Annotated in this window: 42 protein-coding genes and 2 pseudogenes (1 of these 44 running past the window's edge); 22 read left to right on the top strand and 22 right to left on the bottom strand. The window is 56.1% G+C overall.

The window, feature by feature from the left end; genetic code table 11:
- Positions 1-330, bottom strand: partial view of a sugar ABC transporter ATP-binding protein gene (locus PY650_RS19370; protein ID WP_285881144.1) — the start only. 1209 nt of this gene lie to the left of the window's left edge; the window shows 330 of its 1539 coding nt (coding positions 1-330); it begins with the start codon at positions 328-330; its stop codon lies off the left edge, out of view.
- Positions 331-829: 499 nt separating this feature from the next.
- Here PY650_RS19370 and PY650_RS37435 point away from each other — a divergent pair, with 499 nt between their 5' ends.
- Together PY650_RS37435 and PY650_RS19365 are read left to right on the top strand one after the other, a co-directional pair.
- The gene (locus PY650_RS37435) at positions 830-1426 is read left to right on the top strand and encodes a response regulator transcription factor (RefSeq protein WP_432761551.1); all 597 of its coding nucleotides are present in this window, start codon (positions 830-832) and stop codon (positions 1424-1426) included.
- 293 nt (positions 1427-1719) lie between these two features.
- Positions 1720-2832, top strand: coding sequence for an alkene reductase (locus PY650_RS19365; RefSeq protein ID WP_285881142.1), 1113 nt, complete (start codon positions 1720-1722; stop codon positions 2830-2832).
- A gap of 173 nt (positions 2833-3005) precedes the next feature.
- On the opposite strand, the gene PY650_RS19360 is transcribed toward PY650_RS19365, so the two are convergent.
- Positions 3006-4385, bottom strand: a complete 1380-nt coding sequence (locus PY650_RS19360) for an NAD-dependent succinate-semialdehyde dehydrogenase (RefSeq protein WP_285881140.1) — start codon at positions 4383-4385, stop codon at positions 3006-3008.
- 1454 nt (positions 4386-5839) lie between these two features.
- Here PY650_RS19360 and fumC point away from each other — a divergent pair.
- Entirely contained in the window at positions 5840-7303 is a 1464-nt protein-coding gene (fumC, locus tag PY650_RS19355; RefSeq protein ID WP_285881138.1) for a class II fumarate hydratase, read from the top strand.
- Positions 7300-8673 (top strand): threonine/serine exporter family protein, encoded by a 1374-nt coding sequence (locus PY650_RS19350; protein WP_285881137.1) that lies wholly within the window; start codon positions 7300-7302, stop codon positions 8671-8673. The genes fumC and PY650_RS19350 overlap by 4 nt, the downstream gene beginning before the upstream one ends.
- A 410-nt stretch (positions 8674-9083) precedes the next feature.
- Here PY650_RS19350 and PY650_RS19345 read toward each other — a convergent pair whose 3' ends face one another.
- From PY650_RS19345 to PY650_RS19320, 6 genes are all read right to left on the bottom strand, one after another.
- Positions 9084-9941, bottom strand: coding sequence for an ABC transporter ATP-binding protein (locus PY650_RS19345; RefSeq protein ID WP_285881136.1), 858 nt, complete (start codon positions 9939-9941; stop codon positions 9084-9086).
- Positions 9934-10938 carry an ABC transporter ATP-binding protein gene (locus PY650_RS19340; protein WP_285881135.1) on the bottom strand — a complete coding sequence of 335 codons (1005 nt, stop codon included), beginning with the start codon at positions 10936-10938 and terminating at the stop codon, positions 9934-9936. The genes PY650_RS19345 and PY650_RS19340 overlap by 8 nt, the downstream gene beginning before the upstream one ends.
- The gene (locus PY650_RS19335) at positions 10935-11720 is read right to left on the bottom strand and encodes an ABC transporter permease (RefSeq protein ID WP_285881134.1); all 786 of its coding nucleotides are present in this window, start codon (positions 11718-11720) and stop codon (positions 10935-10937) included. The genes PY650_RS19340 and PY650_RS19335 overlap by 4 nt, the downstream gene beginning before the upstream one ends.
- A 46-nt stretch (positions 11721-11766) precedes the next feature.
- Positions 11767-12771, bottom strand: a complete 1005-nt coding sequence (locus tag PY650_RS19330) for an ABC transporter permease (RefSeq protein WP_285881133.1) — start codon at positions 12769-12771, stop codon at positions 11767-11769.
- 28 nt (positions 12772-12799) lie between these two features.
- Complete coding sequence (locus PY650_RS19325) at positions 12800-14365, bottom strand: ABC transporter substrate-binding protein (RefSeq protein WP_285881131.1); 1566 nt, start codon at positions 14363-14365, stop codon at positions 12800-12802.
- 358 nt (positions 14366-14723) lie between these two features.
- Positions 14724-17597, bottom strand: a complete 2874-nt coding sequence (locus tag PY650_RS19320) for an ATP-binding protein (RefSeq protein WP_285881130.1) — start codon at positions 17595-17597, stop codon at positions 14724-14726.
- Positions 17598-17750: 153 nt separating this feature from the next.
- Here PY650_RS19320 and PY650_RS19315 point away from each other — a divergent pair, with 153 nt between their 5' ends.
- Entirely contained in the window at positions 17751-17921 is a 171-nt protein-coding gene (locus tag PY650_RS19315) for a hypothetical protein (protein ID WP_285881127.1), read from the top strand.
- Here PY650_RS19315 and PY650_RS37430 read toward each other — a convergent pair.
- From PY650_RS37430 to PY650_RS19295, 5 genes are all read right to left on the bottom strand, one after another.
- Positions 17848-18210 carry a winged helix-turn-helix domain-containing protein gene (locus PY650_RS37430; RefSeq protein ID WP_432761550.1) on the bottom strand — a complete coding sequence of 121 codons (363 nt, stop codon included), beginning with the start codon at positions 18208-18210 and terminating at the stop codon, positions 17848-17850. The two genes, PY650_RS19315 and PY650_RS37430, sit on opposite strands and share 74 nt — an antisense overlap.
- A 66-nt stretch (positions 18211-18276) precedes the next feature.
- Positions 18277-18714 (bottom strand): DoxX family protein, encoded by a 438-nt coding sequence (locus PY650_RS19310; RefSeq protein ID WP_285881125.1) that lies wholly within the window; start codon positions 18712-18714, stop codon positions 18277-18279.
- A gap of 435 nt (positions 18715-19149) precedes the next feature.
- A complete protein-coding gene (locus PY650_RS19305; RefSeq protein WP_285881124.1) occupies positions 19150-20268 on the bottom strand; it encodes an IS110 family RNA-guided transposase in 1119 nt (372 codons plus the stop codon).
- Between the two features lie 278 nt (positions 20269-20546).
- Positions 20547-21179 carry a response regulator gene (locus PY650_RS19300; protein ID WP_285881123.1) on the bottom strand — a complete coding sequence of 211 codons (633 nt, stop codon included), beginning with the start codon at positions 21177-21179 and terminating at the stop codon, positions 20547-20549.
- Between the two features lie 30 nt (positions 21180-21209).
- Positions 21210-24440, bottom strand: a complete 3231-nt coding sequence (locus PY650_RS19295; protein ID WP_285881122.1) for a sensor histidine kinase — start codon at positions 24438-24440, stop codon at positions 21210-21212.
- Between the two features lie 555 nt (positions 24441-24995).
- On the opposite strand from PY650_RS19295, the gene PY650_RS19290 reads away from it, so the two are divergent.
- Both PY650_RS19290 and PY650_RS19285 read left to right on the top strand, forming a co-directional pair.
- Positions 24996-25139 carry a hypothetical protein gene (locus PY650_RS19290; RefSeq protein ID WP_285881120.1) on the top strand — a complete coding sequence of 48 codons (144 nt, stop codon included), beginning with the start codon at positions 24996-24998 and terminating at the stop codon, positions 25137-25139.
- Between the two features lie 382 nt (positions 25140-25521).
- A complete protein-coding gene (locus PY650_RS19285; RefSeq protein WP_285881119.1) occupies positions 25522-28356 on the top strand; it encodes an ATP-binding protein in 2835 nt (944 codons plus the stop codon).
- A 289-nt stretch (positions 28357-28645) separates the two neighbouring features.
- Here PY650_RS19285 and PY650_RS37155 read toward each other — a convergent pair whose 3' ends face one another.
- The 4 genes from PY650_RS37155 to PY650_RS19270 form a co-directional block, all read right to left on the bottom strand.
- Positions 28646-28918 (bottom strand): hypothetical protein, encoded by a 273-nt coding sequence (locus PY650_RS37155; RefSeq protein WP_349644501.1) that lies wholly within the window; start codon positions 28916-28918, stop codon positions 28646-28648.
- Positions 28919-28935: 17 nt separating this feature from the next.
- On the bottom strand, positions 28936-29457 hold the full coding sequence (locus PY650_RS37150) for an XdhC family protein (RefSeq protein WP_349644502.1): 522 nt from the start codon (positions 29455-29457) through the stop codon (positions 28936-28938).
- 123 nt (positions 29458-29580) lie between these two features.
- Positions 29581-31812, bottom strand: a complete 2232-nt coding sequence (locus tag PY650_RS19275; RefSeq protein WP_285881185.1) for a CDC48 family AAA ATPase — start codon at positions 31810-31812, stop codon at positions 29581-29583.
- 80 nt (positions 31813-31892) lie between these two features.
- Positions 31893-32408: a Dps family protein gene (locus PY650_RS19270; RefSeq protein ID WP_285881118.1), complete on the bottom strand. Its 516-nt coding sequence runs from the start codon at positions 32406-32408 to the stop codon at positions 31893-31895.
- A gap of 280 nt (positions 32409-32688) precedes the next feature.
- On the opposite strand from PY650_RS19270, the gene PY650_RS19265 reads away from it, so the two are divergent.
- On the top strand, positions 32689-32892 hold the full coding sequence (locus tag PY650_RS19265) for a hypothetical protein (protein ID WP_285881116.1): 204 nt from the start codon (positions 32689-32691) through the stop codon (positions 32890-32892).
- 136 nt (positions 32893-33028) lie between these two features.
- Complete coding sequence (locus tag PY650_RS19260) at positions 33029-33271, top strand: hypothetical protein (RefSeq protein WP_285881115.1); 243 nt, start codon at positions 33029-33031, stop codon at positions 33269-33271.
- A 567-nt stretch (positions 33272-33838) separates the two neighbouring features.
- Here the strand turns inward: PY650_RS19260 and PY650_RS19255 are convergent.
- Positions 33839-34945, bottom strand: coding sequence for an NADH:flavin oxidoreductase/NADH oxidase (locus PY650_RS19255; RefSeq protein ID WP_285881114.1), 1107 nt, complete (start codon positions 34943-34945; stop codon positions 33839-33841).
- 516 nt (positions 34946-35461) lie between these two features.
- On the opposite strand from PY650_RS19255, the pseudogene PY650_RS37425 reads away from it, so the two are divergent.
- Positions 35462-35773 (top strand): annotated as a pseudogene (locus PY650_RS37425) (winged helix-turn-helix domain-containing protein); the annotation flags it as partial.
- A 147-nt stretch (positions 35774-35920) separates the two neighbouring features.
- On the top strand, positions 35921-38422 hold the full coding sequence (locus PY650_RS19250; protein ID WP_285881113.1) for an ATP-binding protein: 2502 nt from the start codon (positions 35921-35923) through the stop codon (positions 38420-38422).
- A gap of 470 nt (positions 38423-38892) precedes the next feature.
- On the opposite strand, the gene PY650_RS19245 is transcribed toward PY650_RS19250, so the two are convergent.
- Positions 38893-40686, bottom strand: a complete 1794-nt coding sequence (locus PY650_RS19245; protein ID WP_285881112.1) for an FAD-dependent oxidoreductase — start codon at positions 40684-40686, stop codon at positions 38893-38895.
- 659 nt (positions 40687-41345) lie between these two features.
- Between PY650_RS19245 and PY650_RS19240 the strand changes: the two genes are divergently transcribed.
- A complete protein-coding gene (locus tag PY650_RS19240) occupies positions 41346-43364 on the top strand; it encodes an FUSC family protein (RefSeq protein WP_285881110.1) in 2019 nt (672 codons plus the stop codon).
- 81 nt (positions 43365-43445) lie between these two features.
- Here PY650_RS19240 and PY650_RS19235 read toward each other — a convergent pair whose 3' ends face one another.
- Positions 43446-44852, bottom strand: a complete 1407-nt coding sequence (locus PY650_RS19235; RefSeq protein WP_285881108.1) for a mechanosensitive ion channel family protein — start codon at positions 44850-44852, stop codon at positions 43446-43448.
- A 383-nt stretch (positions 44853-45235) separates the two neighbouring features.
- Between PY650_RS19235 and PY650_RS19230 the strand changes: the two genes are divergently transcribed.
- Together PY650_RS19230 and PY650_RS19225 are read left to right on the top strand one after the other, a co-directional pair.
- Positions 45236-45652, top strand: coding sequence for a GlcG/HbpS family heme-binding protein (locus PY650_RS19230; RefSeq protein WP_285881107.1), 417 nt, complete (start codon positions 45236-45238; stop codon positions 45650-45652).
- Between the two features lie 50 nt (positions 45653-45702).
- Positions 45703-46443 (top strand): SDR family oxidoreductase, encoded by a 741-nt coding sequence (locus PY650_RS19225; protein WP_285881105.1) that lies wholly within the window; start codon positions 45703-45705, stop codon positions 46441-46443.
- Between the two features lie 103 nt (positions 46444-46546).
- Here PY650_RS19225 and PY650_RS19220 read toward each other — a convergent pair whose 3' ends face one another.
- Complete coding sequence (locus PY650_RS19220; protein ID WP_285881104.1) at positions 46547-47308, bottom strand: alpha/beta fold hydrolase; 762 nt, start codon at positions 47306-47308, stop codon at positions 46547-46549.
- Positions 47309-48077: 769 nt separating this feature from the next.
- On the opposite strand from PY650_RS19220, the gene PY650_RS19215 reads away from it, so the two are divergent.
- The 8 genes from PY650_RS19215 (at position 48078) to PY650_RS19180 (ending at position 57333) form a co-directional block, all read left to right on the top strand.
- Positions 48078-48878 carry a response regulator transcription factor gene (locus PY650_RS19215; protein ID WP_349644500.1) on the top strand — a complete coding sequence of 267 codons (801 nt, stop codon included), beginning with the start codon at positions 48078-48080 and terminating at the stop codon, positions 48876-48878.
- A 150-nt stretch (positions 48879-49028) separates the two neighbouring features.
- The gene (locus tag PY650_RS19210) at positions 49029-49472 is read left to right on the top strand and encodes a (2Fe-2S)-binding protein (RefSeq protein WP_285881103.1); all 444 of its coding nucleotides are present in this window, start codon (positions 49029-49031) and stop codon (positions 49470-49472) included.
- Positions 49473-51755, top strand: a complete 2283-nt coding sequence (locus tag PY650_RS19205; protein ID WP_285881102.1) for a xanthine dehydrogenase family protein molybdopterin-binding subunit — start codon at positions 49473-49475, stop codon at positions 51753-51755. It begins immediately after the preceding gene.
- A complete protein-coding gene (locus PY650_RS19200; protein ID WP_285881101.1) occupies positions 51752-53089 on the top strand; it encodes a c-type cytochrome in 1338 nt (445 codons plus the stop codon). Before PY650_RS19205 ends, PY650_RS19200 begins: the two co-directional genes overlap by 4 nt.
- Positions 53090-53213: 124 nt before the next feature.
- Positions 53214-54650, top strand: coding sequence for a cytochrome ubiquinol oxidase subunit I (locus tag PY650_RS19195; protein WP_285881100.1), 1437 nt, complete (start codon positions 53214-53216; stop codon positions 54648-54650).
- Between the two features lie 2 nt (positions 54651-54652).
- Positions 54653-55663, top strand: a complete 1011-nt coding sequence (gene cydB / locus PY650_RS19190; RefSeq protein ID WP_285881099.1) for a cytochrome d ubiquinol oxidase subunit II — start codon at positions 54653-54655, stop codon at positions 55661-55663.
- Positions 55660-55806: a DUF2474 domain-containing protein gene (locus PY650_RS19185; RefSeq protein ID WP_285881098.1), complete on the top strand. Its 147-nt coding sequence runs from the start codon at positions 55660-55662 to the stop codon at positions 55804-55806. Before cydB ends, PY650_RS19185 begins: the two co-directional genes overlap by 4 nt.
- A gap of 471 nt (positions 55807-56277) precedes the next feature.
- Positions 56278-57333, top strand: a complete 1056-nt coding sequence (locus PY650_RS19180; RefSeq protein ID WP_285881097.1) for an NAD(P)-dependent alcohol dehydrogenase — start codon at positions 56278-56280, stop codon at positions 57331-57333.
- Between the two features lie 252 nt (positions 57334-57585).
- Here the strand turns inward: PY650_RS19180 and PY650_RS19175 are convergent.
- Positions 57586-57671: pseudogene (locus PY650_RS19175) on the bottom strand (hypothetical protein); the annotation flags it as partial.

The raw sequence follows: 57671 nt of genomic DNA, 5'->3' as shown, positions 1-57671 counted from the left end.
CTCATCGAAGAGCACGGTTTCCTGATGAATGGCGGTGACGCCGGCGTCGATCGCGGCCTGGGCGCTGTGGAACGTGGTCGGCTTGCCGTCGATAAGGATCTCGCCCTCGTTTGGGCGGTAGATCCCCGTTAAGATCTTGACGAGCGTCGATTTGCCAGCGCCGTTCTCGCCGATCAGCGCGGTGACCTTGCCGGGATAAAGCGAGATGCTGACACCATCGAGCGCCTTTACACCCGGAAAGATCTGCGAAATGCCGCGCATTTCAAGGATGGGCGCTGGCTGCTGAGAAACGGGAGTTAGTTGGCCATGCGTTATCGATGCGACGGTCATACGTGCGTCCTCCTCGTCGGGGACGACCGAACGGCGAGGGAGTTAAGTACAGTCCGACGCTCCGCGATCATGGACGCCGTTAAGCGTCCCAGGGTCGACGGCAGGTCGAAAACCATATGACGGTTTTCTGGCAAATGCATGAGATCCTCCTCACGCTCTTATTTATTGAAGGAACTCGAATGTCAATCAAAAACGATCAAAATGCATACCATTGCATCGCACACTGTGACCGGAGATGATTGAAGATGATCGTTTTACCTCCATTCGCGCTCACATGGGAGGCGTCCAAACACCGCAGCCGCGGCTTGAATCCGAATGGCGGAAGATCTGCTTTGAGTGTCTTGGGAACATAACCGGTTCCGGACTTGCTGCCGTGGGCACACGATTGACGGTAAGCGTATTCAACCTCTTGTGACGAGTAGCCCTAACATCTTGGTATAATAGCATCCGCCTGGGCAGCGGGCGTACCATGGGGCTATGAACAACCGAGGCGAGGGACATGAACGCCCCAGTTTCGCATGCTGAAACATTCGGAGAGGCTCCTATCTGCGGGACGGTTCTGTGGGCCGATCCGACCGCATGCGGTGATGGCGAGATCGCAAGGGAACTCCGGCGACTAGGCCATAATGTCCATGTTGTGGGCGACATAGCCTCTGCCTGGCGATGCGTTCAAAGCGAGCAAATTCGCTTTGTACTGCTTGAGCTCCGTTTCGCCAAATTAGCGAGCTTTAAACTGATTCAGCTGATCTCAAGACTTCGGCCCAGATGCAGGATTGTCGTCTACAGCAGCTTTTGCAATATCGCGTCCACGGTGAGTGCCGTGAGGGCAGGAGCAGACGATGTGCTTCCCAAACCCCTTAGCGCTTGCTTCGTTGTAGGAATTCTCCTCGGTAGGGGTATCGACTCCTTGTCTGGCGAGGGCTCGCTTACAGAGCCTAAAGTTGTCCTTCGCGACCACATCATTTCGATCTACAGCGATTGTAATTTCAACCTGTCCCGCACTGCCAAAAGGCTGGCAATGCACAGGCGTTCGCTGGAACGATACCTAAAGCGAAATCAGCTGATCCATCAAAAGCTGCGTACCACGGCGCACTGAACAGAGCGCGTCGCCACCTGCTGCCAAACAGCTGCTGTTCGTAGAAGTGTGGCCCTATGACACCGATGGCCCGAATGGATCGACGATGATGGTAGCCTTAACTTCGGCTGCATTACTTACGGCATTCTTCATAAATGTCAGGTCCCACTGGATGATTTGGCCCGACGATGGCGACAGTCGGCGCAGGATACTTCCATTTCGCAAGCAAAACTTCACCCCGGTTTATCTCTTTTAACGCGCCGCTTGCGCCCTTTCGCAATACGTTGGTTTAGCTATCGAAAGGGGCTGAAACCATGTCGACAAACATCAAATCTATGCTCTTCACGCCGACAACAATCGGCGCAATTGAAGTTCGAAACCGCATTGCGATGGCGCCGTTAACCCGATCTAGGGCCGATATGGACGGAGTGCATACTCCACTGGCTATCGAATATTATCGGCAGAGAGCAACTGCCGGACTGATCATCACGGAAGCGACGAATATCTCGCGGGAAGGCCGCGGGTACGCGTTTACTCCCGGGATCTACACCGAACGACAGGTCGAAGCGTGGAAGCCTGTCATTGACGCCGTCCACGCAGCAGGCGGCAAGATCGTATGCCAGCTTTGGCATGTCGGCCGAATGTCGCACGTCGATCTCCAGGAGAATGGCAAGGCCCCGGTCGCGCCTTCTGCCATCCAGGCCGGAGAACTGGTTTTCCTTGAGACAAGGACCCAGGCTCGTCCGTCGATGCCGAGAGCGCTTCGGACAGAGGAAATGCCGCGTCTGGTTGAAGACTATAAGAACGCGGCAGTCCACGCCAAAAGAGCCGGATTCGACGGTGTGGAAGTGCACTCGGCAAATTGCTATCTCCTCGAGCAGTTCCTGCGAGACAGCACCAACAAGCGTACGGATCGCTATGGTGGATCAATCGAAAACCGAGCACGATTTCCGATTGAAGCCGTTACCGCTGTTGCGGAAGTTTGGGATTCGGACCGGGTGGGGGTCAGACTTTCGCCGGTCACCCGCGCGGTTGGTGACACGCCGCTCGACAGCGATCCTCAGGTAACCTACGGCTATTTCGTTGAACAGCTCGGCAAGCTCGGTCTTGCTTACCTCCATTGTATCGAAGGCCAAACCCGTGGGCCAAACGGTGCCGATCGCTTCGACTTCAAAACGTTGCATGCGGCATTCGGCGGCAAATATATCGCCAATAACGGCTATGATCGCGAATTGGCGATCAAGGTCACCGATTCTGGTTACGCCGACATGGTTTCGTTCGGTCAACCCTATATCAGCAACCCCGATTTGGTTGAGCGCCTGTGGCAGAACGAGCCTTTCGCACCGTCAGACAAGGCAACCTACTACGGTGGAGGTGCGGAGGGCTATACCGACTACAAATCCCTGTCCGGGGCGGTTTCCGACTAGCGCGAGGCAATCACAACCTATCGCGGTCCGGCAGCCGATCGGCTGCCGGACTTTTTCATGTGCCAAACAACGAAGGGAAGGCGCGGCGCCAACGCACTCAGGGCTCGAGTTCCTCGGGCCGTGGCTCTTTCTTACGATATCGAGGCTACAGAGTCACCTCTCGGAGACTTTTTTCAATGCGGCTCGATCCAGACAGTCTGAACATTCACAAATGCATGTGCGCCAAAGTGGGAGAGTTCGCGGCCGTATCCGCTGTTCTTCACGCCGCCTACCGGAACGCGCGGATTGGTGCGGGTGTAGCCGTTAATAAAGACACCGCCGGTATACCAATCACGGGCAACCTTTCGCGCCAGTGCGATATCTTTGGTCCAAATGTTTCCGCTGAGGCCGAAGTCGCTTGCATTCGCCAACTTCACAGCTTCCTCGATGTCCCGGACGCGGGCGATCGCTGCGACCGGCCCGAACGTCTCCTCCTTAAAGGCGGGCATTGCATCGGTTACCCCGGTGAGAACCGTGGGAGTGTAGTAGGCTCCCTTGCCCTCGGGCCTTGTTCCACCACAAAGCACGCGTGCGCCCATTGCGACCGTTCCTTCAACCTGTTTGTGCAGCTCGTCGCGGAGGTCCGCGCGCGCCATCGGACCCATCTTAGTTGACGGGTTGGTTGGGTCGCCGATCTGGATCGATTTGGCCGCTTCGACAAAACGATGCTCAAACTCGTCGGCGATTTCGTCCATAAGAATGAAGCGCTTCGCGGCGAGGCAGACCTGGCCTGCGTTGCCGAAGCGGCTGGAGATGCCAGCGGCGACAGCCTTGGGAATATCAGCGTCCTTGCAGACGACGAACGCATCGGAGCCGCCGAGCTCCATGATCGTTGATTTGATGACCTTTCCTGCTTCAGACGCGACCGCCGAGCCAGCGCGGACGCTTCCGGTCACAGACGCTCCGTGAACGCGATCGTCGTTGATGACATTCACGACATCTTCGGTCTTCAGGATCAGATTCTGGAAGGCCCCTTCGGGGAAGCCGGCCTCTAGCATAACCCGTTCAAACTCGAGCGAACTCCTCTGCGTGTTGCGCGAGTGCTTCACCAACACGACGTTGCCAGCTAACAGCGTCGGGATGGCCATGCGTGTCAGCTGCCACAGGGGGAAATTCCACGGCATGATCGCGAGTATCGGGCCAAGGGGCAGATAGGACACATATGCTTCTACTCTGCCTGTTGTGGCTGGCGTGTCAGCGAACATTTGTGGACCATGCTCTGCATACCAGTCAGCTTCGTCAGCGCATTTTTCGACTTCCGCCTCGGCTTCGGCAGAAACCTTTCCCATTTCGGCAGTAATCACCTTCGCGAGGCGATCTTTGTTCTTGCGAAGTGCTTTCGCAAGGTTCGAAAAGAGGTCGGCGCGTTGATAGGCGGAGAGTTTGCGGAACGACTGGAATGTCTTCTCGGCTAGTTTGAGTTTCCGCTCGGTTTCACTTGCGGTCTCGAACGCAAACGTCTCGATCTCCTCGCCCGTGGCAGGATTGACCGTGGAAAATGTCGGAAAAGTCATTGGGCGATCTCCTTGGATGGCCAGGGTTTGCTTCACAACTGCGCACCCGTTTTCCCAACTGCCCGGCGGGACAGGTTGTTGTGTCGAAAGGATTTACGGCCACCGCTCGCTCCGAAACTCGAATAGGTCCAGCTCGGTGTTGTAGGGGCTGGCTTAGCCGCCGGAGGCGAAACTGTCGCAGATAGCAGGCAGTCACGATTTCAAAGAAATCATCGGGTTATGTGCGCGGCTAACGATACCATCGGAGCCTTGAGTGGCGTTATAAAATGGCGTCAAACGATGTGAATTCCTTGCGATGGGTTTTCTGGTCGTGGCGATAGAGGCGGATATGAACCCTGGCGAGACCTTAGAGCCGCTGGGAAGCTTCTGCGGGTCGATGGACGTGTTTCGCGATTTCCCGGGAGATTACTCGAACTGGTAATGGCCAGCTTCCGCTTTCGTCATGGAATGCGTCAATCGGAAGATTATCGGAATTTCCGATCGAGGCGCGTCTCGTGCAGGGCAATGGCGGATCCGAAGCGACGTCAGCAGGTGAACGCGCTGTCCAAGGCAGGACAAGGTATCCCGCTTAACGATGACACGGTTGAGAACTGATGACGCTCGTCGAATCCATTTCGAAAGAATTTGAGTTGGGTAGGGTGGCATCGTCGTCTGGTGGCCTCAGTATCGCATTGGCAATTATGTGGAAGCAATGCGTCCACTCAACGACCTCGAAGCGATCAGTTCGTGCTTTCTATATCACGGGGTGCGCTAGTCTTCCCTGCGGACATCAGTTCGTCGCTACTCCAAGTCCTCAGGTCGGTGACGCTGTGCCGGCCGAAAAAGTGTGGTCCAGCCTCCTCGGATGTCCCACCGGCCTCCCTGGGGCACGGTGATCTCGCGGAGATTCCACCGACCCGCCTCCCGATCCCTTCTTGACGCTAATGTAACCCATTTCTGCTCTCCGGTGAGCGCTAGTTTGACGTTGAAGTCTATCCGCCAACCTGACTAAATTTTGGTAGAGCATCAATGCTGCGTCCCGACGGCAAAATCTCGTCCACGGCTGGCGTAACGAAGGCGTTTTTGGAGATGTCTGGTCAAATGAGGTGAATTGGTGTGAAACGTTGACGCCGACGGCGAGCGTGGATTTAGCATGTCGTTTGCTGCCTTGTTTGTAATCGCCTTTGTCGACCAGCTTCATTCGCGGAGTTGGTCGCCGGCCCCGGCATCCCATCCCCCGTGACCATTGCGGCGAGCCATAGCGCAGCCCGTTAATATGCGGTTCCTAAATTCACGTCGGTGGATCTATTTCGCACGCTTTGACTACCTTTAACGCGTCCGATCCAATCTCGAATGTTAGTCTGACTAAAACGTACAGATTGTCGGCCAAAGATCCTTGATCTGGGTGTTCGCGTCATCACCGCACGTCAGGATAGCGCTCGTGATATGACCTCCTATCGCTCCGAGAGAAACAGATGACCTCAGCAAACGATGCTTCGCACCCCGAGTTGTTGGACCTGCCGATTGGAATATCCGCATCGGGAAGCCGGGAAGAATTCGACTCCATGGGGAGCGTTGAAGTTCCTGCCGACCGATACTGGGGCGCGCAGACACAACGTTCGTTGCTTCACTTCGATATCGGGGGCGATCGAATGCCCAAGGAGGTCTATCACGCCTATGGATATGTTAAGAAAGCATGCGCACTCGTCAACGCAAAGGCGGACCGCTTGCCCGGGTGGAAGCGGGACGCCATCGTGCGGGCTTGCGACGAGACGATCAAGGGGCAGTTGGACGACCATTATCCTTTGTTCGTATGGCAGACCGGATCCGGTACGCAGTCGAACATGAATATCAACGAGGTAGTTTCAAACCGAGCAATTCAGCTCCTTGGCGGTGCTCTCGGCTCGCAGAAACCTATCGGACCGAACGACGACGTTAATATGGGCCAGTCGTCGAACGATACATTTCCGACCGCGATGCACATAGCGTCTGTCATTTCAATCGACAGCGTTCTGCTTCCCGCTGTCGAACGTCTGGTCGAGATGATCGAGAAAAAGGCCAATGGTTGGCTCGATGTGGTGAAGATCGGCCGAACGCATTTGGAAGACGCAGTGCCTCTGACCGTCGGCCAAGAGTGGTATGGTTGGGCAGGGCAGCTTCGGGCTGCGATCGAAGACATCAAATTGGCGCGTGCCGGCCTATACGACCTTGCCGTAGGTGGAACCGCTATAGGGACGGGCTTGAACGCTCCGAAAGGGTTCTCCGGTGAAGTCGCTGCAAAGCTTGCCGAGCTTACGGGAAAGCCGTTCGTAACCGCGCCGAATAAGTTCGCCGCACAGGGATCGCTTGACGCGATGGTTAGAGCGCACGCCTCGTTGAGAGGCTTGGCCGTCGCCCTCATAAAAATCGCAAACGACATGCGATGGCTTGCCTCGGGACCGCGCTGTGGTCTTGCCGAGCTCGTTTTGCCGTCGAACGAGCCGGGATCGTCCATTATGCCGGGAAAGGTCAATCCGACCCAGTGCGAGGCGATCGTGATGATCGCGATCCGGGTGATGGGCAACGATACCGCCGTCGCCTTCGCCGGGAGTCAAGGCAACTTCGAGCTGAACGCCATGCGCCCGGTGATCATCGACAGCTTTCTGCATTCCGCACGGATACTGGCCGACGGGTGCCATAAATTCCGAAGATTTTCCGTCGAGGAAACGCAGCTCAATACTGAAAAGATCAAGGCTTACGTTGAAGGGAGCGTAATGCTAGTTACCGCACTATCACCGGTCATCGGATACCAAAACGCCGCACACATCGCGGAAAAGGCGATCGCCGACGGCACGACGCTCCGTGAAGCCGCAATTGCCTCCGGAAGGGTTAGTCAGGAACTTTTTGATCAAACCATCAGGCCATCGGACATGGTGGGCGAGGGCCTGGCAGGCGCTTGATCGCCAAGAAGGGGGCACATGAGGACCTGCGGTCGGAGTTGGGCTGGTCGGCAAAGATGGCGAACAAGTCGCGGCATTCATTGCTATGGAAGCCGGTCAAAGGCCGTATTATGAAGGACGGTGCTTTCCAAATCGATTCCATCGGCCATCTCGTCTTGAAGATGGGTCGTCTGTTGTTGTTGAGCGGGGCGGACACCGAATATGCGCGGCAGCGGACGGACGCTTTGGTGTCGCACTTCGGCTTGACGGCCGAACTGTTTATAAGCGGCGAACGCCTCATTCTGGCAATCGGTTCCGGCGCGAGCCTTCATGCGAGGATCGGGCACCAGATCAACAGCATGGGAGTTAACAGCGGGCGCTTCGATGCCGTCGATGCTATCATCTCCCAGGTCTGCAGTGACCAACTCGATCTCGAAGAAGCGTCTCGCCGACTTGACGAGGCTGAACATGCGCCATCCCTATATCCCAGTTGGCTCGTTGTTCTCGCCGTCGCGGGAACTACCGCTTCACTAGCCCGCTTGTTCGGCGCGGCATGGCCGGTTTTCGCAGCCGCGTTCGTTGGAGGCATTTTGAACATTGTACTGCGAAGATTTCTAGGAAGCCGCCGGGCGAACCCCATCGGGGCGTCATTTTTGATCGCCTTTCTAAGCGCGGTGCTTGCAGCCTCAGTTCTATGCTTGAACCCGGCGGCCGACCCCGCGCTTTCGTTCGTAGCGGTCGGCATGATCCTGGTTCCGGGAGTGCCTCTCATCAACGGGATCTCGGACATGGCCGGAGCGCACTCGGGAATAGGCTTGGCCCGGCTTTTCACGGGCGGAATAACGGCAATCGCCATCGGATTCGCGTTGTTCCTAGCCGCGTACTGTGTCGGCAAACCGCTGACTACCGCTCTTCCCACTTATCCTATTCCGATATGGCAGGATGTAGTCTTTTCCGCGGTGGCCGCGTTCGGCTTCGCGATGCTTTTCAATGCTCCTGTCAGGGCCGTCGTAGCGTGTGTGATCTGCGGCACTATAAGCCACGGATTGAGAAGCGAATTAGGCACGCTGGGCCTTGAGCTCGCCGCAGCTACGTTGTTTTGTTCTTTCCTCGCAGGTCTGCTGTCCCACGCCTTCGGTCGATTGCTGGCCTTGCCCTGGCCGACCTTCGCATTTCCTGGGACGGTGGCGATGATCCCGGGTTCGTATGCTTTCCGTGCCGGAGTGGGCGGCCTCCAGATTATGGCGGGTGGTCGAAGCACGCCCATCAGTCTGATAGCCGAGACGGCGTCGCTGACGATAAGTGCGATCGTGCTTACTTCATCTGTCGGTGTCGGCCTGGTATTGGCGTCCGCGCTGAGCAGATTTCTCCAGGGAGACAAAGCGAAGTAGTTGAAAGCTCCTTGGACTTCGATGCAGGGGGTGAGTAGTTCGAAATGAAGCTGCCGAGGCCGGCCACACGAAGTAATTATCTGGATATACATTTGTATGTCGAAATATATTCGTCAATGCGCTATCTTTTTATTATCGACTCGAAGCTAGTCTGGTGGTCTGGTGGCGACGCCGAAAAGGCCTCCCTCCCCGTTCCGCGAGATCTTGCGGGTGGCACGACCGCGTCCGAGCCGTTACTTCTCACGAGCGGGCCCCTTTTGTTGGTCTCTTTCGCGAAATCCTCCGATTGTATTCGCTTTGCTCTCCGTAATGCAGACAGGCAAAGCCGCGCCGATTCCGGAGAACCATGCCTGGGCCGGTCGCTGAACAAATCGGCATGGCTACGGGACAGCGGTGCCTGTATCGACACCCTACCGAGTGCCCCGGGGGGCGGTGGTGTTCAAAGGTTCAAGGCTATCGGTCAGCCTCGATCCACCTATCTGGAGTGATGAAGCAAGGAGTGATCGCGTGTAGGGGTGTAGGGGTTCCTTCAGCACCTGTGTCGTCGGACCGATCTCGACCAAATTTCCGCCGTACATCACCGCGAGCCGATTGCAGATCGAACTAACCACCGCTATGTCGTGGCTGATCAGGATGTATGTCAACTTGAATTGATCCAAAAGATCGCGCATCAAGCCCAGAACCGTCGCCTGAACCAGCACGTCGAGCCCGGCGGTAGGCTCGTCGAAAATGACAATTTTGGGTGCGAGGACAAGAACCCGCGCCAAGCCCATTCTGCGCAGTTGCCCGCCGCTAACTTCGTGGGGGAAACGATCGAGTAGCCCTGGGGACAAACCCATGGCCGTCACCATCTTTCTAACGCTATTTTCGCGATCCGATGCCGAGCTACGCGGAGAATGGATCACGAGAGGCTCGTGAAGCGAACGGCGCAAGGTCCAACGGGGATCGAGGGAAGCGCCGGGATCCTGATAAACATATTGCATCTGAGCAGATACCGACTTGGGAAGTCTGATATCCACGGACGAGACGACCTTCCCGGACAGCCGAACTGCTCCTCTCGTGGGTCTTTGGATACCTGCGATAGCTTTGCCGAGCGTCGTCTTACCACTACCGGTTTCTCCGACGATACCGAAAATGTCACCATTCGAAATGGTCAAATCAACCCTATCGACGGCTCGCAGCACTCGTCTCCGCCAGCCGAGGCGTTCGCGGATTGAAAAATCGCAGCCCAGATTGTTGATTTCAAGAAGATTTGGGCTCTCACTCATTTACGGTTCGATCCCGAGTTGTCGCTGGATTGTGACAAGCCACGGAATGTCCTGCAATATGTTCCACTAAAACCGGCTGAAGTTCCGCGCACAGCTTGGAGGCGCGTGGACATTTTGAACTGAACTGGCAGTGATTACGCGGTAGGGGATCAACGACATCACCCGTAACCCAACGAGGGGCTCGATTGGGAGACTTGCTGCTCTCGATCAACTGTTTGGTATAGGGATGCAGAGATTGGTCGAAGAAGGTCTCTCGTGGGGCAGACTCGATGACGCGCCCTCCATGCATGACAATAATTCGGTCACAAATCTCCCACGCTGCGCCGAGGTTATGCGTCGTAAAAAGTATCGCGACTCTTTTTTCCCTGGCGATACGTCGCAGGAGGGCCAGAATCTGGGCTTGTATTGGCGCGTCGAGTGCGGCTGTCGGTTCGTCCGCGATTATGATTTGCGGCCGCGAATACAATGCCATGGCGAGCATGACGCGCTGCCGCTGGCCGCCTGACAGTTGATGCGGATATTGAAGCAAAATGTCACGCGCCCCAGGCAGTTGAACGGCCTCCAACATCTCCAATGCGACCGTCTGATACTTGGCTCGACCGCCCACTAGGGGCATCAATCTGTCCCCAAATGCAGCGGACTTAATAAAATCGATGACCTGCGTGCCTATCCGAAACAGTGGGTTCAGGCTTGCAAAGGTGTCTTGCGGGACAAGAGTGATATGGCGGCCTCGTGCGTGCCGAGCCCGCTTATCATTGCCCAGCATGTCGATGCCGTTCAATAGTACGTGGCCTTTCGTGATCCTTGCACGATTGCGCGGCAATATGCCGAATATTGCTCGCACCAGCGTGCTTTTACCGCAGCCGGTTTCTCCAATCAGGCCGAGGATCTCGCCGGGATTGACGAGCAGACGAACGTGGTCGAGAGCGGTGACGGGACCGTGGTCCGTTTCGTAAACGACCGAAAGTCCGTCAATGTCCAAGACTGGCGTGATCATTTCGGCCGAGCCCGTCTCCGACGAGGCTCGAGAACGTTGCCCAAGGCGTCGGCAAACATATAGAATCCGAGGACGGTCAGGAATATCGCGATACCGGGAGCGAGGGGATACCACCAAGCATCCGGTAGATATTCACGGCTTTCCGCCATTATCCTTCCCCATTCCGGCCATTGCGGCGGCGCGCCCAGGCCGAGAAAGCCAAGCGTCGCGGCGGAAATGATCGTCGCACCGATGCCCATGGAAGTTCGCACGGCGATCGATGAAGCCACCGCGGGCAAGATATGCAAGACCATAATACGGCCGGGAGACGATCCCAGTGCCACCGCTGCCTCAATGAAAACCTCGTTGCGAATGGACCTTGTTTCCGCATAGACAAGTCTCGCCCAGAATGGCCAATAGGTTATCGAAAGCGCCACGATCAGGGTGAGCAAAGACGGACCATAGGTCTGCGCGATTGCGATCGCAACGAGGATCTGCGGTATCGCCAGCGCGATGTCCGATACCCTCATCATCGAATGAGAGAGCCCGCCGCGGTAATATCCCGAAATCAGGCCGACGGGAACTCCGACAAGGACCCCAGCGGCAGCCGTCGAGATGGCAACAAAAAGCGTAGTGCGTGCGCCCCAGATTACGCTGGAAAGCAAATCGCTACCCATGCGGTCAGTGCCGAATGGTGCGCTGAGTGAAGGCGGCATCAGTCGATCCGCGATTTGCACTTGCGGCTGCGCGACTATAGCAGGGGCGAGCAGTGTGATCAGCGCGATCGCACTAAGAAGCCCCACGCTTATGAGTCCCATCGGCTCGCGAAGTAAGCGTGGCATGATCTGATCAGAGCGCCCCACGTGGATCTACCGCAGCTTGTAGCAGGTCGATGATCAAATTGACGAACGAAAAAATTAACCCCGACAAGAGGGTGAACCCCATTACCGCATTGTAATCGGAATAAAGAATAGAGCGAAACGCGTAATTCCCCAGGCCGGGCCAGTCGAAAATCGCTTCGACCGCCACGGCTCCGATCAGCGCGATGCCGACGACTGGCCCAATCAACGCTATGGTAGCGGAGAGCGACATTCTGAGAAGATATTTCCATATGACGATCCGTCGAGGAAGGCCCATCGCGGTCTGGTACATTATCGGCGGGGAATCGATGAAATTGGCCACGCTGTTTCGAGTGAAGCGTTGGATTGTTGCGGCGGTAGGAAGTCCCAAAGTGAGTGTGGGTAGCACGAGGTGTTTGGCGGCGGAAAAGAAAGCTTCCCTGTCGCCTGCTATCAGTGTGTCCATAGTCAGAAGGCCTGTGATGGGAGTGGGCGGGAATCCGTCAAATCGCCCCGATAGCGGCAGCCAGTCCAACTTCATTGAGAAGAGAAGCTGTAACTGGATAGCAAGCCAAAATGGGATGGCGGCCATGCTAGCGACGGTAGCTATGCGCACGAGGTGGTCGAAGAGGGTATCGTAGTAGATCCCACATGCTACTCCGAGCGGTATGCCCACTAGGATTGCGACGATTATCGAACTGGCTGCGAGCTCGACAGTGGCCGGCAGTCGTGCTTCGAGATCGCTGCTTATCGATTGATGGGTGTACAGACTGTTTCCCAGGTCTCCGCGCGATAGGTTTCTTAAGTACAGCGCGAATTGGGATATCAACGGCTTATGAAAACCATATCCTTTCCGCACTTCGGTTACTTGCGCCGATGAGGCATTCTCCCCGGCAATCAGAACGGCCGGGTCGATCGGAACGGACCTCGATAGGATAAAGACGAAAATCAGCAAAGCGAAAAGAGTCGGAATAAACCACGCCAGCCTGTTCAAGAAAATGCGGAACCAGAGCATGGGAAATCTCACGCGCTTTGGATGATTCTCAGGGTTTGAAGCTGGCCCACCTCAGGTCCTGTCCATTGTTAGTGGGCGAAAAGCGGATCCCCGATACCTTTTTCGAATACGTACCATGCCATCTGGTATTGTAAACGAAAATGCCCGCAGCGTCATCGACCACCATCCGGGTCATTTCTTCGTACAGGGTCTTGCGCTCTGCCTGATTGTCGGAAATCAGCGCTTTATCCAGCAGTTTGTCGAATTCGGGATTATTGTAATAGGATAGCGAGCGCTGTCCCTGGTATCGGGAGCCGAAACCTTCACCTACCCAGTTGTTTGGGTCGACGTAAAAGGTGCTCTTCCAAAACGGAATGGCGTCCGGGCGCGTCTCCTGGCTGGTCAATCGGTTGACAAGAATGGGCCATGGCGTCGCTTCGTAAGTTGCGTCAATTCCAATCTGACGCAAAGAACTCTGAAATAAAATTCCTGCCTGCTCGCTTTCGGGTTGGCCGGCAATCGCGACAATCGTCAAGGGCCGAAGCTGCAATTTCGCTTTCTTTAACTCATCGGCGGCTTTGTTGAGGTCGTAGGTATATCCCTTCAGGTCCGGAGGCGATCCCCACATCGTAACTGGCAGCGGGCCAGGATTCCTTGTAACCGACCCTTTCATGACGCTGGCGATATACCCCTCGTAGTCAAACGAATAGGATAACGCGCGTCGGAAGTGGACATCGTCAAGCGGAGGTTTTGCGTTGTTCAAGGCGACTAGAAACACTCGCATGGATTCCTGGTCGATTATTTGAACGTTGGGCGACTGCTCTAGTCGCAGGACTTGATCGTAGGGCAAGAACCCGTCGGCACCATGATAGTCTCCGCGCATCAAGCCGAGAACGCGTGTGTTTGTTTCAAGGACATTTCGAAATTCCACATTGTCGATCGGGTCGCTTCCGAAACCGGCGAAATGTTGCTCAAATCGCTGCGCAGACCAGCCTATAGCCGGATCGAAGCGGACAAGTTTGTAAGATCCGGAACCGGCTTCATTGCGGCTTAGCCATTTTTCGCCCCAGTCCCCGTCAATTTCGTGACTTTTTACCAAGTCGCGGTTGACCACGACAATGTCCGGCACGGTACTCAGAAATATCGCCGACGGGCTCGAAAGGTTGAAAACGACAGTGTACGGATCTAGAGCTACAGTTGTACCCGGTTTGATGATCCCTTGGTATAGAGGCGACGGACCTTTGTTGAGCGCAAGAATGCGTTCGATGGAATAAACCACGTCATCCGCTGTAACGTGTTTTCCATCGTGGAATATTACATCGCGCTTCAATCGAAATGTATAGGATTTCCGGTCTTCGGAAATGGAATAGCCTTCGGCTAGCCAAGGTATCAGCTTTGGAGGGTTATCAACGTAACGATATAATCCGTCGTACAGATTGAAACGCGCTCCAGCCCTGCTGGCGTCGAAGACCGTGTGAGGATCGACACTATCGTAGGCGGAATAACTAGCAAAAACGAAGCTACGGGCGGGCTGGGCTAGTGCATTTCTGACGGGAATTGGAAGGATCGCCGCGAGGCCAAGCATCTTCAACACGTCTCGTCGCGGGGTGTCCACGTTCTTCCTCCCGTTAAACCCTGAAAAGACAATACTCTTTAGACGATATTCCTTCGCAGATCGCCGCGCAGGTTAATTCTGGTTAAATTGATACTGAAGGGGTTGATTTTGAGTTTTTTCTTTGTTCGCCCGCGCTTGTGGTAACCAGCATCACTCAGTGTGTGACGTTCCATCGATCGGACTGATATTCTTGGAGAAAAGGCTCTGCACAGGCGACAGCTCGGTCTATGAGCCAAGGAAATGCCGCCCGCGAGCCATGGAACCCCTCCTGGCGGCCGGCAGCGCTGGCTGTTGCTATTGGTGCACGTTAAATCGACGGGCAATGGCTCGACAGGTTCGGAACTTAAGATGGCTGCCCTCAGACAGCCACGGCGCCGCATTCCGGAGCAGATGCCAAGGTGTCGAGCAAGGCACGTGCTCTCGTCAGTTCCGCATGGGGCTGACGTGTATCGAACTTGGCACATGTCGGGTCGAGGATCTGAAATGCTTCCCGATGCCGGCCGTCGGCTTCAAATATCAGCGCGAGCGTTAATGCGGAGCGAAGCTCGAGTGTCAATGCGCCGATACACGAGGCTTCCCTTATCGACCGCAGCAACAACTGCGTTCCGTTCGCCGATGCGCCAGTTCGAAAATCCAGCAAGGCAGCGATGCGCAATATTTCGGGGAGGGCCCAGTTCGCGTCCTGTTCGATGGCCAGCCGAAGTGCTTCGTCAATGGTCGCGCGGGCATCGGCCAGGCAGCCGGCTTCCAGCTGCGCTTCCGCGACCATACTGTAATGCATGGGTGCTCGCAGGACGTGTCTCGCTGCAATCATCTCCTTTAGTCTCATCGCCAGCTCGGCGACGGCTCCGGGTTCCCCGCGCTTGGCAAGGATCGCGCTTTTGAAAAACCGGCACCATTCGCGCCAAACGCCAATGTCCTCGCGTTTACTGTTGGCTTCGATCGCCGCCAGAAAGCCTTGAGCGGAATCGTAGTCGCCCGACCAAAAGGAAAGCGGTACAGCGAAGACGGCCAGTGCATTCGTATGCGAGACGACATGTCCCGCGATCTCCGCTCTCTCAACCGCAGCCCTGGCGACTTCCATGGCGCGGCAAACATCGCCGGATACCCAAAGGGCGAGCGACAACGTGCATCGCACGGAAACGCCTCGTTCGGCTTGAAAGCGCGCAAATCGTACCGGGTCGCCAGACCGGGTGCTTTTAGCGGTCAAACGTTCAATCCTACTTAGAGCCGAGGATATGTCGCCGATATAAATCTCGGCTGTCGCCATGTTACGCTGCGCTTCATCAACTGCCAGACGATCTGACTGCGCTTCCGCCAAAGCGATAAACTTCTGCAGTTGCTGGAGGCCTTCACGCGGTCTCCCGGTATAGATCAGATAGGAGCACAAACCCCAAAGCCCGAAGATCTGGTATTTCGCGTTCCCACTTGCTACACCCAGTCGGTAGCACTCTTTCCATGCGGCCTCGGTATCGAGGGGCAAATAGTGCGCAAACGTCATGCCCGATGCGCGTGCCGCAATCAGCTTCATCGTGAGCTCCATCGGACAGTCGCCGAGGTCTCGTGTCGAAAGGAGCGCTCGTTCTACACGAGACTGCATTTCATTGAGGGAGGAAAGCTCATACCACAACGGTATCAGTGCCGCGGTCAGGCGCACGCCAAGCATTTGATCGCCTTCGGGAGTGAACGCCCAAGCCATCGCATTGCGGGCATCGTCCACTCTGTGAGCGTACTCGGCCATCCAATCACTTTTGTCGCGGGAATCCTGCTCGTTGGCAGCTTTTTCAAACAGAGAGAGCATTTGCCATGCGTGTCTCAGCAAGCCTCCGTCACGCTCTCCGGCATCCTTCAATCTTTCCGACGCAAAGGCTCTGGTAGCCTCCAAGAGCCTGTAGACTGGGGAGCCATTTTGGTAATCGACGCTAACAAGCGATTTGCTTGCCAGCCGCTCCAGTCCATCGACCGTCTGTGTCGTATCGAACTCAATAGCCTCTGCCATGGCGACCGCGTCCTGAAGTCGAAACGGACCCGCGAAAACCGATAGCAATCGCAGGAGTGAAGCTTCTTCCTCCGATAGAAGCCGATAGCTCCAGTCCATGGTGGCCAGAAGGGTTTGCTGACGGAGTGGAGCGGTCCGCTCGCCATTGCTCAGAAGCAAGAACTTCTGTTCGAGCATGGTCAACAAGCTGGACAAGCCGTAAGCGAAAGTCTTGCTCGCGACAAGCTGGATCGCCAGTGGAATGCCGTCCAGCCGACGGCATATGGCCGATACTAAGGGTGCGTCCTCGTCGCTGAGTACATAGTTGCTGCGCTCATTTGCTCGATCGACAAATAGTTGGACTGCGCTGAACTCCAACGCTTCAGCCGCCGTGGTCCCGCGGCCTGCGGGAGGCGCGATCAGATTCGGCAATCGATATTGTTGCTCGCAACTGATCTGAAGCTGCTCCCTGCTTGTGGCTAGCACGGTGAGCGTCGGAAGAGCTTCCAGTAGCCGCGCGATGATCGCAGGCACCGTCGGGAAAAGATGCTCGCAGTTGTCGAGCACCAAAAGCGTATGCCTGCCTTCGAGGACCGAAACGATTTCCGACAGAGTGTCTTCCGACCGCTGCCTTGCGCCCACGCCCGCTGCGACAGCCGCCATAGCGTATTGCACGTCGCCCACGGTAGACAAATCGACAAAAAAGACATGCTGGTATTTAGTTACCGCATAATGGGCAACGCAAAGCGCAATGGTGGTTTTCCCGACACCTCCGGGGCCGACGATTGTCAAGCACCGGGCGGCTGGCAGCATCTGGACGAGATGTTCCATCTCGTAAGTTCGCCCAATTGCGTTGGGTCGCTTTAGAATTGGTGCTGCCTGAGTGACGACTTGCTTGGGCGTGGCAGGTTCTTGCCGCTCTATGGCGAGGTCCGCCACAAACCGGTATCCACGGCCGGTGACAGTAGCGATGTAATTTTCCTCCGACCCGTCATCCAGTATCCGGCGCAATGCGGCCATATTGACCTTGAGATTGCTCTCCTCGACATACGTCCGTGGCCAGCAAAAAGTCAGAAGCTCATTCTTGCTCACGATCGAGCCAGCTCGCCTTACCAGAAGCGTCAGTATGTCGAACGCTCTTCCGCCAATTCGAACGGGTACGCCTTCTCGCAGCAGGAGTTGACGCTGCGGGATAAATCTGTACGGGCCGAAAACGTAGGTCGTGATAGCGGGTTCTTGATCATGCAACGCCATTTCGCATGCCTTTCCCAGGAAATCAGCCGAATATCCCTTCCACTGTTTCTTTACTACGTGACAGCGATACCGTCTCCCAGCCGGCTAGCTGCAGAATTACTCAAGTCTCCGTGTAGTGCGCTCTAACCAATCCGTCCAGATGTCCGTGATGCAATGAACGAGCACGGTGCCGGCGATCAATGGAGCGCCGGGCAACAGCGCTCCAGAGCGTTGCTGCCGAATTCAGACTTGATGAACACCATTGCGCGGGTCAGCCGGATCTTCGAACTGCGGGCAAAGCGTCGTCGTGCCTATTTTTCAACAGTCGGCGGACTTGTACTTTGACGTTCGCTTCGTCTACGAACAAGGACGGCCAGACCTTTTGGAGAATATCATGTTTAGTGAAGACCTTCCCCGGTGCGCTCAGAAGGACTATTAAAAGATCGAACGCCCGACTTCCTATATCTACTGATTGTCCATCTCGTAGAAGTGATCGGCTCCCAGGAGAGATCCTGAAGGGTCCGAATAGATAGACTGGCCCGCCGGGCGGCCTAAGGCTATATCGGCTATTGAGTTGCCTCGGAGGTTGATGCCAGAACCGAGCGCGCTCAAATGAGTTATGAGAGGCGAGCATCTGCGGATCCTTTCCTTGTTCAACTGTCTCCGCGTCGACCGGATCAATATCCTACCTACTCAATGTTCACACCTCATCCCTCTTAAGGGGGCGGCTTCCGCCCTTTTTTGGAGGTATAACTGAAGTGGTTGGTCCGGCTGCAGAAGAATCAAATCTTGGAATTCTGACACGCCTTCGACCAAAAAGCAGAGAGTCGAGTGAAAGTGGTCCCGGGCCGATCATCGCCGAGGCGAGGCTCGCGCCGCCCAGGCAGAACAGATGTTCATCCGCCCATTGACCTTGTATGCCTTGCCAAGTGAACAGGATACTTAAAGAGATAGCAGAGAGCGGCGTTGCGATCCCTACTATCAGCGAGATCGCTATGCACAATTCGATATAATATTCGATTGAGAAACCAGTGATGACGTTGTCTGACTGCTGGACAAGTGCCGCCATCGCGAGCGCGTAGCGTAACAAGCCTCGGCCGACGCCCGAAAGTGGTTCGACAAAAAAAAATCGTGGCACGCCGAACTCCTTTCCCACACCATTATATAATGTCGTCCCCTGTTAAAGCCTCTATTGGGGATAGCGTTCACCCTCTATCGGGGCGGCCTTCTCTAACTCCTAAGCATCCATCGACAACCTCTTATGTTCGTTTTCAAGCTCTTTGGCCATGATTTTTCCTTCTCGACTTTGACGGCGAAAGTACATGCGTGAAGCTGTTGAATAAAGGAGGAGACAGGGCGTTTTGACGACGGCTGGCATACTCTTATGCGCGGGTTGGCTACCGCATTTCCGTTTGTTCGTCTGGGGCTACCTCGGTCTAGCATCGGGCGTTGACTGTGTCCGCCACATAGGTTGTACGAGGATTCCCCACCGGAGCCCTGCCTCCATCTTTGTCCAACAGCAGATGATTCAATGCTTTCGCTAAGCGTTGTTCCTCGAGCTGACCTGGAGGATCTAGCCTTGTGCCATGGGAGCGACCTCCTGCCCGATCGCCCATAGGAACGCGGCCATTTCCCGAGCGATGGCGGTGATCGCGACGACCTTCGGCTTGCCTGCCGCTATCAGCTTGCGATACCGTGCGCAAAGCCTCACCTGACCTTTCCAGGCAATCTCTCGAACTGTCCGTGGCAATCCCTCCAGCCGCGCCTGGATCTTCGGGCTCACACGCGCAGGGAAGCGATATGTCCAGGCGCCTTCGATGAGGAGCCGACGCGCCCTCGTGTTACCCGCCCTGGTGATCCCGCCACGCTTGACCCGTTCGCCCGTTGAGCTTTCCGATGGCACCAGACCGAGATACGCCATCAACTGACGGGGATTGTCGAAGCGGCTGACATCGCCGATTTCGACGACAAAGGTAACCGCCGTCATGAAGGCTACGCCGCGCATCGCTTGATAGGCGGCTACAACCGGGGCCATTGACCAGGACGCCGCGGTTTCGACGACCAGCTTGGTCAGCCTGTCCAGACGCACGCCGGCATCCTCGATGGCTTGGCAATATTCCGCCAACAGGATGTGGTGGGCGGGATGATCGAAGGCCTGGCATGTTAGCCATCTTGTATGAGCACGCGTCCATGGTTTGCGGCCGGTGTAGATCCGGCCATGACGCAACAGGAAAGACTGAAGTTGCTGACGCGCCTGTTTCAGCGCGTCGCTGGCCGCCTCGCGAGCCCGCACCAGGTCGCGGATCGCCTCATGAGCTTCATCCGGAACCCAGACCGCGGTCAGCTCACCCGCCCGGTGCAGGCGTGCCAGGCTCACGGCATCGCGACGGTTGGTCTTCACCCGGTCGCCCGCACGCTTGGGCACCAGTGACGGCGCGACCACCACGCAGTCATGCCCCAATTCGACGATCTGACGGTAGAGACCATAACCCGTGGGACCGGCCTCGTAGCAAAAATGAAGCTTGCCTCCACGCTTGGAAAGTTTGGCGACCATCGATGCTACCGATGCCGGTTCCGAGGAGATGTCGCCGAAAAACCGAACCTCACCGTTACGTGCTCCGTCTGCAACCGCCACCGAAATCTTCAGCTTGGATGTATCCAACCCGATGAAAATTACGCTATCTTCTTTCATGGTTCGCCCTCGCTAAGTTTGGGGCAAGGCTCCGGCCAATCCAGAGCAACCCCCGATTTTAACTCATCGCGGGGGCGGGCCACCTTCACCCCACGAACATACGGTCTAGGCGGACGGTTATCTGCTTCTGGTAACCGCATTGCGGCTGGCGACGTCTAAGTGCCTACACATCAGGCAAGACGAGGGTCGTTTCACCCGAACCTTGATTCACGAGCTTTCACAAACCTTAACGCTCACTTAAGGCTCGCCGCATCAAGGCCAAAAATCTCGGTGGGATTTCAGAGCTCGATAATTCCCCTTTTTAAGCCGATAGTGACCGCTTGTGTGCGGTCAGTCGCACGTAGTTTGCCAAGGATGTTTTTCACGTGGCCCTTGACGGTTTCCTCGGTAATCGAAAGCTCTACTGCAATGATCTTGTTTGAATTACCGTCGGCGATTAGCTTGAGAACCGATATTTCACGAACGCTAAGGGAATCGTCGCCGAGATGGGTTGCTAGCCCGGTCGCAGCTTCAGGGTGAATATACTTCTGTCCTCTGTGAACAGCCCGGATGATATCGAGTAGGTCTTTTCGAACGGCACTCTTGAGCAAGTAGGCTTGGGCACCGGCCAATAATGCCCTCTTCACGAGATCATCACCGGCATACGTTGTCAGAACGATGACACGACCGTTGGGGAGATGCCTCCGGATTTCGTTGATAGCTTCAATTCCGCCCATGCCGGGCATTTGAAGGTCCATCAGAATGACGTCGGGACGAAGGGCTTTGGTCTTTTCTACGGCGTCGTATCCGTCGGAAGCTTCGGCGATGATAGCCATGTCGAGTTGGCTTGATACTAACGCGGCAATCCCTTCACGTACGAGCGGGTGATCATCGACGCAAAGTATACGAATAGGTTGAGAGTGTGGGGTCACTGCTTTCCCTTTTCATTTGCTAAGCTTGATTTACGCATAGGCCGTTTTAGCAGGAATATTAACAACGATCTCCGTGCCACGACCACTTCGGCTTAACACCTCCATTGTCCCGCCAATGCTTTCGGCACGTTCTCGCATCCCGGGGAGGCCCCAATGGCCTTTTCTCACCCCGGCGTCCACAATACGCTCGTCCAGACCTTTGCCGTTATCGCCAACTCGCAAGCTGAACATATGTCTTCCATAGACGAACTCGCATTCAATGCGAGTAGCGCCAGAATGGACTATTGCGTTTCTAAGTGCCTCTCGCGCGACGCGATATACTTCGTCGCGCACAGCCGGTACGATGTGTCTGGTCTCACCCTCTACAGCAACTTCAATAGTCGGTGGCGGCTGTGGACCAAGCTTCTCAAGCTCGTTAGTAAGTTGAGCTATCGCTTCCGAGAGGTCCATCTCAGTGAGATAGCTATCTCGCAGATCATGGACGGCGTTTCGTCCCTCCAATATAGCCTGGTCACCTTTTTCAAGCGCGATGTCGAAGAGAGCTAGGGCTTTGTCCGGTTGCTCTGGCAGCAGATTTCTGACGGCCTGCAAACTGAACATTAGGCCGTGGACCCCCTGCAAGAGCGAGTCATGCAACTCACGCGCAATGCGATTTCTTTCGCCAACTCGCTCAGCAAGACGAATATCGAAGGTACGAGCCATCTGTCGAAGTCGGTACCGGTACAGTCCCGCCAATATGATTACCAAAACGGCCGTGCAAAGTCCGCGAAACCACATAGTTTCCCACCAGGCAGGGGCGATATCGATGTCCAAGACGGCCGGTGGCTCCAGCCAGGGGCCGCGGCCGGTGGAGGCCTGAAGTTCCAGTCGGAAAGACCCATGGGGCATAGAGAAAAAGTTTATACTGTGGTCGCCACTACGAACATCTTGCCAACGATCATCGAGCCCAACAAGTCTATAGCGATATCGATGTGTCTCCGGATTCCGGTAGCTTAGCGCGGAAAACGAAATCGAGAAATCGTTTTGCGTGGGCGACAAATTAAGCCTCTTCACATGCCCGATGGCGCCCGAAGTCAGTGGGGCAGTGCCGGGCTGGATTACGTGTTCCCTAAGTCGAAGCTCAGTAAATACGAGTGGGGGAACGTAGGTGTCTTTCTTGAAGTTTTGAGGCTTCACGGCCGCCGCACCCGAAAAGCCTCCGAAGAACATCTCGCCGTCAGCGTTCGTGTAGCAGGTGTCCCAACCAGTGAGATCATTCCCGGGCAAGCCATCCGCGGTGGTAAAGTTTTCGAACTGTGAGTTTTTCTTGTCGAAGCGCGCAATGCCCTGATTTGTACTCATCCAAAGATGATTGTCGGCGTCCTCCAATATGCAACTGACGACACCACCGGGTAATCCGTCGGATTCATAGTATCGTTTGAATTGGCGTGATGACGGATCAAAACGGTTTAGCCCATCCTGGGTCGCGATCCACACGATGCCTTGTTTGTCGACATAGATATTGTTTGCGGAATTGTTGCTCAGTGAGGAAGGATCTGTCGGGGAGTGGCTATAGCGCGCGAATTTTCCCGAAGTGGAATCGAAACTGTAAAGACCGTCCGAGCTTCCTAGCCAGAACAATCCGTCATGCTGCCGCGTCAGAGCGTGATAAACCTCGGCATCTGCAGACGGATCGTATTTATACGTCTTGAATTGCCCGGTGCTCTGATCATAGCTGACGATGCCGTTCCAAGTAGTTGCCCACAATTTACCCGCGGGATCAAAAACCAACACGCCAACTATGTCACTGCTAATGCTTGAACTATCTGAAGGATCGTGCCGAAAGGTTCGCAACAACCTTCCGTCCGTGTCAAGTTGAAGAAGACCGGTGCCGAGAGTACCTACCCAGAACGTTCCGTCGTGTGCCTCTAGAATCGACAACACTTCCACCGGGCTTCCATTCTGAAGAGGGTCGATGACCTTCCGCTCGTGTGTTTTTCTATCGATCACCGTCAGTGCCCCGCCGCCGCCGATCCATATCCTTCCTCGCGAGTCGTAGAAGATGGCATTTACCAGGGTTTCACCAAACGCATTCGAAAACGGTGTCAGAGGCCTGAAGCTCTCGAATGGCAGCGGGCTGACAGGAAAGAAGTTCGGTGGTGTGGCATGAAGCCCCGTCCAGACATTGCCTTCGGCGTCTTCAAAAAGCGCGATAACCCGGTTCTCACCGATGCTTTCCGGTTCGGTTGCAATTGTCTGATAAGCCACGAACCGCTTTTGTTGCCGATCGAACTTCAGGAGACCGGCACCCATTGTCGCTAACCAGATCGTGCCGTCATGGGTTTCTAATATCGAATAAACGCCCGTGAGATTCGATTGCGTCAACTTATCGGGGTAGAACGAATATTGGGTAACTTCGTTTTTCGCTCGGTCAAAAGTAGCAAGCCCATTTCCTGACCCGTGAATGATCCAAAAGACGCCAAACCGGTCCTCGTGAAAATAGAATTCGCGCACAGACTCTTCGAGCGGGATTCGTGCTGTCACTTTGCCGGAACGCCGATCAAACGCGTCTAAGCCTTTACTATTTACCACCCAAAATATTCCCTGGCGGTCAAAGCCGGTGGATTTCACATCAGAGCTAGCCAAGCTTCCAGGATCGCCTGGATGGTTTTGAAATCGTACAGTTGCGCTTGTCTTTGGATCTAGCCTGTAGAGGCCGTCAGCAGTGGAAAGCCAGAGGTTGCCTTCAGGATCCTCGCTGATGTGGTTGACGACCGGGTTCGACTTGTCGACGACGAAGTGTTTGAAAGTCTCAGTAGTCTTGTCGAAGGCATCGAGTCCTTGGTCACTGCCCACCCAAACGGTCCCATCTTTCCCTTTGAAGAGCGCAAAAATGTAAGATCCACTGAGGCTGTTCGGTTCATTGGGCTCGTTTTTGAACACACGATAGGAATGACCGTCAAATCTGTTTACGCCGTACTGAGTTCCGAACCAGATGTAGCCGTCATCGTCCTGTATGATCAGGGACACGCGGGTTTGGGATAGCCCTTGAGCTACGTTCAGACGTCGAAACCTAATATCGTTGGCGACGGAGATTGGTATCGATACGACCTCCGGGAGAGTCGTAGCGACCGGAATCGAGGACGGCTCGCTGAAAGCCAGACTTCGCGATGATAGAGCGAGTGGCGCAGCAATCAAAAGCAGGACCGCCAATCGGACGATGGCTTTGTAAGTCCTGACAGAATTCAGAAACGCTTTCGACCAACTTAGAGAGTTCGCCATGGTCGTGCCCGCCAATCTATGACGGCGCATTATAGGCTACAAAAGCTTTCGACACGCAACACGAATTCCGAGACTTGCTGCCCGCCTTCCGGCCCCAGTACTTCATTCCGCGGCTGAAATCTTAGCCCAATGGTTCACTCATCGCGCGAAATAAATTATAATCGCTCCTACACTTAAGCGCATACTATTGAACGGCCACTTCGCCAGCGAAAATATAACCTCTCCCATGAATGCAAACGATCGCGTCCGAATAAGGGCCGAGGGTCGTCCTCGTACCGAAGACCGAGGTAGCCCGGAAGCGGTTCCGCACGGAAACCCGGGTGTGTTACCGCCGAATTCACTTGGACGACAACTTGGCCGCCAAAGCACTGAGGCCTCCATTGTAAATCTTATTGAATAGTTCGGACACCTCGTCGTCGCTCCCGGTCGTGCGAGTAAACTCTCCCTCCCATTCAATACGCGAGGACATATCCTCGTTGCGATCTTTTACTTCGAGTTTTGACCTATAGTTCCTGACTGGGAATGGGAGCTAAGTATCGTATAGGTATAGCTCCGTTGAAGCTCATCGAATGCTATAAGTCTTTCCACGATCTCCGCTCCGTCGGGATCGACAAAATGCCTGACTCGACCATCCAGAAGCTCGGAGCCGTCAGCCGTACCCAGGCCGTTGCTACAGCCGTGCGGCTTCGCCTGATCTGACGTCCTGTACCGAATATCCGTCGACGTAAACGCTCGTACCGAGCCCGGTTTAACGCCAATTGCGCGAAACGCGCCTGCGCCGATCGCGCTCCAACGTGGACGGCGAGCGGTTGTCGCCCTATTCCCCACGATTGCCAGGAAATAGAAGACTTCAGGTGCTTCGAATAGCCGCTTCGTTTACGGTCGTTGAAGGTTCACGGGCGCAGCATATAGAACCTTGAAACTTGTGCCAACTTATTCCACGAAGCACAACCATTGTTTGAGGTTAAATCAGGTAAAAAAATTCACCCGCAACGTTGCTGGTCAATTCGTAACACGCTTATGATAATCGCACTAATGTAGCGCTTTCGCAGCTCGACAGCTGCCCGATGGAAAATGGTTCGTGGATATCAGGCTGGGCGAAAAGTCGTACGAAATTGGCGGAGAGAGCTCAATCTCTACCGCCGCCCGGGAAAGATTCCTGCCCATCGGGTCCATGAAGTTTCTGCCTGAAAGCAGACTGGTGATACAGGGAGACGTTCAGAGGCGGATCAGCGAAGACGCAGCCGCGCTGTTGCTGGCTTTCGTCGAGCGACCTAATCAGACGATGACTGAAGCTGATCTTCGCGAGATCGCATGGCCTTCGGAGCCTTCGACCAAGATCGATTTCGATGCCCATATCCGTATGCTCGAGCATTTGCTGTCGGCAGGTCCTCACGAGTGCTACCTGCGGAGGATCGGGGCGGGCGGTTATCAGCTGTCGGTTCAGGCGAGCATCCCTGTCCCAAGAGAAGCCCAGCCAAACTCACATTCCGATGAAGAAATTCGACATGGCCGTCTTCCTGCGCCCCTTGGCAGGTTGTTCGGTCGCCAGACCGAAATTGATGAGGTCGCGCAGCTCGTCGAGAACTACAGGCTTACAAATATAGTTGGTCCAGGCGGCATCGGAAAAACCGCGCTTGCCCTCGAAGTCGCAAGCCGTCTCGGGTCGAAGTTGGAACAGCGCATCGTATTTGTCGATCTTGCATCCGTATCTCACGGCTTTCTCGTCCCGTTTGCTGTCGCCGCGGCCTTCGAGATGTCCGTGAAGGCCGATGATCCCGTGCGAAGCCTTGTCTCTTTCCTAAGAGATCGTAGTTCGGTTGTGGTGTTGGACAACTGCGAACATGTGATCAGCACGGCCGCACCGCTCGTCGAAATTCTTCTGAAGGAAGCGCCCAATCTCCGCATTTTAGCGACAAGTAGGGAGACTTTATGCGCCGAGGGGGAGCAAATCTTTCGACTGGCACCTCTTGATATTCCGAATGATGAGAACCTCAGCCTCGACGATGCGAAGCTTTATCCCTCTATTCAATTGTTCGTCGAAAGAGCAATGTCCAGCGATCACCGCCTGTCACTGGACGACAGCGACGTACCATTCGTTGTGAATATTTGCCGAAAGCTCGATGGCATCCCGCTCGCAATTGAGATCGCCGCCACGCGCATGGGTGTTCTCGGTGTCGTGGAACTGTCCGAACAGCTCGATAGTTGCCTGGATGTGCCTGGGCGTCGAACGTCAGTCGATCGCCATCAAACGATCCGAAAGATGCTGGACTGGTCGCACGACAACCTGACCCCCGCGGAGCGTATCGTCTTTAGACGCCTCAGCATGTTCGCCGGACCATTTCAACTGGAAGCCGCGGCCACGGTCGGCGGCGATGAATATCTCTCATCCTCTTCAATTTCCACCGCGTTCGCCGGGCTCGTAAGGAAATCTTTGCTACACCCGACGGTGCGGGCGGGTGTGACGACATACCGGCTGCTTGAGAGTAGCCGAGTTTATGCTCTCGAGAAGCTGGAAGCTTCAGGTGAAACCCCTCGAATGCGACGTCTCCATGTCGAGTGGGCGATCGAGACGATGCGGCGCGCCGAGACGGATTGGACTTGTACCAAGCGTGTTATCTGGGTAGAGCGATACTCGCCGATGCTCGGGGACATTCGTCAAGCTCTGGAGTGGGCTTTTTCACCCGAGGGTGACATTCGGGCCGGCGTGCGGCTGAGCGCGCTGGTCATGCCCCTTGGCCTGCATATGGGGCTTGTCGACGAATGTCGCGAGCGAACGCGGGTCGCAATAGCCTATTCCCAAACACTCCCGCACCCGGATCTCGATGCTCAAGTCAAGCTTCATATGTTTGAAAGCTTTTTGAACACCAACCAGGTCGGACCGAACCAGGATACGGTTACCGGGGCAGCCACGGCCGTGCGGATTGCAGATGCAATTGGCCATCCCGTATATCGAATCGCGCCGAGGATGTTGCTTGCAGGTTGTCTGATGGGGATGGGAAACTACAGGGAGGCGCTTCAAAACGCAGAAGCTGCAGGAAAACTGAGTACTGACAGTGGAGACGGTCTGGCGATCTTGGCGGCGCAACGGGTATTGGCTCAAACTACCCATTTCAATGGACTGCTTGAGCGATCGGCAACGCTGACGAAGACCGTGCTGGCCAGTCCAGTCGTGAACATTCCGCTGGCAGCGGGCGTGATACATGTCGATAAGCGTGTATCGATGCGTATTATTCTTTCTCGAACCCTATGGCTGCAGGGGATGTCGGAGCAGGCGGTTGCGGTCATGAAAGAGGCCGTGGCGATTGCACCGGAAGATGGGCCGCCGGCGCTATGTCAGGCACTCTCCCAGTCTGCTTGCGTTATCTTGCTTTGGTGCGGATATCACGACCGCGTGGGCGAATATATCGATAGGTTGTTCGCCGCGACATCGCGCTACACGCTTACGCATTGGAATTCATGGGCAACAATGTATCGGCGTGTCCTCGCTCGCATCGAAGCGCCAGATGCCGGGGAGCTCGCTCCGATTCCCACCGACGGAATACTTCAGCTACACACGCTCGCTACTATTACAGGTCAGCTCGATGGGATCGATACTGAGGGTCGATCGTTTTTCGATGAAACAGGGTGGGCCGGGCCAGAAATTCTGCGCCGGAGCGCAATCCGGAAACTGCTAGTCAAATCTTCCGAAGGTATGCAGGATTTGCGTCGCTCCATCGACGCGGCAAAGCAGCAGGGGGCGCTTGCATGGCAGTTGCGAGCGGCAACGAGTTTAGCAAGACACTTGAAAAATGGCGGAGAATTGAGACAAGCCATCGACGAACTCTCGGCGGTCTACGAACGCTTTGAAGAGGGTTTCGAGTCGACAGATCTAAAAGCTGCTGCCACGCTGCTGAGCGAGCTTGCTGCGGCATAGAAGGACGTTGACGCGATACCAGTGTCGGCGGATTTAGCGACTATAGGTGGTTAGCTCCAAAAAAGTGAAGAACTCGCAGCAAATGGTCGGCGATTTGATTTAGAGGTTACTGCAGCCGCGCACTGCATAGCGCAATTAGCGCTTCTTTCAGCCTCCTTGTTGACGGCAGCTACCGCGTTATTGACTTGGAGACGGGAAGGCTCGTTTCATAAAGTCAGGATTTACGCAAATAGCTCGGTGCAGACCTTCGATCTTACGGATCTGCTAGAGATCGCACTCTTCTGAAGCGCTATAGCGCAAAGCTAGCTAGACGCGATGCCGCGATGTCGGCCATTACCGATAGCGACAGATACTTGGAGTCCCGCGTAGGGCCGAATATTCCTATTCCGATCAAGACCGCGTCGAGTACCGACAGTTCCTGGGTCGAGGTCATGTTGAAGAGAGCAATCGCGGTGTATTCGTCGATATTGCCGGTAATATGGGAGACGCATGCCCTGCCGGACACCAATCCGAAATCATAACCGAATATCTTCGCAGCTCGACCAACCGCACGGGCCTCCACATCCTCTCCGGAGACTATTAGGCGCGTTTCGGGCCGATAGACAGTGTGAAACCGCTCGCCTGACCATTGCGCTCGAGAGGGCGGCTCCGACTTTTGAATCCGTTGTAGCGCGGGAGAATACAAAAGGCCAGCCGCTTTGCGCCGCCGCAAAAAGATCTAACACTTCGACGAGACAGTCTACGTTCCTCAGAACATGTATTGACACCGTGAGGTGCCGACGCCGCAGGGCAGGACAATGTCCATGCATTGAGATCCCGCTCCGAAGGAGACCTCCTGTCGCGATCATGGGACATCGCTGACAGGGCCTCGGCGGCCACAGCTGCCTCGACGCAGCCGCCTGAAACATAGCCACAGAATACGCCGTCCTCGGCCATGACGATTTGCGACTCGAGGGCTCTCGCTGCACCGCCCCGGATTTCGGTAAGCGTAGCGATCGCCGCACTCCCCCTTCCGAAAGCATCCACAGCGAACTTCACGATCTCGACGGGGTCGTCGGCAACAAGGGCTCGAGCAGGAGTCAGAGCGGAAAATGACGTCATGATTTCGTTCATCGAGTGCCTCAAATCGTCAGCACATGGCGTTCCGTTTACCCACGACCGTTTCAACGCTGCGGAGACCGTTGATCTACAGACGTGAGATCCTCTTGTAGTGCAGGCAGCCGACTAAACGAATCCAAATCGCTTCGGCTTCGGATCCTCCTGCCGGAGGGTCTTGAGCATTTCCTCGTACTCGCGTTCGACTTCCGAAGTGACGGACGGGCGGACTTCCTGAAGAGCCTTCATGAAGTCCTCCTTCGTAACGCTCCTCGCGTCCGGGGATATGCGCAGCGCGATAAGACCGGCTCTCCGGGTCAGGTCTTCCAAATCCGCTCCAGTGAAACGCTCTGTCCGTTCGGCCAGTTCATCGAGGTTGATGTCTCCCGACAGCGGCATTTTGGCCGTATGGATGCCGAGTATCTTTCGGCGGCCGATCAGCGTCGGAACCGGGACATAGACGAGCTCGTCGAAGCGTCCAGGGCGTAAAAGGGCGGGATCTAACAGATTTGGACGGTTGGTGGCCGCCATTACGACAACGCCGCGCATATCCTCGAGTCCGTCCATCTCGGCCAGAAGCGTGTTGACCACACGCTCGGTTACCGCGGGCTCACCGAGGCCGCCGCCGCGCGCTGGCGCGAGTGAATCTATTTCATCTATGAAGATGACTGTGGGAGCGACCTGCCGGGCTCGTTCAAAGAGCCTCGATACCTGCTGTTCGGATTCGCCGTACCACTTCGAAAGAAGGTCCGATGATTTGGTCGACACGAAGTTCGCTTCGGCCTCGCGCGCGACCGCCTTAGCCAGCAAAGTCTTTCCGGTACCTGGCGGACCGAACAACAAGAAGCCCTTCGCCGGACGTATCCCCATGCGCTTAAAAGCTTGGGGCGAGCGGAGAGGGAGCTCGATACCCTCCTTGAGCTTTGCTTGGGCATCATCCAGACCACCAACGTCTTCCCAGCGCACATTGGGAACCTGAATCATGATCTCCCTGAGAGCGGAGGGCTGAATTCGCCGCATCGCCGATTGAAAGTCGTCTTGTCCCACTGTCAGCTTTTCCAGCGTTTCCGTTGGAATGCCTTCACGGAGATTTAGATCGGGCAACACACGTCGAAGGGAATCCATAGCAGCTTCGCGGACCAATGCCCCAAGATCGGCACCGACGAAGCCATAGGTCGTTCTCGCGATTTCGTCTATGTCAATGTCCTCGGCGAGAGGCATGCCACGAGTATGAATTCCCAGGATTTCTCTACGGCCCGTCTGGTCCGGAATTCCGATCACGATCTCGCGGTCAAAACGACCCGGACGTCGAAGCGCCTCGTCGATGGCGTCACGCCTATTCGTCGCGCCGATGACCACGAGGTTCTGCCGGGGCTCCAGTCCATCCATGAGTGTCAGCAGTTGAGCGACGATGCGGCGTTCGACTTCGCCTGTGACCTGCTCTCTTTTGGGAGCGATAGAATCGATTTCGTCAATGAATATGATCGATGGGGCGTTCTGCGAAGCCTCCTGAAACACCTGCCGCAATCGCTGCTCAGACTCTCCGTAGTGGCTACCCATGATCTCGGGGCCGGCGATGTGGAAGAAGCGAGCTTCGGTCTCATTCGCGACAGCGCGGGCGAGCAGAGTCTTGCCGGTTCCGGGCGGACCATAGAGGAGCACGCCCTTGGGTGGATTGATTCCAAGACGCTGGAAAAGCTCCGGATGGCGCAGAGGCAGCTCCACCATCTCACGAACTTGCTCGACTGAGTTCCCTAATCCGCCAATGTCATCATAGGTTACATCTGCGCGACGAGCTTCCTTGGGGTCTTCATACTGCTCGCGGAGTTCGACAATCGTGTTCTCGGTAACCTGCACAATTCCTCGAGGCTGCACCGACACGACGACCAAACGGATTTCCTGCAGACCGTAGGCAGGCATATTGACCATCCCCCGGAGCAGGTCTGATTTATCCGGTCGATTTACGCGCTGCTGTAGCGACGTTGACACAACGTCCCCCGGAACCATTGGCCGATGAAGGAACGTCCGCTGAAGCGCTTCTCCTGACCCCTGCAGCCTAAGGTTTTTTTGTGCAGGGGCCAGCACAATGCGTGTGGCGGGCTTCACCTCTGCCTTTTTGATTTCGACCTCGTCACCGCTTCCAGCCCCTGCGTTCACCCGCTGCAGGCCGTCGAGCCGTATCAGGTTGAGGCCTTCATCCTCCGGGTAAGGCCGCACAGCGATGACGGCTGTATGACGCTTTCCGATCAGCTCGACTATGTCGCCCTCATTCAGTCCCAGCCCTCGGATCGCTGACGTAGAAAGGCGCGCGAAGCTCGAGCCAGCATCCTGGGGACGCATGTTCGCCACCTGAATTTTCATCGTTGGATGTTTTTCCTCTGCCAAAACTGCCTCCGTACACAAGCGTCGAGTGAATCCAGTGTATTGAGCGCCCGGGGGAATCAGCGACGGCGTGACATTTCGAAAAGGAACCAGACGCGCTTTTCGGCTTCATCAATCCAGTTCTCAAGAAGGCTGGTCGTGGCGAAATCGTCGTATTCCGTGGTCGTTTCATGGACCTGGCGCATCGCGATCACGAGTTGCTTGTTGTCCTCCCGTAATTCCGCAAGCATGTCCTCGGGTGTGACAAAGTCCGCATCGTTGTCCTGCAGGCGCTGTAATCTTTTTATGTGGCCGATCGATCGAAGCGTAGTGCCGCCGACTTTTCGCGCTCTTTCGGCTATGACGTCCGTCATAGCAAAAAGCTGATCTCCGTGGTCATCCAGCATTAGGTGATAGTCGCGGAAATTCGGGCCCGACATGTGCCAGTGGAAGTTCTTCGTTTTGAGGTAGAGCGTGAAGACGTCCGCCAGGAGTCCTGTCAAAGCAGCGGCGATATCCCTCGTCGCCTGTTCACCAATATCCGTCGGAGTTGCGAGCACTGCTTTCGAGCGCGACGTGGCTTGCGGTTCGACCATGGCAATCTCCTCATAGACGTGTGTGCGCGTTATTGAGCGGCGCGCGCCTCTACCATGAAGTTATTAGCCACGCCGAAGCTGGACCAGCGAATACAAGTATAGGAGCCATTATACGAAGGTGCACGTTGGTGCTTCGGGGTGGTCTCGACGTCTGCCACCTGCCTTCACGAGGTCCCGGGAGCAGGGACTCTCTCGGAATAACGCGAACTAAACCAGCGTATAATTTCGCAAAAGGGGTGAGCGGTTATGCTGTGGAGGTCTCAAAAGAAGGAGAATGGCGATGTTTTCGTTCCAGATGCCGGTGGTCAAGTGCCACTATAATGCGCTGTCGCTTTCGATCGTGTTGCACAATCACGTCAACCAAAGAGACTACGCGGTGAACCTCACGGTCGGTCGCGCCGGTCAGGCAGGACAATTCAACAAAATCAGGTTCCGCGAGTGGCCCAACTACTACCTTCGGTCAATCGAACCGTTTCGATCTTGATGCAAGCTCTCGATCCTCAATCGCGCGTTCGGGAGTATCTTTTCGCGTTTTCATCCATGTCGACCGCAGACAGTGAGCTGCGCGCGGTGGCTTTCGGGGTGTTCCCGATACACGTTAGCTCACTTGGAGCACTCGCATGTCGGAGGTTCAACATTACCGAGATCTGACTGCCGTGGAACGCTTGGAGGTGTTCGAGGAAGTGACGTCGGCGTTGCGAAATGCGCTTTTGGCGGCACGGCAACGATGTGACCTTCGACGTGAGGACAGGCTGGTGGCCGCCTTAGCTCTCGTTGTTTTTGCCGCGCGGGAATTTGGCGATCAGACCGACACGTCAACTGACTTTGTCTTAAGCGAAGCGGTACACGCATTGAATGCCTAATCCGCATTAGGCACAGACCGTTGATCACCCGTACCGCTGCACCTCAAGCCAAATAGCCAGAACCTTCATCCATCACTATCTGTCTAAACGTCAGGTTTTGCTCAAGGGCGGCGCTTGCAGCGGCAACGCGGCCGCTCCGGATTTTCCCACCGTTTCGAAATCCGTGGCTTCGATTATTGCCGTCGCTCCGACCACCACCAAGAGGGAGAGACCGAAACACTCGAACCATCCTAAGTGTATGTGGTCCCCGCCGGCAGCCGCTCACGCCCGCGCTCACCAACACGCCGAGCAATGCATAGCCCAAGATATGGGACGCAACTGGCTGCTTTGTCAGGTCGAGCGAAATCGCCACTGATCCCAGGCACGAGGCTGAAACCAGTAGGCTTCTCCATGTCCAAAAGTCTTTTGTCATCGACACCCCCGGGTCCAAAATCGGACAGTTTCCTCTCCAAATAGAGCATCCGGTCGAGTTCGTATCCTGTTTTCCAACAGCCTCCACTGGATCTTTCTTCTTGGAAAACGTGTGGACGTTGTTCTACGCGAGCAAAAAGACCTGAGTATACCAGGCTATTCGCTCTCGAATAAATCCCTGAACCGACTGGGCTGCGATCTCCAATATTGCTTGGGGGCGATTACCTTGCCGCCGAGATGGGCAGCTGCGTGCCAAGGCCAGTTGGGATCGAAGAGTATTGTCCGCGCTATGGCTACCATATCTGCGTCTCCGGTCCCGACGATCGCTTCCGCCTGCTCGTACCCGGATATTAGACCGGCTGCGACAATAGGTATTTTCAGTTCATTTTTGAACGCCCGTGCCAAGGGCACCTGATAGCTCGGGCCGATCGGTATGCGCTGGGACGAATGTAAACCACCGCTGGAAACGTGGATCATATCGCAGCCCCTTCGCTCGAGCTCCGCTCCAAAGGCGAGGGTGTCCTCCAACTCGAGACCTTGCTTTACCCAGTCGGTCGCCGAAACCCTGGCGCTGACCGGTTTATTCGACGGTAGCGAAGTCCGCACAGTATCGAAGACCTCGAGCGGAAACCTCATTCTATTCTCTAGCGTTCCACCGTATTCGTCGTCGCGTTGGTTGGTCAACGGCGATAGGAATTGGTGCAACAAGTACCCGTGTGCGACGTGCAACTGAACCGTATCGACGCCAGCACCGGCGGCTCGAACCGCTGCAGCACCAAACGCTTCACGCAGGCGCTTCAGACCATTCTTTTCCAAGGCCATCGGAGCGACGTGATGTTTGTTGTATGGTGCGCTGGAAGGCGCGACCGTCTGCCAGCCCAGCGCATCGTCCGGCGGAAACTGAGCGCCTCCGGCCCAAGGCACGTCAGATGACGCCTTTCTGCCAGCATGGTTTAACTGAATCGCAATCGGCATGTCAGACCATCGACGAATGCTCTCCAGCGTTAAGCTCATTGCCGCATATGTTTGATCATTCCAAAGTCCCAAATCGGCATATGTAATGCGGCCTTCTGGAGAGACCGCCGTGGCTTCGATGGTCAACAGGGCCGCACCTGATAGGCTTAGCTTGCCAAGATGGATTAGATGCCACTCGTTCATGCATCCGTCCTCGGCCGAATACTGGCACATCGGCGCGATGACGATACGATTGGTCAGATGGAGACATCCGATGTCGATTGGAGCGAACAGGGCAGGCGTCGGCATGAAGCGAGTCTCCATATTCAAATTCGGAGCGTCAGCGCTGACGGTGTTGACCGACGGATCACGATCCGAGATTTCGGTCACTCTCTAGTTGAGGGCCGGCCTCTGCACTTAATTTTCACGAACTGCTAAAGTCGCCTGCTAAGTTTGGCAAAGATTGCCTGCCATCTCATCCTGGTGGCAACGCCGTCGTTTGCATTGCCGGACCCGAATTATCAGCTGTTCGCTTCTGTTGCTCATTGCTCTCCGGCATGACCCGAAGCAGCTCCCTATAAGTAAGGTCCAAAATTCATGCATCGATTTCTCCCACAGCTATTGTTAAGGCCGGTGAAATCTTGTGAATTCGGAGGGTGGGCTCCATCTCGAAGATAGAATTCAGTGCAATCACGGCGATTTTAGGTGAGTTGATCGCATCCACAAGATGATCATGCGGACTATTTACCTAATTTAACCGGTTAACGTTGTCACCGTGATGTAGAAGGTATTCAGGGCCGTCCCGGCTCAACTCGAGGTGACGACATGTATCGGTCAGCGGAGGGTGAAGTAGCTAAGAGCGGGGTCTACGCGTTTGGGCCCTTCCGTCTTAATGCAGCCAGAAGGACACTGCTACTCGACGGTAAGGCGCTCTCCATCGGCAGTCGGGCGTTTGACATGTTGGTCGCGCTGATAGCCCGCCACGGCGAGGTTTTGTCCAATAGAGAGCTAATGGCTTTCGCTTGGTCGGGACTAAGCGTTGAAGACTCGAACGTACGCGTTCAGATGGCGCACCTCCGACGAGAGTTGGGTTGCGGCGTCGGGGAGCGCAGGTACATCACGAGTGTCGCGGGGCGGGGGTATTGTTTTGTAGCCCCTGTCGAATGGCAGGCCAGCGAGGAAAATTCGTCTGGCGCGGGCGTTCAACAATCAGTAGTCGAGAGTCGGAAGCCGTCGTCGCAGCCCACGATAATCGCGAGTGACAGCTCAAGGCCACCGTCTCGGTTGGATCGGATTATCGGGCGTGACGAGGCATTGTCTGATATTCAACGTGCTGTTCAGGAACGGCGTTTCGTGTCGATTGTTGGTTCCGGTGGAGTGGGGAAAACTACACTGGCAGCTTTGCTGGCCCGTGAAATCGAGCATTTTGACGCCGTACATTTCATCGATTTGAGCGGCGTATGCGACCCGGCCTCCGTTTTCACGGCTATGGCATCCGCTATCGATTCCGATGGCAATGCCGATGAGATCGGCCTGGACCAACTTCTCCAACGCATTTCCGCAAAGAGATGCTTGCTTATCTTTGACAACTGCGAACATTTGATCGATGCATCGGCAGATTTGGTAGCGCAAGTTCTAAATCGGACTTCCAACATCCATGTGCTCGTTACAAGCCGAGAGATGCTCCGTATCCCTGGGGAGGCGGTATTCCTACTCCGCCCTCTCGGAGTTCCGCCGAACACTGGCAGGCTGACCGCAACCAGAGCCAGACTGTGGCCGTCCGTCGAGATGTTTCTCGACAGGGCTAGTCACGCCGGCCTTAGCAGCGAGATCAGTGATGAACAGGCCGCGATAATCGGCGCGATTTGCCGGAGGCTCGATGGTAATCCGCTGGCAATCGAGTTGGCTGCGAGCCGTGTCAATGCCTACGGCTTGGAGCGGTTGGCGGATCTCGTAAATAACCACTTGGCTCTACGTTGGAGAGGAAACAGAAACGCTGCACCGAGACATCAAACCGTCGAGTCGATGTTGGATTGGAGCTACGCGCTTCTCTCTGACGCCAGCAGACGGGTGCTGGATCGGCTGTCGGTGTTTGTCGGAGACTTTTCGATCGAAGCCGCGAGCGCAATTGCTAGTGACGAAGAAATGTCGTCCTTCGAGGTGGCTGAGGCGATCAGCGATCTTGTTGACAAGTCGCTCCTGGTTTTTCAATCCGACAAGGGCCCCCCACGACTGAAGCTGCTGGGTATCACGCGAACTTACGCGGCGCTGAAGCTGGCGGTCTCCGGAGACGAGCCAACCGTGCGGCGCACGCACGCGCATTATTACGTTGAACAACTCCGACGCCACAGCATCGAAAGTCCAGTCGGCGGAAAATCGGAAGGCGAGACAGACCTTAATTTGTGCAATGCCGTGAGCGCGCTGGAATGGGCGTTCTCCAAGACTGGTGACATCGAACTCGGAGTGACACTGTGCGTCGAAGCCGTGCCGTCCTTCATAGAGCTGTCTCGGTTCGTCGAGTGCCGGCGGTGGTGTAAGTGCGCGCTTTCTAGTATTCCACCGCATCTAAGCGGAAGCTCCGCTGAGATAAAGCTGCTGGAGGGCATGGCTATTGCAGGGCACCTGACGCTTGAGCCCGTAGAAGATATCGAAAAAGCTACCCGGCGCGGGATTGAAGTTAGCGCCGCTCTAGGAGATTCACGCCATGAACTGCATTTCCTTGCCGGACTGCATATCGCAATGATCAAATCTGGCGAGTTCCGGCGCGCGATGGAGGTAGCAGAGCGTTTCGCGTCTGTAGCCGTCACGACTGGCGGACCGTCTGAAAGAATGATCGCCGAGTGGCTCTTGGGTACCGCCTATCATTTTATCGGAAACCAAACTGCGGCTTTGAAGTGCTACTCTGCGGGATTTGGCCTCCTCTCTCGCTGGGGAAGCGTCGACCTTGGATATTTTGTGCTCTTGCATCGTGCTTTGGCTAGGGTTTGCCAATCACGAGCGCTCTGGCTGTGCGGTTCTCCCGAGCTTAGCATGCATCTTGTGGACGACGCTATCGATGAGACGCGCGGTCAAGTGGGGCCCTTCTGTGTGACCCTTTTGGTAGCGATCGAAATATTTTTTCTCTGCGGGAAGTACACCCGGGCTGGCGAACTCGTTCGTGAACTGAACTACCTGACCTCAACTTACTCTCTGACAGGATTCCAAGAGGCTGGCATCAGCCTACGCCAGCAGCTCGAGCACACTTGCGGCAATGGCCTCCCCCCGACCGATCAGCTTCAAGCACGGCTCAACGGGGCACGTTCAGCCAAATTCGTGTCTATGAAGCTTGGTTCGTTGAGCACGCTGGCGCTGGCCTTGGCGAAGTCTTCTGAGTTCGAGGAGGCGATGTCTGCAATCGATGCGGCGCTGGCCTTGGACGAACGTGCCGGCGGGACCTTCAGACTGGCGGAGCTTCTCCGTATCAAAGCCGAGATCGTGTTGGATTTGCCTAAACCACAGACCGATCTCGCGGAGCACCTGCTGGCAAGAGCTCTCGAGATAGCACGAGACCAGGGATCGACGGGTTGGGAGCTTCGCATCACGTTGACACTAGCCCGTTTGAGACTGACGGACGGCCGCGAAAGAGGTAAGCAGGTGTTGGTGCTGTTGAGGGAATATGTCAGTCGATTTGGCTGGAGTTCGGCAACCGAAGACCTGCGGTCGGCGAATTTGCTTCTTCGGCAAACGACGGAGCTACCCCGGCGCGCAAACAGCTATCCGCAAGTCGCAAGGATCTGCAACGCGTAATCGACGACGCCGGTCGTGATCCTGGATGGCGGATTGGCGTCAATCGTTCTGCCAAGAAATCGATGAAGGGGCGAATACGCGGGGCGACAAGAATGCCCCGCATAAGTGGCGTGGATCTGTTCGATCTTTCCCGCGTCGAACTCTTCCGGCACCGGTGTAAGGTCCCAGTCTCGATATCTGGCATCGTCGCGGTCGATGTCGCCTCCGCGCTTAATATCGCCGCCCCTTAATCTAGGCATTGCAGCCGAAGCTTGGATTGGAGGAATGGTGGTCGCACCCTCCTTTGGCCGGTAGCACTTCGTGGGTTGGCGGGTTGGCGCGCTGTTCCTTACTGTTTCTTCGTGGCTTTCTGGATCGCCGTTCCCATTCCGTCATCACAGCGGCCGTATCTGCATAAACTGGCGTTCGCCACAGCAGTCGGCGTGAGGGCAGGTCCTCCCGCCGGCTTCAACTTCGGTTTCTCGAAATCGCTAACGAATTTGCGCTTCTGCGACCTTGGCTTGGCTATTTAGCCATTGATGGATCGCACGAACGACCGCAGATCCTTCTCCAACCGCTGACGCCACCCGTTTCATGGACCGCGCACGAACGTCCCCAACCGCGAATATGCCAGGAGCGCTTGAGGCGAACGGGCAAGGGTCGGATCCTCTGTAGTTCTGTTGTTCCGTCTCAACAAACCCGTTCGCATCAAGGGCGATACAGCCAGCCAACCAGTCTGTATTTGGGACCGCTCCGATCATGGAAAAAAGGTTCTCCGTCCTTTGCTCGACTTCGTCCCCCGACAGCGATCGCCATCGCACTGCTTCGAGGGTCTTGTCTCCAACAAGTGCGCTTACTTCGCAGTGTGGGTGTAGCGATATAAGCGGCGAATCCTTTATCCGCTGTATCAGGTAATCGGACATCGTTGCGGCAAGCCCGTCCCCTCGAACGAGAATGTGGACGTGCTGTGCGAGCCGAGAGAGGAACATGGCTGCTTGCCCGGCTGAATTGCCGCCGCCTACTACAATCGCCGAACCGCCCATACATAGCCGGCCTTCAAGTGAAGTAGCTGCGTAGTGCACGCCCACGCCTTCATACTTCTCGAGGTTTGACACCTTCAGGCGTCTGTATCGAGCGCCCGACGCCACTACGATGGATCGTGCCGTGATGCTGGATCCGTCTTCCAGGTGAATTCTGAAAGGGTAGTGCGCGCAATCTAACTTAGACGCAGCGCTGGCGACAACGAACCTCGCACCGAACTTCTGGGCTTGGATCTGCGCGCGACGGGCGAGTCCTTGTCCGGATATGCCCAAAGGGAACCCGAGGTAGTTTTCGATGCGCGAACTTGTACCTGCTTGACCGCCGGGCGCGAACATCTCGACTACGATCGTATTCAATCCCTCCGAGGCTGCATACACCGCAGCGGCCAATCCCGCAGGCCCCGCACCGATGATAGCGACGTCGAATATCGAGTGATTGTTGATCACCTCAGAAATACCCAAAGCCGCAGCGAGTTCACGATTTGTTGGCCGGCTGAATACGGATACGCCGTCGATGACCACGACCGGTTGTTCCCGCTTCTCCGCGTGGAAAAAGGAAAGTGCATTTCCGGCATCTGGATCGTGCTCGGTGTCAATGAGCCTGTGCGGATACCCATTGCGTTCAAGAAAGCTTTGGATCCGGAGCGTCTCGGCAGACCTTTGACTCCCGACAATAGCCGTGCCTTCTCCTGTATGGGCGATGAGACCGCTTCGCCGGAGTATGAACGCCCGCATGATCAGCTCGCCAATGTCCGGTTCACTGCGGACAAGCGTCGTGAAAGAGTCCCTGGTTACTCGGATCACGGTTGAGGGCGATGCCGCCTGAGCACTAACCAAGACTGCTTGACCGTTAAGCTGATCTAGTTCTCCGGTGAACTGGTGGAATCCATGCGTGGTCACAAGGGCCTGACCGCCGTGCCCGTCGCTCTCGAGGATATTTATTGAGCCCTGGACCACTACGAAGAAGCCAACATGACGCTGGCCCACCCGGTAAAGATAGTCACCACCGTCATAACGCTCGATGTCGCCGTAGAGTTTTACGCGTGCGATCATGTCGTTGGATAATCTCGGGAAGGCTCTTCCAGGGAGATCGTAGAGATCGCCATTTGCGCTGTTGCGGTATCGTTGGTCACCGTCTATGGAACCGGCCATTTGTTTTCCCATCGCTTCCGACGTCCACGCCAGCTCGAAATGCTTTCCACCGTTGCGTGGCGCGGGTCTCCAGGCAAAGTGCGCTGCAATCATAGATCGTCCTGCGACTACGCGTCGTTGAATGATGTGAATTGCTGTGAAATCCGGCTGGCAGAGACCCGATTGCAGGCGCGAGCTAGAGTGTAGGTGGTCGCCGCAAAGATTCTTCTCAAGGCAAGGCGCTTAAGATTGCGCCGTATCACTGCGATCGTCCGTCGTGCAGTCCTCGAATTCACGGTTCTTCACGGAGATTAACTTACCAATTCTTGCAACGCGCGACAGTGTCGAGTTTGACAGTCAACTGAGGGCTCAATGAAGATCGAGAATACCAGGTTCACTGTTTGCGCGACGTCGACAATAGGAGGGCAGGAACAGGAAGACGCAATTTTTTGCCCGTATCAGTCGCCGACCGCATTTCGCGAAAATGCTTGATCCACTCCTCGAACATGATCGCGGCGTCGCATCAGGAAAGCTCTCGATCGGGATCACCAGTTTCTTGCCACGTTGATCAAGGCGCTTGGAGATAGCTCAGCAAACGTCGCGGAACGATCTCGGACTCTGGGGGCAGTGATCAGTTGGTCGCGAGTTTGAGCGCGATCGTTCCTTTGATCAACGGTCTAGCCAAACGAGCGCTCGCGTTCTTGGCTGGACCTCAATTCTTTTAGCCACGCAGCGTTCCCGCAAAACTCGACACTTTGAATTGAAGATCCCAGATGAGGCTAACGTCAAAGCTCGTTTCGATCGCCACTCGATGGACCTATTGGTCCGAAGGGCAAATATTTACGATCGCCCCGGAGCAAATCTCGTTCGTGGACGGACTGCGCACCGCTTTAGGTATGGCGGTCGTGTTGGGCTTGTCATTGTACCTTCGGGTGCCAGATCTCGGATATGCAGTGGTTGCTGTTTTCTGGACATGCCTGTGCGACCCGGGCGGTTCCGACAAGTTTCGCCTGGGGACGATGGCGTGGCTCATGCTCCTTTGTGCTGTCGTCATGGGCCTTGCCTCCTATGCTGCTTACTGGGGGCAGTGGATGGGCGGCGCGGGCCTATTCGCTTTAGTTCTCGCTTGCGGATTGACGCGGACCTACAAGCCCGCCTTCGGTCCAACTCCTGCGCAGAGCGGTCTCATCGCAGCGATCGCGGTCGTGATAGGCATCGCGTCTCCGAGGGGCTTTGTTGGCTCTCTCCAACTCGGCGGATATGTCGTCGCTGGAGGGCTTTGGGCGATCGTTTTGTGCCTGGGTATCTGGCGGAGTAGCTCGCCCGCGTCCGGAAGACAAATGCTGATCGGAGTCTTCAGTCGTTTGGAGGAAATGGTCGCCTCGCTCGAGGCGCTGGATGCATTGTCCAGGAGCGACGATTCGCCGTGGGGGCGTTTCAATACGGTTTATCGTCGGGCAGCCCGAATTTCGATCGAGAGAGGTAGGGCGGTCGTGGGGCGCATGACGTCTGGCCGCAGCCGCTATGGAGCTGGATTGGATGCTGCAGGTCGGACCTTTGCCGCGGTTATTGCGATAGGCCACTTCCGACACCGATCCAACGGTCGGTTTGAAACCAGCACCTCGTTGCCATTGGTGAAGCGGCTCAGAGACGCATTGCAGTCGGTGAGCCGTCAGGTGGATGGGCAGGCGCGTGACACGACGGCGCTTCTGAACAAGTTGGCTTTACTTTCCTCCGATGCTGAAAAAGTCGATAATACTGTGGGACGTGCCGTCTCCTTTGCCTCGCGGGCGTTGCAGGACATGATGTCTCGATGGGAGGACCCCGACGCTCCGGAAGAAGCCAACTCCGCACTCTCGTTCTTGCCGAATGTCAGCTTCAACGCTGCTGTGTTGCGGCATTCGCTTCGGGTCGCGACCGCGGTTCTGATCTGTTATGTCGTTGGACTCACCTTCGACGTTTCGTTTTCCTATTGGGGAGCCATAGCGACATTGGTGATCATGCAGCCTCTCGTTGGAAACACCTGGCTCAGAGTGTTGGAGCGGGCTCTTGGAAGCTTTTGTGGCGGGCTTATAGCCGCGGCCCTGATCTCACAACTTTCGAATTCGGTACAAATGTCAGCGGTCATTGTCGTTCTCTCTATTGCTGTGATCGCGCTCCGGTTAGTGAACTACGGGCTTTTCGTGATATTCCTGACGCCCATGTTCATGCTCCTTTCCGACTACATTCGACCTTCCGAAGGGCTCATACTGGCGCGCCTGATAAACGAGTGTCTGGGAGCTTGCCTCGGACTTGCCGCCAGTTTCCTGCTTTGGCCGGAGAAGCAGATCGACACGATGGCAGGGCTCATATCCGACGCCGCCAAGGCAAATTTGGAGTTTGCTGCCGCTGTTCTCAGAAGCCGAGCAGAAGATACTGTCACGTTGGACAAGCTCCAACGTGACGCAGGGTTGGCGAGCTCTCGAGTCGAAGCCGGTTGGGATCGACTGTGGCTTGAAGGACGCGGCCGAACTGTTGGCGAAGCACGGCTTGGGGAGCTTTCTCAGGCCTTGCGCTCGATATGCGGCGCGGCGGCTGTGCTCGAAATATCGAGCCCAGCAACAGCGGACGAGCGCAGGGCGGCAAATATCGAGAAAATATCGGCTAACCTGCAGCGGAGGATTGGTACGGCAGACCTGGACGAGCCGCCCGTCCCCCTGTTGGCAGAGGATAGCGATGACCTCGGGCAAGCGGTAAAGTCCCTCGTCGATGCTGTTAACGACTATCTGCAAACGAAACGAACTGTCTCGTAGAGCGCCAAGCCAGCCGCCCCACGCGGCTGATTGCTGGCTATCCCAATCGTCGCGCAAGTCAAAAGATCGGCAATTCGTTCGTCAAGGCAGGTGGAATAAATGTCGGATGCGGCTCCTGAGCGTTGACATGTTGTGAGAGGGTTGGGCTATGCCATTCTTATGTGCGGCCTCTTCGGCCTTGGTGCGCGCAGACAGGAGCAGGGCGAGTTCCTCGGCGATCGCAGGACGCTCGTGTAGCATCGCCGCGATCCGCGCTTTCGGTATCTCGCAGATGATCACGGGAGAAATGGCGCGGACATCACAGACCTGAAGCATGCCCAACAGGACACCGCGTTCACCGAATAGGTCGCCGGGAGCAATTCGTCCAAATTCGATTTTGCTTTTTCCGTCTTCAAGAAAGAAGCCCGCTACTCCGCTTTTCAAAAGCATCAGCGATGTAAGCGTGGACCCTTTGTGCGCGATGACCTCCCCCTGTTTGAAAACCAGCCGGTTCATGTTCGAGGCGAGGTCGATTTTCTCCTGATCGGTGAAGCCATCGAAAAGGGAGAACAGATCCATGAACCGCTTCAAGTGCTGTGCTGGCTCTGTGGGCTTCAATTTGTCGTCTGGATCGGAGGGAGAAGAGGTGGCAAGCCGCAGGCCGGCCGCTTGTGAATGCCGGTACACGAGGTCGAAGAGCTCATTCCGCGCGGATGCGACGCGAGCGATGTCGGTAACGCGGAATGAAAGTTCGATTTCTACCGCGTCTCGATCCATAGCGGTGATTGCAGCAGAGGCTGAAGGGGTGCGCAGAATCTCGTTGCTGCTCAGAAGGACCTTCTCCATCACCTCCAGAATCTTTGCCGGATGAGCTGTGGGGAGCAGTTTCACTCTGAACGACGCTCCGTGCGACGCGTTCGGTATGCTGAGGTTGGTGATCTTGCTTTTGGCCAGCACGCTATTCGGGACGACGACTAGGTCGCCCGTAGCGTTAAGAAATTGAGTCGAGCGCCAATTGGTCTCGACGACTCTTCCCTGGGTGGTTTCGTCCAAAACGACCCAATCGCCGACCGACAGCGGTCTGTTGAGATTGAGAGCGATGCCTGAAAACACGTCGTTGAGGGTGCTTTGTAATGCCAAGCCCAGCGCGATGGCGAAGACGCCGGACGTAGCAATCACGGTTCCCACTGGCAGTCGAAACACGTATGCCGAAATGCAAAACGCGGCACCCACGTAGATCAACGCAATGACAAGGTCCTGTAATAGCCGTCCCTCCCGAGGCTTCAATTCCAATATCAGGAACATCCGGACGGAGCTCACCAAGACCATTGCACCGCCGACCCACCACAAGGTCTTGAGCACATCATCAGTTACGAATGCAGCGACGCCGGGATCGACGTCCTTGGCCACGTAGGGCGGGATGCCATGGTATAATAACAGCGCAGTCAGCGCTGCGAACAGGGCGATGTTCAGAAGAAATCTACACAGGCTTCCGTTCGGGAGCAGCATCTTGGCTATCCCGCGTAAGGCTATGAGGCCTGCGAACTGTGTCAAAGGCTCGTTTAGGAGTTCTGCCATCCCGCCTCACTTCTCACCGCCAAAATCTATCAGCAGCATGGAGCCAGACGGCGTGACATGCGCGACCTTTCGAGTTTATCCCGGGCGGGCGCGTATCGGGATTAAATGCCGTGAAAACAGGTGAAAACCTTTGCCCCGCTTTTCCCGCCCTTTGACCGTCTTTAACGTGTCCGACACCTGAGGCGATGATACAAAACAGCCTTACTGCGAACGACCAGCTACATCGTCGATTCGCTGCGGGGCAAGCCGTTCCTACCGGGCTACGAGTATGCCGGCGCCGCTCAACGCGACAATCAAACAAAATCGGAGACAGCATGCCTAGAGCACACGTTACCCTTACCCTAGAGGACGCTAAAAAAATGCTGTCCGCAGCCGAAGCCATGGCTGCAACTTTCGGCATCGCCTACAATGTCGCGGTCGTCGATGACGGCGGTCACCTCATCGCGTTCTATCGCCAAGACGATGCGCTTATCGGCAGTATCGATCTGGCGATAAAAAAGGCGGTGACCGCTCGCCTGTTCGACAAGACCACATCCTTCCTTTCAACACTCTCCCAGCCAGGCTCGCCCCTGTACGGGATTCAGCAGAGTAACGAAGGCAACGTCGTCATCTTCGGAGGCGGTATCCCGGTCGTTCGAGACGGCAAGATCATCGGCGCGGTTGGCGCGAGCGCTGGTACAGTCGAGCAAGACATCGCTGTCGTAGAGGCCGCCGCTGCGGCGCTGCAGTGATCTCTATTCTCTTCACGACCCCTACATCGCCCAAAAATGAGGACCAGCTTATGGCCACGAACATCGAAGGAAAAGTCGTATTGATAACAGGTGGAGGAACCGGTCTTGGAGCCGAGACCGCCCGTCACTTAGCTTCATTTGGTGCAAAGGTCGCTATCGCCGGCCGGCGGAGGGGGAAGCTGGAGGAGGTCGAGTCCTCAATAGCTGGCGCTGGAGGTACGGCTAGCGTTCACGAACTGAACGTCGCCAACAAGACCCAATTTTTCGCCGTGGTCGAACACGTTATAGCCCAATTCGGAAGACTGGACGTGCTCGTCAATAACGCCGGACTTATGCCCATCCGGCCGATGGTCGAGGCAAACACCGATGAATGGGATGCCATGATTGACGTGAACCTCCGAGGTGCCCTGTACGGTATCGCCGCGTGCCTGCCCCGGTTCGTGAAGCAAGGCTCCGGTCATTTCGTAAACATCAGCTCGGTCGCGGGTATCAAGGTCTTTGCACCCGGCGGTACGGTTTACTCGGGGACCAAATTCGCGCTAAGCGCTATCTCGGAGGGCCTCAGACAAGAGGTTGGGAGCAAGATACGTGTCACATCGATCGAACCGGGGGCAGTCGAGAGCGATCTGAAATACTCTACGAACGGCAGCGCGAGAGAGACGGTGTTCGAGTTTTACAAGCAAGCGATTTCAGCCAGCTCGGTGGCAAAGGCAATCGCATTTGCGATCGAACAGCCGGCCGATGTGGACATCAATAGGATTGTACTCCGACCGACAGCCCAGGAATTTTAAGCAACTCGGCGAACTTGTGCAGACTTCGTTGAATTTAAAATCTTCTTAGGAAGCAGGGGCCCATGTCTGCGGGGCAATTGCCAGCGACATGGGCTGCCTATCTCTACTTCGCGGCCTCGATAATCAGCTCGGCCACTTCTTTCGGATGCGAAAGCATCGCTACATGGCTGGAGGGGACTTCAATCGATTTCGCGTTGGCTGCCTTGACCTGGTCCTTTTCCATTTGAACCGGGATGATGGCGTCATGGGTGGCAACGACCATGAACGTCGGCTTGGCACGCCAAGCCGCCTGCGTGACCTTTGCAACCAGCGTTCTGGAGTGGAACGGCCCCTGGACTGCTGCGACCACCTTCTTCTCCTCCGGAGTGAGGTCGGCGGCGAAATACTTCTCGACGCCTTCGTCGCTGATCGTCAGATAGCCGTCAGCGTCCTTCTGGAAGTATTTCAGGCTCTCGGGTGCCGGGTACTTCGCAGAGATATCCTCAACGGATTGTCCCTTGTCCGGAGCGTAAGCCGCTACGTAAACGAGCGATTTGACATTGTCGTCGTTCCCGGCTTCGGTAATCACCGTCCCGGCCCACGAATGGCCAACCAGCACGACCGGACCTTCAGCATTCCTGATGGCACGTTTGGTCGCCGCGACATCGTTTTCGAGTGAATCGAGAGGATTCTGAACTGCGACGACCTTGAGCCCGGCTTTCTCGAGATATGGGATCACCTTCGACCAGGAGGTGCCGTCCGCGAACGCTCCATGGACCAAAACCGCGGTCTTGGCCGTGAGGCCGGCCGCATAGGTTGGTGTGATCATCACCGCCGCCGTGGACAGCAGAATTCCCAGATGTACTACGGAGTCGAAAAGCTTCATTGCAATCTCCTGTGGGGTTGTAGCGATATGGTCGGCTTGAATGAGACTCGTGGTGTCGGATCGCTGCCGCTTTGTCTCAATTGCCACGGGACCGCGGAAAGCAGGCACTCGAGACTTTGTCTCGGAGCCGGAAGTCCGTCAGCTTCGGTTTGAGTTCGCAGAGCTCACGTGCTCGGTATGAGTGCGGAAGCGGTTGCGGTTGACCGTATGTCTTTGCATCGATCCAATGGATAAGATTGCATCCCGACAACATCGCCAACGCCCCTGATTTGGCTGCTACGAGCTCGAGTGAAGTAAATCCGAAGTGGACCAATTCTTGAAATTAAATGTCGTAAAATGCCGTCAATCGGCTGATATTACTTGAGAGGTGATCGTGACAGTTGTGCGGGAGTGCGACCTCCGAACCATGTCTTTTCCAGGCTGGATGGGAGTTAGGCGTGGGACGATCGTTGCAATCGCTTCGATGGAAATGGCAGCCGACCATTGTGCTGTTCCTCGAAGAGTAGATCGTGATTCCCGGGACCCATATGCACATACTTAACGTACACCCGAGCACGGAGCGTCAAACGCTAGCGTTCCCGTTGGCCAGCTGAATTCGGCAGTTTTTACGCCGTGTTTTCAAATTGGCTCTGTGTCGCGAAAGCACAGTGCAACCTTCCGTCAAAGACGAGTCTAGACACTCGCGACAGACTCGTTGTCACAAGACGAAAGCCCTGATTTTTCAGCATTTGACAACAATTCACGGTCGCCCTTCGGGAGAAAATGTACAGTGGAGGTCGAAAGAAGAGCCATTACTGAACAACGATCGAGGAGAAATCTGATGATGATTTCGGTATCGAAGGGACAACCGAAGCCTCGTCCCAATGAAGGTAAAAGTGCTGTCGCGATCGTGGACGATGACGGCGCTATCCGAGAGTCACTTGCAGAGCTTCTTGACAGCATGGGCTTTCGGGTCAGCACGTTTAGCAATGCACTTGAATTTTTGAACGCCGACCTGGACCAAAACCTGGTCTGTATCGTTCTCGATGTTCGACTGCAAGGCATGAGTGGCTTGGACCTGCAAGATCGTCTGTCTCAGTCAGGATCGTGGGTGCCGATCGTGTTCATGACCGGCTATGCCGACGTAAGCATGAGCGTCCAGGCGATGAAGGGCGGCGCTATCGACTTCCTGCAGAAGCCCTTCAGGGAGCAGGACATTCTCGATGCCGTAGCTCGCGCGGAAGCAACTCATCGGCGGGATAGGGAGATCACACGCGTCTCCGAGGGGATTCGGGACCGTGTATACTCCTTGACCGCTCGCGAAAGGGAGGTTCTCGACGGTGTCTGTAGGGGACTTATGAACAAGCAGATCGCGGCAGAGCTCGGCATCTCCGAAATCACCGTGAAGGTTCACCGTGGCCACGTAATGAAGAAGATGATGGTGCGAACTGCCGCCGAGTTGGTCAAACACGCCTCCCTCCATGCGTTCATAGACAAGCAGGTTTCGCAGCTTCGTGTCGCGGGCCAGATTAACCGGCAGTTCTCCGACCATCGCGACGCAACGCGGTTCCATCTGGATCGCGCCATGTGAGCGACCTGGTGTTCATCCGCTAACGTATACCTCCGTATAGCTAGCTCAATTCCGATGCTGAGGTATCAATTTCAATTTGCGGATAAAGCTAACCGCCGTCGAACGCCCGGCGCAATTGTCTCTTCGTTTGACTTTGAGGAGTTGTAACCCATGGGCATTCCAGCAGTCGTCAATGGCAAACAGGTTCAATTCGATGGACCCGAGGATATGCCGCTCCTATGGGCGCTCCGGGACCTACTCGGGATGACCGGCACCAAGTTTGGGTGCGGGATCGGACAATGCGGGGCGTGCACGGTTCATCTGGATGGAAAACCCGTTCGGTCTTGCATGCTTCCGATCGGCGAGATCGACGGCCGAATAACGACAATCGAGGGCATAGGCGAGACGGAAGAGGGCCGCCGCATTCAGAAGGCCTGGCTGGCACTCGAGGTTGTCCAGTGCGGATACTGCCAGTGCGGACAGATCATGGCAGCTGCTGCGTTGCTGGCTCGAAATGCGAAGCCGGACGACAGTGCAATCGACATCGCGATGGCGGGCAACATCTGTCGTTGCTGCACCTATGTCCGCATTCGCCAAGCGATCAAGGAGGCTTGAATGCGCTCCTATGGTTTGGTCGAAGATCGCGATGTACCGAATGTCGGTCGCCGCAATTTCCTCGTAGGAAGCGCCGCTCTCGTACTTGGATTCACCTTTGCTCGCTACGCGCGGGCGATGGTTCCGCCGACTGATGTCGTGCGAACCGGTGCGAACGATGCGGCCGCTTCCGGGTTTGATGGATTTGTACCGGACGGTTTTATCCGCATTTCGACAGACGGCCGCATAATTCTTGTAGTCCCAGGATCGGAAATGGGGCAGGGCATCGCGACAACCGAAGCGATGCTCCTCGCCGAGGAGCTTGAAGTCGATTTGGAACAGGTCGAGGTTGCGTTGGCCCCTGCCGACGCGTCCGCATACGATCAATCCATCCTCCACAATCAGATCACCGGCGGATCGACGTCTGTTCGTGCGTTCTTTACTCCGCTTAGGCAAGCGGGCGCAGCCGCTCGTTTCATGCTGCTCTCGGCAGCCGCGCAACGCTGGCAGGTAGGGGTATCGGAATGCTCGGCAAGCCGAGCAGTTGTCTCCCATCCTTCGACGGGGCGGACTGCAAGTTATGGCGAACTGGCCATTGCTGCCCGGGATCAGAAAGTTCCGTCCAACGTCCCCCTCAAGCCCATTGCGGACTTCAAGCTGATCGGAAAACCTTTGAAGCGTGTTGATACGCCCGAAAAGGTCGTCGGGGCGGCGAAGTTTGGTATCGATGCGGTCGTTCCAGGTATGCGCTACGCGGCGATCACCATCTGTCCGATTATCGGCGGGTCGGTCAAATCGATTGATGACGCGGCAACACGGTCCTCACCGGATGTCGTCGATGTGCTTCGTATCGAAGATGCAGTCGCGGTCATAGGCAAGACCTATTGGGCAGCGCGCAAAGGCTTGGAGCTTCTGTTCGTCGAGTGGGAGCAAGGGCCGAACAAGAACCTGTCGTCCGATGATCTGTGGAACGGTCTGAAGACAGCGTCCGGCACGCCGCTTGTCGCCAAGGTTGTCGGAAACCCCGACGAAGCGCTTACCAAGGGTGTCCGCATCGAATCCACCTATGAACTGCCGTATCTGGCGCACGCGGCACTCGAGCCGATCAATACGACGATGCATGTCAGGCCCGACGGATGCGACGTCTGGGTGAGTACGCAGGTCCCAAAAGACGCGCGTATCGTGACCTCGGAAATCGTGGGCTTGCCACCCGAGAAGATCAACATCCATACGCACCTCATAGGGGGCGGCTTCGGCCGTCGCCTGGCGGTCGACACCATTCAGCAAGCTGCACGCTTTGCGAAACAGGTGAATTATCCCGTGAAGATCATTTGGACGAGGGAGCAGGACATCATGCATGACCGCTTCCGCCCTGCCTACTACGACAAGGTGACCGCAACGCTGGATCCCAAAACGGGGCTCCCTTCGGCCTTCCATCATCACACGACGTGTTCCAGCGTACTTCCATATTTCCTCCGGGGACCCTGGCCGGAAGATAAAGTTGATTCCGATGCAGTCTCGGGCAGTATCAACATGCCGTACGCTATCCCGGATGCGAAATGGGAGTGGCTGCGCCACGACGGCCCGGTTCCGCTCAATTGGTGGCGCGGCGTGGGCGAGGGGCACAACGTCTTCGTCGTAGAAAGCTTCATCGACGAGCTTGCCCTTGCGGGGGGCCGCGATCCTGTCGATTACAGACGGGCGTTGGTTGCAGACAATCCTCGCGCTCGAGCAGTCTTGGACAAAGTCGCGGAGGCTGCCGATTGGGGCAAGCCGCTGAAGGCCCGGACAGGCCGGGGCGTATCGCTCCATGCATGCTTCGGGTCCTTCGCTGCCCTGGTCGTCGAGGTGGAGGTGGACGAGTTCGGCGGGGTCAGTCTGCGTCGGTTGACGGCGGCCGTTGACTGCGGCGTTCCGGTCAATCCCGACAGTATAAGCGCGCAGATGCAAGGCGGCGTGTTGTTTGGATTGTCGGCTGCTCTTTACAACGGAATCACGTTCAAGAACGGAACTGTCCAGCAGAGCAACTTTCACAACTACCGTCAGCTGCGAATGAACGAGGTTCCGCCCTTCGAAGTCTTCGTCATGCCGAGCTCGGAAAGTCCCGGCGGGATGGGCGAGGTCGGAACTGCTTCGTCCGCGCCCGCCTTGTCCAACGCTATTTTCGCCGCGACCGGGGTGCGATTGAGAACTATGCCAATCGATCGATCCCTGCTTGCCATCAAGGGCAATGAGAACCGCGTGCCGGAAACGCTCACCGTCGGCCTCCCGTCGAGAGTGGCAGAGGGGAGTCTCGCGCCATGAGCTTGGTTCGTTCAATTTTCCGGCTCATTTTGCTGAACTGGCGGCGCTTCGTGGTTCCGCTCACCGCCGTCGTGGTGGTCGGATTGTTGGGAGCGGCGGCATTCTTCTTTTGGCCGCACGGCTTGCCTGAAGTCGCGGCCAGCCCCGAGCAACCTCAGCGCGACGAGCTCATCGCGAAAGGCAAATATCTGACGATCGCCGCAGACTGCGAGGCCTGCCACACCACACCCGGAGGCGAGGCGTTTGTCGGAGGGCTGGCCTTCAAACTCCCCTTCGGCACGATGTACTCGCCGAACATCACACCCGATCCCGAGACGGGTATAGGTACCTGGAGCGATGCGGAGTTCGTTAGAGCCGTGCGTTCAGGTGTCGGAAAACATGGAGAAGACCTGTATCCCGCTTTTCCCTATACGTCTTATGCGCTCCTATCGACCGATGATATCCTGGCGATCCGCGCATATTTGAAAACTCTGAGGCCGATCAAATACACGCCTCCTGAAAACGATCTGCTGTTTCCCTTCAATCAGCGTTATGTGATGCGCAGCTGGAAACTGCTCTTCGTTCCATGGGGTCAGTATCACAACGACCCTGCGAAGAGCGAGGCCTGGAACAAGGGAGCCTACTTGGTCGAAGCCCTGGCGCACTGTGGCGAATGCCATACACCGCGCGGTCTCATGTTCCAGCGTGAGCAGGGAAAAGCCCTCTCCGGCGGTGCGGTCGACGGCTGGATCGCGTGGAATATTACCTCGGACAAAGCCTCTGGCATCGGCAGCTGGTCGGACGAGGAAATCGCTGACTACCTCTCCAGGGGACACGCCCAAGGCCGAGGACCAGCAGCCGCAGCCATGCGCCAGGCAATCGAGCTCAGCCTCAGTAAGCTTACCAAGGCCGATATCGGGGCGATAACGACGTATCTGAGAGACGTCCCGGCCCAATCCGCGAGCTACGGCACGCCTACGACAGCGAGCGTGGTGCCCGCTGCGCAAGCATCCGAGCCATGGAACCCGCACGATTCCAAGGAATCTGAGGGCGAACGGATTTTTGAAGGCGCTTGTGCAAGCTGCCATGGGTGGGATGGAAGCGGTCAGAACACGACCCGTGCTTCACTTACCGGCTCTCATTCGATCAAGGATCCGACAGCGACCAATCTGTTGAGGATAATCCTCGACGGCAGCTCGGACGGCGTCGGCACGCCTACCACCGCGATGCCTGGCTTCGCGGATGCTTTCTCGGACGCGGAGATAGCGGCACTCGCGAACTATGTGACCGAGCATTTCGATGGACGCAAAGGAACCGTGACACCAAGGGACGTGGCAAAAGCCAGGTCGCCGTAGGCGTCAAAGACGACGACCAAGAACCATCATCGCTTGAACCGAGACCACCCACTGTAGGAGCGTTAACCAGCCGCGCTTGGCTAGGGGAACTCGTACGTCCGAATTTGAAATCAGGAGCGTTTCGATGTCAGGTATCAGCGCATTCGATCTTGCCAGGCTGCAATTCGCCTTCACTGTTGGATTTCACATACTCTTCCCGACGATCACGATCGGCCTCGCAAGCTTTCTCGTCGTCCTGGAAGCAATGTGGCACATCAAAAGAAACTCGGCATATCTGCAGCTATACCATTTCTGGTCGAAGATCTTCGCGGTGAATTTCGCGATGGGCGTCGTTTCAGGACTGGTCATGGCGTATGAATTCGGGACGAACTGGAGCGGCTTCTCGAGATTTGCGGGGGGCGTAACGGGTCCGTTGCTTACCTACGAAGTCCTGACGGCTTTTTTTCTCGAAGCGGGATTTTTAGGAGTAATGCTCTTCGGCTGGACCAAGGTCGGGCCGGGCCTTCACATGTTCGCCACCACGATGGTGGCAATTGGGACTCTGATATCCACGACTTGGATCCTTTCTTCCAACAGCTGGATGCAAACACCGCAAGGCTACTCGATCGTTGATGGACGAGTGGTACCTACGGACTGGTTCGCGGTGATCTTCAATCCTTCCTTTCCGTTTCGATTGGTTCACATGACACTCGCGGCGTATCTCTCGACGGCGCTATTTGTCGGCTCTGCTGCCGCCTGGCATCTTTTGCGTGGCAATTCGACACCATCGGTGCGGAAGATGTTCTCTATGGCGCTTTGGCTGCTGTTGTTCATCGCGCCTTTGCAGATGGTGGTGGGCGACGCGCATGGCCTGAACACTCTCGAACACCAGCCCGCAAAGATCGCTGCAATCGAAGGTCACTGGCAGAATGATCCCAACCAGACGGCTCTTCCGCTGATCGCTTTCGGAATTCCAGACATGAAAGCCGAGGAAACGAAGTATGCGATCCAGATTCCTTATCTCGGCAGCCTGATCTTAACGCACACCCTCCATGGCAAGATCCCGGGTCTGAAAGAATTTCCGCCCGCCGACCGACCGAATTCGACGATTATCTTCTTCACGTTTCGAATAATGGTCGGCCTCGGTGTAGCAATGGTGCTGCTCGGAGTTGGCGGCTTGTTTTTCCGTTGGCGCGGTAGTCTGTACGATTTCAAGCCGTTCCACTTCTTCGCGTTGTGCATGGGGCCTGGCGGCTTGATCGCTGTTCTGGCCGGTTGGTTGACGACCGAAGTAGGAAGGCAGCCGTGGGTGGTTTACGGAGTCCTTCGAACTGCGGACGCTGTATCGAACCACTCAGCGCTGGCGCTCGCCTCTACGCTGGTGATGTTTGTCGTGATCTATTTTCTCGCGTTCGGTACGGGCATCAGCTTCATGCTAAAGATGGTTGCCCGCGGCCCCGACGAATACGGAACTGAAAGGCCCACGCAAGCGCCTGGACAAATCCGCCGTCCGGCACGTCCGTTGTCGGCAACGCCCGACGTTATCGACCCCGCGCCTGTGCGCGAGAAAACGGAGGCATGATCATGGGCATCGACCTTCCTCTCATCTGGGCGATGATCATCGCCTTCGGCGTCATGATGTATGTGATCATGGACGGCTTCGATTTGGGCATCGGGATACTGTTCCCATTCATTCCCGACGGGCAAGAACGCGATACGATGATCAATACCGTCGCCCCCGTTTGGGACGGGAACGAAACGTGGCTCGTCTTGGGAGGAGCAGCCATGTTCGCTGCGTTCCCCCTTGCTTATGGGCTCCTTCTCAGCGCGTTGTATCTGCCGTTGATGCTGATGCTGGCCGCCTTGATCTGGCGTGGCATCTCCTTTGAATTCAGGTTCAAAGCTGACGCGCGTCGCAAGCCGATCTGGGACAGGGCGTTTGCGGCAGGCTCCTATATCGCGACATTTTCCCAAGGCGTGGCATTGGGGGCGTTCATCAACGGGTTCAAGCTGGAGGACACTGATTTTGTGGGAGGCCCGCTCGACTGCATTACGCCTTTCAGTGTGTTCACCGGCTTTGCTTTGATGTTTTCATACGGCTTGCTTGGGTCGACTTGGCTGGTCATGAAGACTGACGGAGATCTACAGCAACGCATGAAGAAATTGGCGCAAAGGATTGCGATCGCGCTACTTCTAATAATCGCGATTGTCAGCGTCTGGACGCCGCTCGCTCATCCGCAGGTCGCAGAAAGATGGTTCAGTTTCCCAAACATATTGATGTTTAGCCCGGTTCCGGCCCTGGTGCTGGCGGCGACGATATTGCAGCTGTATATGCTTCAGAAGGAGGGTTCCCACGCCATGCCCTTCTGCCTTGCTTTGGCTATCGTCTTCCTCGGATACAGTGGCCTGGCGATCAGTTTGTGGCCCAACATTGTTCCGCCCTCGATTTCGATTTGGTCGGCAGCGGCACCAACGGCAAGTATGGCGTTTGCCCTAGTCGGGACGATGTTCATCATTCCGGTCATTCTGGTCTACACAACCTGGTCGTACTACGTATTTAGAGGAAAGCACGGCATAGAGGGTGGATACGAATGAAAACCGTTAGCGCGCGTGACAGCGCCGTACGCCGCGTAGGCTGGTTGATAACGATCTGGTTTTTGTCGGTTCTCGCCCTCGGTGTGTTTGCGGAACTGATGCGACTGCTGATGGCCGCCGCAGGCTTGAGCGTAACCGGATAGCCGTATTCTGATTGGCTGCCGATTCAACTCCTCAATGTCGTAATGGCGCATTGGGGTTTTGTTGCATTGTCGTGCCTCCTCCTCAACGGGAGATGTTTGGCGACCGCGCCGCGGAAAGTGCTCTCCGTGGGCTCGGCAACGCCGTAATTCCGTAGTTGGACGCTGTCATGCTATTGAGCTTGAACTTCGGTTTTCCACGTTTCCCAGCCTTTTACCCCGCTTAACAGTCGTCGGAATCGCGGACGTGATATAGCTTAAGCGTACCGTTAAAACGAATGTTCGACGCGGCCAATGGGACATCGGCATTTCGCCCAAGGATGCCCGGCGTGGACCTTCCTCTCGCTCCGAGCGCCGCGTTCAAAGCCCGTCGGAAATGGGCGTTGCGAAATGGGCGTTGCTCGGTGACCTCAACATCTGGCTCGCGAACATTTCAGGAGCCCAGGGACCAAACGTCGACGCAAAGGAGAAGTCATGAAAGCCGCAAGATTGCACGAATACAGTCAGCCGCTCGTCCTGGAAGACGTTCCCGTGCCGGAGCATCAACCTGACGAAATCCTCGTTAACGTGAAGGCATGCGGAATGTGCCGCTCGGACGTTCAGCTGGTCGACGGCTACTTCTACAAATATGCCAACATCCCGCGCCCGATGACCGTGGGGCATGAGATCGCCGGCGTTGTATCGAAGATTGGTTCGCTGGTTCCGAAGGCCTCGGGCTTCAAGGAGGGCGATCATGTTGTCGTCGCACCCGGTTGGGGCGATGGCACCTGCCGTCATTGCCAGGTCGGCAACACGCAGATTTGCGCGAACGTTCGCTGGCCGGGCTTCGGTCCGGTGGGTGGTTTCGCCGAATTCATCCCGGTTCCGGCCCGCTACCTCATTAAGGTGGACAAGAGACTGCAATTCGAAGAGCTCGCACCGCTCACGGACGCGGGCCTCACCACCTACCGTGGCGTTAAAAAGCTCCGTGACGCAGGGGCATTGGGCCCAGATCGGCTCGTCGGAATCTTCGGCGTCGGCGGGCTGGGACTCTATGCCGTCCAGTACGCGAAGCTGCTCGGGGCCGGCGCGACGGTCGTCGCGTTTGCCCGAAACGCCGACAAGCTTGCAATCGCCAAGGAGTATGGTGCTGACTACACCATCAATATCAAAAACAAGAGCCACGATGATGTCGCCAATGAGCTGAAAGCCGCCACCGGCGAGAGTACGCTTGACGCGATCATGGACTGCGCAGGCGCGCCAGAAATGATGCAACTGGCGTTCAGTATCCTCGGAATCAGCGGTCACTACACGGACGTCGGCCTCGTTGGAGACCGGATCGACATCCCGCTCTTCCCGCGCGTATCCCGCGAGCAGGTGTTTCATGGGTCTTTCTGGGGCAACAATATCGATTTGGAAGAGGTTATGGCGCTCGCGGCTCACGGAAAAATCCGCCACACGATCAACCTGTTCAAATTCGATCAGATCAATGACGAGATCAATCGCCTACGAAAAGGCGAAGTGGTCGGTCGCGCTGTGATGAAATTCTGACGCGGGCCAAAGGCTGAATGGAATGTTGCCGCAAGTCTTTCAGAGCGAGGGACTTGCGGCTCTGTTTGCGTCCGCTACCTTTGCTTTTTTCTATCGCGATCTCGCGGTGTTAGCGCGCCATCTTAAACTTGAGTTGGAAACGACAAAAAGCCCCGACGACGCAGCCTGTCAAGGGCCAATTGCTGGCAGACGTGATTATGAGGCTAGTTGCTTTAGTGCGGCATAGCTTCGAACTGTGACGCGCATCGTGTGGGCGCTGGTGCGGTCGGCATAAAGGTCCAGCTGGCATTCTTTGATGCGATTTTCCATGTCGCCGCGGGCGCAGTAGAGATCCTCGT

Source organism: Martinezella calliandrae, from assembly GCF_030272695.1.
GTDB lineage: Bacteria > Pseudomonadota > Alphaproteobacteria > Rhizobiales > Rhizobiaceae > Rhizobium > Rhizobium calliandrae.
The sequence above is the reverse complement of the archived record's forward strand: the minus strand, read 5'-3'. Positions and strand labels throughout refer to the sequence as shown.

Excerpts from the sequence above, each read along its gene's own strand:
- PY650_RS37435 (WP_432761551.1), top strand. The coding sequence starts at position 830 with ATGAACGCCCCAGTTTCGCATGCTGAAACATTCGGAGAGGCTCCTATC.
- PY650_RS19365 (WP_285881142.1), top strand. The coding sequence starts at position 1,720 with ATGTCGACAAACATCAAATCTATGCTCTTCACGCCGACAACAATCGGC.
- PY650_RS19360 (WP_285881140.1), bottom strand. The coding sequence starts at position 4,385 with ATGACTTTTCCGACATTTTCCACGGTCAATCCTGCCACGGGCGAGGAG.
- fumC (WP_285881138.1), top strand. The coding sequence starts at position 5,840 with ATGACCTCAGCAAACGATGCTTCGCACCCCGAGTTGTTGGACCTGCCG.
- PY650_RS19345 (WP_285881136.1), bottom strand. The coding sequence starts at position 9,941 with ATGAGTGAGAGCCCAAATCTTCTTGAAATCAACAATCTGGGCTGCGAT.
- PY650_RS19340 (WP_285881135.1), bottom strand. The coding sequence starts at position 10,938 with ATGATCACGCCAGTCTTGGACATTGACGGACTTTCGGTCGTTTACGAA.
- PY650_RS19330 (WP_285881133.1), bottom strand. The coding sequence starts at position 12,771 with ATGCTCTGGTTCCGCATTTTCTTGAACAGGCTGGCGTGGTTTATTCCG.
- PY650_RS19320 (WP_285881130.1), bottom strand. The coding sequence starts at position 17,597 with ATGGCGTTGCATGATCAAGAACCCGCTATCACGACCTACGTTTTCGGC.
- PY650_RS19315 (WP_285881127.1), top strand. The coding sequence starts at position 17,751 with ATGAACGAGCACGGTGCCGGCGATCAATGGAGCGCCGGGCAACAGCGC.
- PY650_RS37430 (WP_432761550.1), bottom strand. The coding sequence starts at position 18,210 with ATGCTCGCCTCTCATAACTCATTTGAGCGCGCTCGGTTCTGGCATCAA.
- PY650_RS19305 (WP_285881124.1), bottom strand. The coding sequence starts at position 20,268 with ATGAAAGAAGATAGCGTAATTTTCATCGGGTTGGATACATCCAAGCTG.
- PY650_RS19295 (WP_285881122.1), bottom strand. The coding sequence starts at position 24,440 with ATGGCGAACTCTCTAAGTTGGTCGAAAGCGTTTCTGAATTCTGTCAGG.
- PY650_RS37150 (WP_349644502.1), bottom strand. The coding sequence starts at position 29,457 with ATGACGTCATTTTCCGCTCTGACTCCTGCTCGAGCCCTTGTTGCCGAC.
- PY650_RS19275 (WP_285881185.1), bottom strand. The coding sequence starts at position 31,812 with ATGAAAATTCAGGTGGCGAACATGCGTCCCCAGGATGCTGGCTCGAGC.
- PY650_RS19270 (WP_285881118.1), bottom strand. The coding sequence starts at position 32,408 with ATGGTCGAACCGCAAGCCACGTCGCGCTCGAAAGCAGTGCTCGCAACT.
- PY650_RS19265 (WP_285881116.1), top strand. The coding sequence starts at position 32,689 with ATGTTTTCGTTCCAGATGCCGGTGGTCAAGTGCCACTATAATGCGCTG.
- PY650_RS19260 (WP_285881115.1), top strand. The coding sequence starts at position 33,029 with ATGTCGGAGGTTCAACATTACCGAGATCTGACTGCCGTGGAACGCTTG.
- PY650_RS19255 (WP_285881114.1), bottom strand. The coding sequence starts at position 34,945 with ATGCCGACGCCTGCCCTGTTCGCTCCAATCGACATCGGATGTCTCCAT.
- PY650_RS19245 (WP_285881112.1), bottom strand. The coding sequence starts at position 40,686 with ATGATTGCAGCGCACTTTGCCTGGAGACCCGCGCCACGCAACGGTGGA.
- PY650_RS19240 (WP_285881110.1), top strand. The coding sequence starts at position 41,346 with ATGAGGCTAACGTCAAAGCTCGTTTCGATCGCCACTCGATGGACCTAT.
- PY650_RS19235 (WP_285881108.1), bottom strand. The coding sequence starts at position 44,852 with ATGCTGCTCCCGAACGGAAGCCTGTGTAGATTTCTTCTGAACATCGCC.
- PY650_RS19230 (WP_285881107.1), top strand. The coding sequence starts at position 45,236 with ATGCCTAGAGCACACGTTACCCTTACCCTAGAGGACGCTAAAAAAATG.
- PY650_RS19225 (WP_285881105.1), top strand. The coding sequence starts at position 45,703 with ATGGCCACGAACATCGAAGGAAAAGTCGTATTGATAACAGGTGGAGGA.
- PY650_RS19220 (WP_285881104.1), bottom strand. The coding sequence starts at position 47,308 with ATGAAGCTTTTCGACTCCGTAGTACATCTGGGAATTCTGCTGTCCACG.
- PY650_RS19210 (WP_285881103.1), top strand. The coding sequence starts at position 49,029 with ATGGGCATTCCAGCAGTCGTCAATGGCAAACAGGTTCAATTCGATGGA.
- PY650_RS19205 (WP_285881102.1), top strand. The coding sequence starts at position 49,473 with ATGCGCTCCTATGGTTTGGTCGAAGATCGCGATGTACCGAATGTCGGT.
- PY650_RS19200 (WP_285881101.1), top strand. The coding sequence starts at position 51,752 with ATGAGCTTGGTTCGTTCAATTTTCCGGCTCATTTTGCTGAACTGGCGG.
- PY650_RS19195 (WP_285881100.1), top strand. The coding sequence starts at position 53,214 with ATGTCAGGTATCAGCGCATTCGATCTTGCCAGGCTGCAATTCGCCTTC.
- cydB (WP_285881099.1), top strand. The coding sequence starts at position 54,653 with ATGGGCATCGACCTTCCTCTCATCTGGGCGATGATCATCGCCTTCGGC.
- PY650_RS19185 (WP_285881098.1), top strand. The coding sequence starts at position 55,660 with ATGAAAACCGTTAGCGCGCGTGACAGCGCCGTACGCCGCGTAGGCTGG.
- PY650_RS19180 (WP_285881097.1), top strand. The coding sequence starts at position 56,278 with ATGAAAGCCGCAAGATTGCACGAATACAGTCAGCCGCTCGTCCTGGAA.